This window comes from Streptomyces aquilus (assembly GCF_003955715.1).
GTDB lineage: Bacteria > Actinomycetota > Actinomycetes > Streptomycetales > Streptomycetaceae > Streptomyces > Streptomyces aquilus.
In genome coordinates this window covers 9054084-9111754 of sequence record NZ_CP034463.1, presented here as the reverse complement: position 1 = coordinate 9111754, position 57671 = coordinate 9054084, and the positions used below count along the sequence as shown (strand labels likewise).

Genomic DNA, 57671 nt, shown 5'->3' with positions numbered 1-57671 from the left:
GCGAATCTGCTGTCGCTCTACGCGGACGACGCGGAGCTGCGCATCGTGGACCGCAACACCCAGCCCAGCAATCCCAGGGTCCTGCACGGCCGGAACGAGATCGGCGAGCTTCTGGAGGACGTCTACAGCCGCGACATCAAGGCGCACAAGCTGGAGAAGTGCATCATGCAGGGCGACCAGGTCGCCTACACCGAGTCCTGCGAGTACTCGGACGGGGTCCGGGTCTTCGCCGAATCCATGATCACGCTGCGCGACGGCAAGATCGCCGAACAGATCATGCTCCAGGCATGGGACGAGTAGGGAGAAGTCTGCCGAAGGTCCAGATCACGTCCCGGTTGACCTGGACCTTCTCGGCGCGTGCGGGCCTCGGCCGATCGTTCCCGGTGCGCTCCCGCCGCACGCTGCCGGCCTCGGCGGCAACCCGGCTGGCGTCCGCCGCGCTGATGCGGTCGGTGCTACGGCGGACCCGGCCCCGCGCACTCCCCCCGACCCCGCACGGCCTGCGCAGGCGGCGCCGGGGTTAGGCTGGGGGCGGGCCGTGACTGGCGCTGAGGTGGAGCACCACCGGGGAGCGGCCCGTACGACATGAAGCCGTGCGCCTGGGCGAACCCGACTGTCAGCCCAGGAGTGGATCATGACCCAGGCACGTCTCATGGACGGCACCGCGCTCGCCCGACGCATCGTCGAGGACACCGCCCGGCGCGCCGCCGACCTCACCGCACGCACCGGCACGACGCCCTGTCTCGCGACCGTACTGGTCGGCGCGGACCCCGCCTCCGTGACGTACGTCCGCATGAAGCAGAACCGTTCCCGCAAGGCCGGCATCGCCTCCCGGCACGTGGAGCTGCCCGCGGCGACCACCACCGAGGACCTGGTGGGCACGCTTGAGGAGCTCTCCGCCGACCCCGCCGTGCACGGCATCCTGCTCCAGCACCCCATGGGCGCCCACATCGACGAGCGCGCCGCGTTCGAGGCGATCGCCCCCGAGAAGGACGTCGACGGCGTCACGTTCGCCTCGTTCGCGACGATGAGCTTCGGCCTGCCGGGCTTCGTGTCCTGCACCCCCGGCGGCATCATGCGGCTGCTCGACGCGTACGACGTCGACCCGTCCGGCAAGCGGGCCGTGGTCGTCGGCCGCAGCGCGATCCTCGGCAAGCCCGCCGGCATGCTGCTGCTTGCCCGGGACGCGACGGTGACGTACTGCCACTCGCGTACGACGGACCTGTCGGCGGTCGTCCGGGAGGCGGACATCGTGGTCGCCGCCGTGGGCCGGCCGCAGCTCATCAAGGGCCAGGACATCAAGCCCGGCGCGGTCGTGATCGACGCCGGGTACAACCCGGGCAACATCGGCGACGTCGACTTCGACTCCGCCGTCGAGCGGGCCTCCCTCATCACCCCGGTGCCGGGCGGCGTCGGTCCGATGACGATCGCGACGCTGCTGGAGCAGACGGTGGACGCCGCCACCCGGCAGCTCGGGGCGTGAGTCAGCGCGTCCAGGCGCTGTAGTCCATGACGTCACCGGCTTTCACGCCGTACTCGGGCTCCGCCTTCGTGAAGGTGGTCTCCAGGCCGAGCACGGCGCCGGTGGCCGGGTCCATGATCAGCATCTTGCGGAGGCCGGACTGCTCGTACACGTACGCCTGTCCGCGCCGCCCCAGCCGGTCCGTCACCTGTCCGACGGGCTTCAACCCGTCGGTGTCCGCGAGCAGTTGGGCGAGCGCCGCCGACTCCCGGGCGCCGAGCTGCCAGGTGTCGAGCACGTAGTCGACGGCGTCGAGGAGCTCGCCCGTGGTGAGCGGAGTCCTGCTGTACGCGGCCTCCTGGAGGTAGGCGCGCAGCCGGGCCACGTCGTGCGGGGGCGGGGACTGCGGCGGGGCGTCGCTCCAACTGGGCGGGTACGTCCGGGTGGTGCGGTCGTGGCCGTCGTCGACGGTCTCCGTGTGGCTGTCGTCGGCGTTCCAGCGGACGATGCGCTCCTCCGGGTAGGTGATCGGCGGCTTGCCGTCACTCATGCCGAGGCTCCAGGTCCGCACGTGGGTGCCCTTGCGGAGCACGGCCGAACTGTCCGCCGCCCGAGCCCGCTCGGCCAGGGTTTCCAGGGGTACGGGGGTGGAGTCCGCCTGAACTACCAGCGGGCGGGGTGCGGCGACCGCCGGCGCGGTGGTCTGGCCGGTGAACAGCAGCGCCGAGACGAGCGCGGCGACGACTCCGCCGGCCGCCAGCCCCCAGTACAGCCGGGGGCGGCGGGCGGTCCGCTGCCGCAGCAACGCGTCGAGCCGGCGCTCGGCGTGGTGGTCGAGGGGGCCGTCGCCGTAGTGGGGGCCGTCGGTGGGCACCGGGTTGGCGCGGCGCAGCAGGTCGAGTTCGTCAGCCATGGCCGTATTCCTTCGCGGGGATCGCGGGGCTCTCGGAGGTCGTGGGGCACATCCGGTCGATCTCGGCTCTCAGCCGGCGCCGGGCCCGATGCAGCCGCATCGACGCGGCGCGGCGGCCGCAGCCGAGGACGACGGCGACCTCCTCGATGCCGAGTTCCTCCCACGCGGTGAGCCGCAGCACCTCCTGGTCGGCCGGGGAGAGCCGGGCGAGGGCATCGTGCACCCAGGCGCCGGGGGTCTCCGCTTCCGGGCCCGCCTCGATGTGGCGTCCGTGTGCCGTGTCGTCGTTGCCCAGCCGGTCCACCAGGCGCCGCCTGCGCCCGTGGCCGCGTACCGCGTTGGCCAGGCAGTTGCGTGCCACGCCGTACAACCAGGGCAGCGGGGTCGGCGGCAGGTCGGCACGGCGTCGCCAGGCGACGGTGAACACCTCCGCCACCACTTCCTCCACCTCGCTCGGCCGCCCGTCCAGTCGCCGCGCGACATAGCGGCTGACCGCCCAGTAGTGCTCGCGATAGGCAGCGGCGAAGTCGTCGTCGTTGCTCATGTTCCGTTCGTGTCCGGCACCTTCGGGATCGTCACAGCCGTCTTCGGTGATTCTCGTCGCGTCCCCGAAGTGTGACGTCCGGGCGGGGCGCGGACACAGGCGGGGCATGAGACACCTGAAGTGGCTGACGACCACGGATCACAAGACGATCGGAACGCTGTACCTCGTCACGTCGTTCGCGTTCTTCTGCATCGGTGGCGTGATGGCGCTGCTCATGCGCGCCGAGCTCGCCCGGCCTGGTCTGCAGATCATGTCGAACGAGCAGTTCAACCAGGCGTTCACGATGCACGGCACGATCATGCTGCTGATGTTCGCGACGCCGCTGTTCGCCGGCTTCGCGAACTGGATCATGCCGCTCCAGATCGGTGCCCCCGACGTCGCCTTCCCGCGTCTGAACATGTTCGCCTACTGGCTGTACCTGTTCGGCTCGCTCATCGCGGTCGGCGGCTTCCTCACCCCGCAGGGCGCGGCCGACTTCGGCTGGTTCGCCTACAGCCCGCTCTCGGACGCCGTGCGCTCCCCGGGCGTCGGCGCCGACATGTGGATCATGGGTCTGGCCTTCTCCGGCTTCGGCACCATCCTCGGCTCGGTCAACTTCATCACCACGATCATCTGCATGCGTGCGCCGGGCATGACCATGTTCCGCATGCCGATCTTCGTGTGGAACGTGCTGCTGACCGCCGTCCTGGTCCTGCTCGCCTTCCCCGTGCTGGCCGCGGCCCTCTTCGCGCTGGAGGCGGACCGCAAGTTCGGCGCCCACGTCTTCGACTCCGCCAACGGCGGGGCGTTGCTGTGGCAACACCTCTTCTGGTTCTTCGGCCATCCAGAGGTGTACATCATCGCGCTACCGTTCTTCGGCATCATCTCCGAGGTCATCCCGGTCTTCTCCCGCAAGCCGATGTTCGGCTACATGGGCCTGATCGGCGCCACCATCGCGATCGCCGGTCTGTCCGTGACCGTGTGGGCCCACCACATGTACGTCACCGGCGGAGTGCTGCTGCCGTTCTTCTCCTTCATGACGTTCCTCATCGCCGTGCCAACCGGCGTGAAGTTCTTCAACTGGATCGGAACGATGTGGAAGGGCTCGTTGTCGTTCGAGACCCCGATGCTCTGGGCCACCGGCTTCCTGGTCACGTTCGTGTTCGGCGGTCTGACAGGGGTGATGCTCGCGTCCCCGCCCATCGACTTCGCGGTGTCGGACTCGTATTTCGTGGTGGCGCACTTCCACTACGTCGTCTTCGGCACCGTCGTCTTCGCGATGTTCTCCGGCTTCCACTTCTGGTGGCCGAAGATGACCGGCAAGATGCTCGACGAGCGCCTCGGCAAGATCACGTTCTGGACGCTGTTCGTCGGCTTCCACGGCACGTTCCTCGTCCAGCACTGGCTGGGGGTCAACGGTATGCAGCGCCGGATTCCGGACTATCTGGCGGTGGAGGGACTGACGCCCCTCAACACCCTGTCGAGCATCTTCTCGCTCGTGCTCGGCGCCTCGCTCCTGCCGTTCTTCTACAACATCTGGAAGACGGCCAAGTACGGCGAGCCGGTCGCGTCCGACGACCCGTGGGGCTACGGCCGTTCCCTGGAGTGGGCGACCAGCTGTCCCCCGCCGCGGCACAACTTCCTCACCCTGCCCCGCATCCGCAGCGAGTCCCCCGCGTACGACCTGCACCACGCCCCCGCGCCGGCACGGGAGTTGACCGCGCGATGAGGGACACGTTCGTCAACGACATCGAGGGCCATCTGCTGCTCGCCGCCACCCGGCAGGAAGGCCGCACGGCCGCCGAGCGGTTCACCGCACCCCTGCACTGGCTGACGGACACGCAGCGGGCCGAGCTGGAGCGCCGTTTCGAGGCGGAGTACCTCGCACTCGCCCGCGCCTCCTGGCAGCGCACCGCGGTGCGGGCCGGGAGCCTGCGGGACGAGTACGAGGCGAGATACCGGGCGCTGCGCCGACGGCTGCTGGCGTGCCTGCTGCTCGGCAGCGCGGCGGCCGTCGGCGTCCTCGCCTTCTGTCAGGTCTAGCTCTGCGTCCACTTCTGGTTGCTCTGGCCGTTGCACGTCCACAGCACCATCAGCGTGCCGTTGGCCGTGCCGGCGCCATTGGCGTCCAGGCAGAGACCGGCGTTGACATTGGTGATCGTGCCGTCGCTGTTGACGTTCCACTTCTGGTTGTTCTGGCCGTTGCAGTCCCAGATGACGACCTTGGTGCCGTTGGTGGTGCCGAGGTTGTAGGCGTCCAGGCACTTGTCGCCGTACACCACGAGTTCCTTGCGGGAGGTGTACGTCCACTGCTGGTTCTGGCCGCCGTTGCAGTCCCAGAGCTCGGCCTGGGTGCCGTTGGTGAGGGTGTTGTCATAGACGTCGAGGCAGCGACTGGAGCCGCTCCCTGTCACAAGGGTGCTGTTCGCGCCGGGCAGCGGGCGGACCGTGATGTCGGCGAGGGTGGGCGCGCCCGTGAAGGCCAGCGTGTTCGCGGAGCCCTTGGAGAGGCCGACCATCACCGAGATCGTGCCCTGGGAGGAGCCGGTGGGCGGGAAGGAGACGGTTGTCGAGCCCTGGCCGTTGACCTTGAGGGTCGCGGTACGGGCGCTGGAGGTGTTGTTGGTGTAGGCGACGTCGACGGTCTTGATCCCGGTGCTGCCGGCGGCCACACCGGTGAAGCCCGCCGTGCCGGTGTAGGTGCCGGCCGACTGCTCGGTGCCGCCGGTGACCTTCAGCATCACGGAGCCGCCCGCCGGGACACTGGCGGTGTAACTCGTGCCGTACGAACCGATGTCGGAGCGGGCCCACAGGTCACGGACGGTCGCGTTCGCGTTGGTGAGACCGAGGTCGGACCAGCGGACGGTGATGTTCTGCGTGGACGAGGTGCGGTTCATGAGCACGACGGCACGGTTGCCCTGGCCGGAGAGGACCTTGCCGTACACCTGAAGGCCTGTGGTGTCCTCGGCGACCTTGACGCCCTGGAGGCCGCGTGCGTCCTGGTCGACGGCGATGACCTCGGGGTTCTTGAGGATGTTCGCCGTCTCGGTGGACATGCCGGCGAGGTTGTTGCCCGCGAGGAGGGGGGCGCCGGAGATGGCCCACAGGTTCATGTGGGTGCGGTTCTGGGCGGCGGTGAAGCCGGGCATGCCGACCATCAGCATGTCGGGGTCGTTGTAGTAGCCGGTGTGCTGGGCGAGCGGGTGCAGGCCCTGGTCGAAGTTGGACAGCATGTTCGTCTGGGACGGGCTGTTGCCCCAGAAGATGATGTCGGTGCTGGTCCGGTACATGGGCGCGAGCCCCGGGGCCCAGTTCCAGGGGTTCTGGTTGCCCCAGTTGCAGACCGACAGGGTGAGCGGACGACCGGTGGCGGCCGTCGCCCTGGCCACCGCGTCGCTGATCGACCTGTACGTCGTCGCCGCGTCGAGGCCTTCCGCGTTACCACCGCACCAGTCGACCTTCACGAAGTCGAAGCCCCACTGCGAGAACTGGAGCATGTCCTGGTCGTAGTGGCCCTCGCTGCCGGAGCCGGGGGCGGCGGGGCGGCCGGTCGGGTAGTAGTAGCCGCAGCCGTCCTTGCCGGCGTCGGTGTAGATGCCCGCCTTCAGGCCCTTGCTGTGGATGTAGTCGGCGATGGCCTTCATGCCGCCGGGCCACTCGGACTCGTCGACGGTGATGTTCCCGGCGCTGTCCCGGGTGCCCTGCCACCACCCCTCGTCGATGTTGATGTACTTGTAGCCCGCGTCCGGCAGCCCCGCCGCCACGAACGCGTCGACCTGCTGCTTGATCACGTCGTGGTCGATGGCGGCGGCGAAGCTGTTCCAGGAGGCCCAGCCCATCGGCGCGGTGGGCACGGCGATCTGCCGGCTCGTCGCCGCCTGGGCCGGGGTGGGCTGGGCGAAGAGCAGGGCGGCGGTGGCGGTGAGGGCGAGGACGACGGCGCGTACGGTGACGGCTCTGGCGCGGCGCAGGCGCCCGCCGCGGGGCGTGCGGGGTGGGGGAAACATGCGGCTCCTTCGGAAGGGAAGAACGCCCGGCTTGGTCGACATCTCGAACGAGTACCGACTACCCGAACGTATCGCGCGCCGAAAGTAGAGCCGCGGGAGGCGGAAGTCAACGGCTGCGACAGGCGCGAACTCGCCCCTCCGCACGGGTCGTTCACCCGCTGCGGGCCGCGATCCCGACATACTGGCGCTCGTGCGCGTAGCAATCATGACGGCGGGTTCCCGGGGCGACGTGGCCCCCTTCACCGGCCTGGGGCACGGCCTGCTGCGGGCCGGGCACGAGGTCACCCTGGTCACGCACGGCTCCTTCGAGCCGCTGGTGGCAGGCTCCGGGCTCGGGTTCCACGCCCTGCCGGTGGACCCGCGGACGGTACTGGAGTCCGAGCGCGGGAAAGGGCTCCACCGCAGCGCCACCGGACCCGGCAAGCTGCTGCGGGCGGTCACGATGGCACGGGCGCTGGCGGGCACGATGGCGGACGACCTGGTGGCGGCGGCCCGCGCCGCCGACGTACTCCTCCTGTCGGCCTCCCTCGCGCCCCTCGGCCACACCATCGGCGAGGGCCTCTCCCTGCCAACCCTCGGCCTCAGCCTGCAACCGGTCGCCGCGACAAGGGAGTTCGCCCCTCCGATGCTCGGCGGCGGCTCCTGGGGCACGCTCGGCAACCGGGTGGCCGGACACGGCGTGAGCATGGCCATCGAATACGTCTTCTCCTCGGTGATCCCCGAGGTGCGCACCCGCCTGGGTCTGGGACAGGTTCGAATCGGCACGGCACTGCGGCGCCGGGAGCGGCGGAACTGGCCCGTCCAGCACGGCTTCAGCCCCCTGGTGGTGGCCCGGCCGAGCGACTGGCGGCCCGGACTGGACGTGGCGGGCTACTGGTGGCCGTACGACGTGTCGGCCGAACTCCCGCCCGAGGTACGGGACTTCCTCGAAGCGGGTCCGCCACCCGTCTTCGTCGGCCTCGGCAGCGCCACCGTCCCCGACCCCGAACGCCTCAGCGCCGACATCGTGCGGGCGCTGCGGCGGGCGGGGCTGCGTGGGGTGTTCCAGCGAGGCTGGGCAGGGCTCGCGGCGGACGGCGAGGACATGCTGACCGTCGGCGAGATCGCGCACTCGGCACTGTTCCCGCACATGGCCGCGGTCGTCCATCACGCGGGCGCGGGCACGACCGGAGCGGGACTGAGGGCCGGGGTGCCCGCGGTGCCGGTACCGATCCAGTTCGACGCGGGCTTCTGGTCGCAGCGCCTGGTCGCCCTGGGCGTGGCGCCGACGGCGGTACCGCTCCGCCGCCTGACCACGGACAGACTGGCGTCGGCGCTGACGAGGATCACGCGCGAGGCCGGGTACCGGGAGCGGGCGCGGGAGCTGGGGGCACGCATTCGCAAGGAGGACGGCGTGGCCCCTGTACTGGAGGCGGTGAACTGCCTGAGAGGCTGAGCGGCAACGCCACTGAAGGGCGCGGGGCTGTATCGATCTGCGGCGCCGCGGGCAACCGAATCAGCCCTCCCACCCCACGGGCCGCAAAATCGCCAACAACTGCCGCACCAACTCCTCCACCACCTCGTCCAGCGAGGCATCGACCCACCCGGAGCTCCAGTCATGGAGCAACCCATTGACGGCCCCGATGAACGCCGTGGCCGGCAGCCGATAATCCCGAGGCGCGGCCTCCCCCCGCGCCACCGCCGCCCCCGCCTCCGCGCACACGAGCTCCACCCACCCCGCCCGCCGGGCCAGCCGCTGTTCTTCCATCCGCGGACTGACCCCGATGATCTCGACGAAGGTGATCCGGATCCGGCGCGGGTCGCCGGTGACGTTCGCGGCGTACGCCCGGAAGATCGCGGCAGCACGCTCGGGCAGGGGCAGTGTGTCCGCCTCCGCGACCGCCGCCACGACCGCCTGCTCCGCCCATTCGTTCACCTGGAGGTGCAGCGCGGCGAGGACGTCCTCCAGCGTGCGGAACTCCTCGTAGAACTGTCGCGTGGACAGGCCCGCGGCCTCGCTCAGCGCCGCCACCGTCGTGTTGCGGAAGCCCGGTGTGTCGCCGAACAGTTGCAGCGCGGCGTCCAGGAAGCGGCGGCGGCGTTCCGCCTGCCGTTCCTCCGCGGTCTTGCCGCCGTAGCGGCCGGTCGGCGCCTTGAGCCTGCCCGCCACGGTCACCTCCGTTGATCGTCCACTGGCTCGCCAATTTTGTCGTGCGCGGAGTCTTGTGGACAGGGCGCCCCTTCCTTACTTTTCAGTAAGTTGACTCTGAAAGCATCCGTGTTCAGTTTCGGAGAGCCGCCTTCCGGAGTCCCGTTTTGGCATGTCCTACTCATGAACGCCATTCAGAGGAGAGAGCCGTCATGCCTGCCTTCAGAACCCGGCACCTGTGCGCCCTGACCGCCGCCGTCGCCCTGACCGCCACCGTCCCGGCGGCCTCCGCCGCCTCCGCGGCCGATGCCGCCGCCCTGCGCGAGGTGCTGTTCGTCGGCAACAACTGGGACGGCACCGCCGACGTCCTCCAGTCCACCGGAAGTCTGGCCAAGGTCGGCCGGATCAACGTCATCCCCGACAAGGACGCGCGGATGGCGGAGATCAACGCCGATCCGATCAAGTGGATCTACTTCATGGCGATCCGCAACGGTGTCGGCGAGGGCCACGACCAGTTCGCCGACGACATGTACACCACGCCGGACGGCACCTCGGTGGTCGTCTCCCGGCCGAGCTTCGCCGACGTCGTGTCGATCAACCTGGCCACCGGGAAGATCAACTGGCGCTTCCCCGTGTCGGGTTACCGCTCCGACCACATGGCGGTCTCCCCCGACGGCACCCGGGTGGCGGTGTCCGCCTCGACCGCGAACACCGTGCACGTCCTCGACATCGACACCGGCAAGCAGGTCGGCAAGTTCGCCACCGGCGACAAGCCGCACGAGAACATCTTCACCAAGGACGGCAAGTACATCTACAACATGGCGATCGGTGACGTGAACACGAGCACCGACGCCCCGTGGCTGGACTGGACGAAGGGCGACCGGCACATCACGGTCGTGGACGCGACGACGTACCAGCAGGTCAGGACCATCGACATGCGGCCGAAGCTGGACGCGCTCGGTCTCACCGACTACTCCGACGCGGTGCGCCCGGCCGTGTTCTCGCCGGACGAGTCCAAGCTGTACTTCCAGGTGTCGTTCTTCAACGGCTTCTTCGAGTACGACCTCGCCACGGACAAGATCACCCGGACGAAGACCCTGCCGAAGAACCCGGCGACCAGCGACGACCGCACCACGTTCGTCAACGACTCGCGCCACCACGGGCTTTCGATGAGTCCCGACGGCAGCAAGCTGTGCGTCGCCGGGACCATGGACGACTACGCGACCGTCGTCAACCGCAGCACGCTCCAGGAGGGTCCGCTGGTCACCGCGTCGAAGCCGTACTGGGCGACGGTCAGCGGCGACGGCAAGAGCTGCGTCATCTCCGAGAGCGGCGCCGACCAGGTCACGGCGATCGACTTCGCCACCGGCCAGAAGACGGTGTCGGTGCCGGTGGGCGACCACCCGCAGCGGGTGCGGCTCGGCCATGTCGCGGCGAACTGGACGAGCCCGGCGTCCTGAGGGGCGGCCGCGGTCGTGGAGAGGTGCGGGTGCGTCGTGGCACCCGCACCCGACACGCGATCTTCTCAGCTGAACTTCGACGCCGCCCAAGTCGCCAGCTCGGCCCTGGCCGCGTTCAGCACCGTCGCCGACGGCGCCGTCGCCCCGTTGGTGACCAGCGCGTAGTGCAGGGTGCCGGAGTCCCCGTCGGTGAGCAGCAGGCGTCGGCTGCCCGTGCCGCCGGGTTCCGGGGCCGTGCCGATCGGGGTCGAGGACGTGTAGGCCGGCGGGGCGTACGCCGTGCCCAGGTCGGAGACGACCGTGGTCGTCGCGGTCGGGAAGGAGGCGGGCAGGTGCAGCTCGGTGGGGGCAGTGCCGCTGCCCGAGCGCCACACCAGCAGGCCGTACTGTCCGGAGCCCACCAGGGCGGACACGTTCGGCAGTGAGCTGGGCACCGGGTTCCAGGTCAGGGTCGTGGAGCCGTCGCGGGAGCGGTCCTCATAGGTGAAGGCGAGGGTGCTGCCGGAGGTCGCGCTCGGGTAGAGGCGGTCCAGGAGCCTGGCGTCCTGACGGAGCGTCACCACCCCGTTGTCGTCGAGGCGTACGGCGGACAGGTCCTCGTCGTTCCAGGCGTCCCCGCTGGTCTGCACCTTGTCGGGGTTGCCGTTCATCAGCTCGCTGTGGCGGCCGTTGTAGATGTCCCACTGCCATTGCGAACCGGACAGCACCTGGCCCGAACCGGCGGGCGAGGTCCACCAGTTGGCGCCCTTCACCCGGGAGTCCAGGGCCTGGTACATGGCTTTGAGCACGGTCGGTGCCTTGCCGGCGGTGGAGCCGTTCAGCGGGTGGCCGAACTCGCTCACGACCGCCGTGGTGCCGAGCGCCGCGGCGCGGTCGCGGACGGTGCCGAAGTCGCTCACGTACTGGCCGTCCGAGGCGTTGCCCCACATCAGGATGCCGGAGATGGCCTTCTGGTCGTAGAAGTGGGTGTTGAAGACGTACCGGGAGCCGATGGAGCCCGCGTCGAGGAGACCGCCCTCCTCCTTGCTGACGTTGCCGTTCCAGAAGAGGTTGGGCTCGACCAGGGCGGGCTTGTCCTGCCAGCCCGCCGCGTCCATGCGGGCCCGGAACCTCACGTAGAAGGGCCACAGCAGGTCGCGTTCCCAACTGCGGCTGGCCTGGCCGGAGTCGTAGGTGCCGGCGTACGGCTCGTTGTAGGGGTCGAAGCCGATGACGCCGGCGAACTCCTCGGTGCTCACGTTCTGCTTGATGTACGCCATGACCTTCTGGGCCGTGGTGAGGAAAGCGTCCTGGAGGCCGTGGGCGTTGTGCCAGAAGTCGTACTGGGCGGCCTTCACCGCGCCGTTCTGGGTGATGTTCTGGCCCCACACGAAGCAGATCCCGCAGGATTCGTCGGGGTAATTGCCCAGATCCACCGCCCACTTGGGGGCGCCGTCACCCGTGTACCAGCTGTCGTCGTCGAAGAGGTACCGGGAGTAGAGGTCCTGGTGGAAGTCGGGGTAGACGCGGATGCCCGCGTCGAGGAAGGCACGCATCTGGGCGGTGGCGGCGGACAGGTACGCGGTGTCGACCTGGCCCTGCACCGGTTCGGCGTAGGCCCAGGAGAGCAGGAAGCGGACGGAGTTGCCGCCGCCGAGGGCACGCAGGGCCTTCGCCGACTTCTGGGCGTCGGCGACGGAGGCGAAGGGCAGGCCGTGGTTCTCGGCGAGCTTGGTCTCGCCGGAGACGTTGTAGCCGCGCAGCACGACCTCGCGGCCGTGTCCGTCGGTGAAGCGACCGCCGGACACCGTGAGCGCCGTGCCGTCGAAGGAGAGGGAGCCGGGGACGGTGGCCGCGGTGGCGGACGGGGAGCCCGCCACCGTGAGGAAACCGCAGAGTCCGCAGAGGACAACCAGAACAACCAGCAGACGGGCCCGCAAGTTCGGCATGTTCACTACAGTCCGGTGATATCAGGACACCGTCAATACCTTCTGACTCATGAGTAAGTCTCAGGTTTTCTCGGCTCTTCGACCCCACTAACCCCTTCGGCCCGTTACGTTCAGCAGATACTCCTTGCGGTTGAGCGGGTTGTGGTCGGTCCGCGGACGCTCGGGGACGTCGTCCCCGCCCGCCACCGGCGCGTAGTCCTCGAAGGCGCTCTCCCACTCGGCCTCGCCTCGGGTCAGCCCCGGCAGCCGCTGTTCGAGGCCGTGCACCCGGGCCGCCGGGACCACGCCCTCCAGCACGCACAGCGCACCCCGCGTCTCGGTGGTCTCCGGCACCGCGCGCGCCGCGGACAGCACCGGCAGCAGCGCGCCCAGCGTGTCCGCCGGGGCCTCCAGCCGGAAGCGGTGCATCGGCTCGTACACCCGCGTGCCCGCCCGGCGCAGCGCCTCGGCGAGGACCAGCGGGGTCAGGCCGCGGAAGTCGGCGCCGGTGCTGGACATGCTCTTGTCGAAGCCCTGGTGGGCGTGGCTCTGCCGGGGCCAGTAGCCCGAGTGGGTCATGGTGACCGCGCAGTCGGCGACCTGCCAGCCGTGCAGCCCCTGGGCGAGGGTCTCGCGGACGGTGTCCTCGACCGCACGGAAGAAGGCGTACGGCATCGCCCCCAGCTCCACCTCCAGGCCGAAGGTGACGCCGGTGCCGGGCGGGGCCGGGTCGACGCGCAGGCCGATAGTGGCGAGGAAGGGGTTGGCCTCCTTCTTGATGAACTCGGCGGCTGCGCCCGTCCCCGTCGGGCGTTCGACGCACAGCGGTGTGGTCTCCCGGAAGCCGACGGCGAGCCCGAACTCCTCGGCGAGGGTGGCCTCGATGACCTCCTTCTGGACCTCGCCGTAGAGGGAGACGGACAGTTCCTGGCGCACCTCGTCGTGGCGCAGGTCGATCAGCGGGTCCTGTTCGGCGAGCTGGGTGAGGGCCAGGTGCAGGGCCCTGCGGTCGGTGCCCGGGCCGGGGACGACGACGGTCTCCAGGGTGGGCGGGGAGAAGAAGTGGCCGTGCCGTTTGCGGGGTTCGCCGATCGTGTCGCCGATGCGGATGTTCCCCAGCCCCCACAGCCGCGCGATCCGGCCCGCCGGGACCGCGTCCGCACGGACGTCCGTCCCGTGGTCGAAGACGCTGACCGCGGTGACCCGGCCCTCCTCGCGCCCGGGACCGAAGGGAACGCGGTCACGGGTGCGCAGGGTGCCGGAGAACAGCCGCGCGTACGCCACCTTCTCCCCCGCCGGACCCCGCTCGACCTTGAACACGCTGCCGGAGACGGTCCCTTCCGGGTCGCCGTCGGCGGCGGGCAGCAACTGCTTGATCCCGTCGATCAGTTCGGGCACCCCGGCGCCGGTGACGGCCGAGCCGAAATACACCGGGTGGACGAGGCCCTGCCGGGTCTGGGCGACGAGAGCGGACCGCAGCCGCTCGTCCGCGAGAGTCCCGTCGACGTACGCGGCGAGCAACTCGTCGTCATGGTCGGCGAGGACGTCGGGCGCCACCGGACCGGGGACGAACGCCGCCTCCCGGGCGCCGAGTTCCACGGCTCGCCCCATCGGCACGATCGCGGGCGTGAGCCGCTCGGCGAGGGCGTCGAGGACAGCGTCGTACCGTGCCCCGCGGCGGTCGATCTTGTTGACGAAGATCAGCGTGGGGATGCGCAGCCGCTGGAGCGTCCGCATCAGGACGCGGGTCTGCGCCTGGACGCCCTCGACGGCCGAGACGACCAGGACGGCCCCGTCGAGCACGCCGAGGACGCGCTCCACCTCGGCGATGAAATCAGGGTGGCCGGGGGTGTCGATGAGGTTGACGGTGATGTCGTCGACCGCGAACGAGACGACGGCCGACTTGATGGTGATGCCGCGCCGGCGCTCCAGCGCGAGGGTGTCGGTCTGTGTACTGCCGGCGTCGACGCTGCCGATCTCGTCGATCACCCCGACCGAGTGCAGCAGCCGCTCGGTCAGGCTGGTCTTACCGGCGTCGACATGGGCGAGAATCCCGAGGTTGAGCAAGTGCACGAAGCGTCATGTCCTTCGAAGAGGGGGTCATTCCTTCTTGGGTGGACATGCGTGCAGTGCGCACTACTGCTCTCCTTCATCGATCGCCTGTGGGTCCCTTGCAGTGCAGCAGATCGGCGTGCGGGGCGGCAACGGATTAACGCCCCACCCGCGGGTGGAGTGTGGCGATACGGAGCTGCCGGCGGCCCGGATGCGACGCTAGCGGCGATCGTGAGAGGAGCGGATCGTGCGTGAGATTCTCCCGGCGCTGAGCGCCTGGTACGCGGCGGGAGCGCCGTTCGGGTTGGCGACCGTCGTGGCCGTGAGCCGCAGTGCGCCGCGTGATCCGGGTGCCGCGATGGCGGTCGGGCCCGGCGAGGAGGTCGTCGGCAGTGTGTCGGGGGGATGTGTGGAGGGGGCGGTGTTCGAGCTGGCTCAGGAGGTGGTGGCGAGCGGGGAGGCGCGGCTTCAGACCTTCGGGTACAGCGACGAGGACGCCTTCGCGGTCGGGCTCACCTGCGGCGGCGAGATCACGCTGCTGGTGCGGCCCGTCACGCCTGCGCTGGACCCGGCCTTCGGCGAGGTCGCCGCGTCCGTGGCCGCGGGGCGGCCGGTGACCGTGGCCACGGTGACCGACGGTCCGGCGCCGCGCGGCGCGACCCTCGCCGTGTGGCCGGACCGGGTGGCGGGCACCCTCGGCACGACGGGCTTGGACGCGGCGGTCACCGCCGACGCGCGCGGTGAACTCGCCCTCGGGGCAACGGGCTTGCGGCACTACGGTCCGCGGGGCGAGCGCCGGGAGGACGCGGTGAGTGTCTTCCTGCACTCCTTCGCCCCGCCCCCGCGGATGCTGGTCTTCGGCGCCATCGACTACGCCGCCGCGGTCGCCCGGATCGGCGACTTCCTCGGCTATCGGGTGACTGTTTGCGACGCCCGGCCGGTGTTCGCCACCCCCAAGCGCTTCCCGCCGGGCGTGGAGGTCGTCGTGGACTGGCCGCACCGCTACCTCCAGGGCACCGACACCGACGAGCGCACGGTGATCTGCGTCCTCACCCACGACCCCAAGTTCGACGTCCCGCTGCTCCAGGAGGCGCTGCGGCGGCCCGCCGCGTACATCGGCGCGATGGGCAGCCGGCGTACCCACGACGACCGGATGAAGCGGCTGGTCGACGGCGGACTGACGGACCGTCAACTGTCACGGCTGCGCTCCCCGGTGGGGCTCGACCTGGGCGCCCGTACGCCCGAGGAGGTGGCCGTCTCGGTCGCCGCGGAGATCGTCGCGCTGCGGTGGGGCGGCACCGGCACCCCGCTGACGGCGACCGCGGGCGCCATCCATCCCCGGGGAACCTGAGAGAAGAAGCCGTGGGGCCTCAGCCGTGTCGCCGGTGATCCTCGACGACCTGCTCCAGGTGATCGAGGGCCGCCGTCACCCGTGCGGGGTCCTGCTGGAAGAACGGGTCGTCCGGCACCGGCAGCGACCCGGCCAGCGCCCACCCGCGCGCCCGCGCCCAGGTCGCCTCGTCGGCGTCGACCGCCTCACGGAAGGCCTCGCGACCCTGCGGCGGCAAGAACATCCACGCGGGCTGGAGGTCGACCGCCGGGTCGGCGACGGCGAGCGTCCCGAAGTCGATGACGGCGCTCAGCCGGCCGTCGCGCATCAGCAGATTGCCCGTCGCCAGGTCACCGTGGATCCACACCGGCGGCTTGTGCCAGGCGGGCGCGGCGAGGGCCGCCTCCCACACCTCCGTCACGGCGTCGATGTCGACCATCCCCGTTCCCGCCAGCGCCTCCAGCTTGGGCCGGACGCGCGCCTCGGCGGCCAGCGAGTCACGCGGGTCGCCCAGGGGGACGCCACGGAAGGCGTTGCTCTGCTCGGGACCGGGACCGCCGGTCGCGTCGATGTCCTTCAGCGCGTTGACGAACCCCGCCAGATCCAGCCCGGCCCGCACCGGGTCGGCCAGAGCCTCGGTCGTCGCCGTCTCGCCCACCAGCCAGCGGTACACCGACCAGGGGTAGGGGTAGCCCTCGCCCGGTTCGCCGATCTCCAGCGGTTCGGACACGGCCAGCGGCAGACGCGGGGCGAGCCGGGGCAGCCAGCGGTGTTCCCGGGCCACCTGCCCGGACCAGTGGGCGTACCGCGGCAGCCGTACGGACAGCTCGTCACCGAGCCGGAAGGTCGCGTTGTCCATGCCGGACTGCGGCACCGGGGCGAGCGGGAGGTGGGCCCATTGCGGGAACTGGGCGGTCAGCAGACGGCGTACGAGCGAGGTGTCGATCAGCACGCCGTCCATCTCAGCGGGGCGACGGCGGCAGCGTCCAACGAATTAGGGGTTGAGACCGGCTCCCAGGGGTAGACGGCGCGCAACGGAGGAGGACGTACAGCGATGCACCTCTTCTTCCTCATGAGGTGCCGCGACCGGCTACCGCGGAGGCAGCCGGTGCAGCAGCACGTCGTCCAGGCGGCCGTCCTCGACGGTCGCCGTCATGTACGTGCAGTGCGGCTGGCGCCGCCGGTCCGTCGGGGAGCCGGGGTTGAGCAGCCGCAGACCGGTCGGGGCGGTGGTGTCCCAGGGGATGTGACTGTGTCCGAAGACCAGCACGTCGGCGTCGGGGAAGCGGGCGGCACAGCGTGCCTCGCGGCCCTGCGCGGGGCCGGTCTCGTGGACCACCGCGAAGCGCAGGCCGCCGAGTTCGGCGTACGCGACCTCCGGCAGCCGGGCCCGCAGTGCCGGTCCGTCGTTGTTGCCGTGGACGCCGACGAGGCGGCGGCTGAGCCGCTCCAGCAGGTCCAGGGTGGCCGTGTCGACCCAGTCGCCCGCGTGGAACACCACGTCGGCGCGCGGGAGTTCGGCCAGCAGCGGGGCCGGGAGCTCCTTGGCGCGCCGGGGCAGATGGGTGTCGGACAGCAGAAGCAGACGCACGCGGTCAGACTATCCGGGAAGATCGTCAACCTTGACACGATCGGTATGCGATCCGAGCGGTGGTCGCAACATCAACCACTGCGGCGTCGGGTTAGCATCTGGCCACAAGCACCGCACCATGACAGAAACGACAAGCGACCCAAGGGGGACCGAGCCTCATGCCGGTCAAGGTCAGCGTCGTCGTCCCCGTGTACAACCCCGGGGTCTACATCGAGGACTGCATCGCGTCTCTGAAGAGGCAGTCGCTGCCTCCCGACGAGTACGAAGTGATCTTCGTCGACGACGGTTCCACCGACTCAACGCCCGGCCGGCTCGATGAGCTCGCTGCCGAGGACCCACGCGTCCGAGTCATCCACCAGGAGAACTCCGGCTGGTCCGGCAAGCCCCGCAACGTCGGGATCGAGGCCGCCCGGGGCGAGTTCGTGATGTTCGTCGACAACGACGACTACCTCGGCAACGAGGCCCTGGAGCGGATGTACGACTACGGCGTGGCCAACGGCGCCGATGTGATCGTGGGCAAGATGGCCGGCAAGGGCCGTCCCGTGCCGGTGGAGCTGTTCCGCCGCAACCGCCCGCACGCGAGCGTCGAGAACGCGCCGCTGATCGACAGCCTCACGCCGCACAAGATGTTCCGCCGGGCCTTCCTGGACGACATCGGCCTGCGCTTCCCGGAGGGCAGGCGGCGCCTCGAGGACCATGTCTTCATCGCCGAGGCGTATCTGCGCGCGGAGAACGTGTCCGTGCTCAGCGACTACGTCTGCTACTACCACGTACGCCGGGACGACGCCTCCAACGCCGGTTTCCAGCAGTTCGAGCCGGCCGGGTACTTCAAGAACCTGCGTGAGGCCCTCGACGTCGTCGAGACCTACACGAAGCCGGGCGATCTGCGGGACCGCCTCTTCCGGCGCTGGCTGCGCAACGAGATGGTCGAGCGGATGCGCGGCCGGCGTCTGCTCGGGCTGCCCGAGGACTACCGCCGGGCCCTGTTCGCGGAGATCCACTCGACCGTCGTCGACCGCTTCGGGCCCGGTGTCGCGGCCGGTCTGCCGCCCGCCCAGCGGGTGGTGGCCGCGCTGATCACCGCGGACCGCTACGACGACCTCATGGCGTTCGCCGAGTGGGAGGCCGGAATCGCCCTGAGGGCCGTTCCGGAGGGCGTCGAGTGGCGGGACGGGGTGCTGGAGGTCTCGCTGAGCGCCGAGTTCACCTCGGGCGGCGAGCCGATGCGGTTCCCCGCGCGGGGCGCCCTGGCGCAGGACGCTCCGCCGCTGGACGCGGCCGAGGCGATCGCCTGGGTGTGCGCCGACTCCGTCGCCCGCTTCGACAAGGCCACGGGCGATCTGCTGCTGCGTGAACGGACCAGCGCCGCCCAGCACTTCCAGCCCGTGCGGGTCGTCCGGGAGACGGTGCCCGACCAGGGCGGCGACCGGGTGCGCCTGGTGCTGCGGGCCACGGCGTCCGTCGATCCCGCCACGGCGGCGGGCGGGGCGGCGCCGGACGACGGTCTGTGGGACGCCTTCGTACGGGTCCGGCTGGGCGGCTGGACCAAGGAGTGCCGGCTGGGTCCTGCCCCGGCCGAGAACCGGCCCCGGCCGCAGGCCGGCCTGGGCGGCGGGCGCGTGGTCCTGCCGTACTGGACCCATCCGCACGGCAACTTCGCCCTCGACGTGGACCGGGCGACCAAGCGGCTCGGCCTCGACCGGGTCACGCCGGGCACCGTCGCGGTGGACGGCGCCCGGATCAGCACCGCCGTGCCGTTCCAGGCCGCCGGGGAGACCAAGGTGGTGCTGCGGCTCGGCGCGGCCGAGATCGTCGATGTGCCGGGCACCCTCTCCCCCGCCGCGGACGAGCGGCTGGGGTCGGTGCTGGAGGCCGATCTGCCGCTCGCCGAGCTGAGCGGGGCGCGGTGGCGGGTGGCGCTGAGCCCGGTGCCGAACGCGCCCGAGCCGCGCTTCCTCGTGCTGCCGCTCGCCCTGCGCGTCTCCGGGGACACCGTCCGTCCGGTGGCCGCGCCCGGCCACGGCGCCGCGCAGCGGCTGGCCCGCAGGGTCCGGCGCACCCTGGGCAGGGTGCTGCGCGGGGCGGCCCACCGGGTCAGGAACCGCGGCAAGTAGCCGACGGCAATTGAGCGCGGCCCCCATGGAGTCCATGGGGGCCGCGCTCAATTGCCGTCCGGGACCGGGATCACTTCTTGGCGTAACGCGCCTTCAGCGCACTGCGCTTGTTGGTGCCCTCGGCGTTCTTGCCCTTCTCGATGATCACCAGGTTGTGGTAGAAGTGCACGCCCACGACGTTGAGGTCGGTGTAGCTGGGCTGGTAGTGCTCGTCCACGAACTCCTCGTAGTTGAGGCCGTCCGTCAGCCGCTTGAGCATCGCCATGCTGGTGTTCGGGTCGTCGAGGTCCTCGCTGCCCATCCACTCGGGCCAGTACGACGACTGGGTGTCCTCGACGACGTAGATGCCGCCGTCCTTGAGGCGCGGGAAGAGCGTGGCGAACGTGGTGAGCACGTGCGGGGGACGGTGGCTGCCGTCGTCGATGATGACGTCGAGGTCACCGATCTTGTCGGCGACGGCGTTCAGCGACGACGGGTCGGACTGGTCGCCGATGAACGTCGTGATGCGGTCCTCGTCGACATGGGACTTGTCCTGGATGTCCATGCCGAAGATCTGCGCCTTCGGGAAGAACGCCTTCCACATGCGCAGCGAGGCGCCGCCCTGGCCGGGCCGGTTGTAGCCGCCGATACCGATCTCCAGCAGGTTGAACTCCTCGTTCTTCAGGTGCTGGAGGTGCCTCTGGTAGTGCTGGGTGTAGCGGTGCGCGCCCCACTTGTCCGTCTTGAAGTGCACGGCGAGTTTGTTGAGGTCGTGGGAGATGGCGTCGATCCCGGTGGGCTTCTTCTTGACCGGCTGGGGCGGCTGGCCGGAGATACGTCGCTTCAACTGGCGCACGACACGCACGTTCTTCTCACCCAACACGTTCTTCACAGTTGTTCTGATCGACATAGCTCGACGTATTCCTTTCCTGGGGCCGACGGTCGGGCCCACGGTCGGACCGTGCTTAGTGAGGGGTGATGCGTCGCTTGAGCGGCTCCCACCAGGTGCGGTGGGCGCGGTACCAGGCGACGGTGTCGGCGAGGCCGGTGGCGAAGTCGTGCCGGGGAGCGTAGCCGAGTTCGGTGCGGATCTTGGTCCAGTCGACGGAGTAGCGCAGGTCGTGGCCCTTGCGGTCCTCGACGTACTCGACCATGTCCCAGCCGGCGCCGCATGCCTGGAGCAGCAGCCCGGTGAGTTCCTTGTTGCTCAGTTCGGTGCCGCCGCCGATGTTGTAGACCTCGCCGGCCCGGCCCTTGGTGCGGACGAGGTCGACGCCCTGGCAGTGGTCGTCGACGTGCAGCCAGTCGCGGACGTTGCGGCCGTCGCCGTACAGCGGGACGTTCCTGCCGTCGAGGAGATGGGTGATGAAGAGCGGGATCACCTTCTCCGGGAACTGGTGCGGCCCGTAGTTGTTGGAGCAGCGGGTGACGCGGACGTCCAGGCCGTGGGTGCGGTGGTAGGCGAGGGCGAGCAGGTCGGAGGAGGCCTTGGAGGCGGAGTACGGCGAGTTCGGCGCGAGCGGGTGGGTCTCGGGCCAGGAGCCCTCGTCGATGGAGCCGTAGACCTCGTCGGTGGAGACGTGCACGAACGGGCCGGTGCCGTGTCTGAGGGCGGCGTCCAGCAGGGTCTGGGTGCCGACCACGTTGGTGAGCACGAAGTCGCCGGCGCCGGCGATCGAGCGGTCCACGTGGGACTCGGCGGCGAAGTGCACGACCTGGTCCGCGTCGGCCATCAGCTTGTCGACCAGCTCCGCGTCCCGGATGTCGCCCTGCACGAACTCAAGGCGGGGATGCTCCAGTTCGAGGTTGTCCAGGGTGCCGGCGTAGGTCAGCTTGTCCAGCACGGTGATCCGGGACGCGTCGGAGTCCGCCGAGGCCAGGAGCCTGCGCACGTACTGGGAGCCGATGAAGCCGGCGGCGCCGGTGACGAGGAGGTTCATGAACGGATCTGCACCTTGCTGTGGTCTCCGAGCACTAGACGGTGGGCAGCGGGCATACCGGTCGTCGGGGTGACCTCGACGTGCCGGCCGATGAGGGAGGACTCTATACGCCCCACGCCCCGGATCGAGGAGTCCCGCAGCACGATGGAGAACTCCAACTCGCTGTCGGTGACGCGGCAGTTCTCGGCGAGCGAGGTGAAGGGGCCGACGTAGGAGTCCTCGACGACGGTGCCGGAGCCGATGATCACGGGTCCGACGATGCGGGAGTTGACGATCCGCGCGCCTTCTTCGAGGACGACCCGGCCGACGAGCTCGGAGCGCTCGTCCACCTCGCCGTCGATGCGGTGCGCGACGGTCTCCAGGACGGTGCGGTTGACCTCCAGCATGTCGGTGACGTTGCCGGTGTCCTTCCAGTAGCCCTTGATCACCGTGGAGCGGACGTCGGCGCGGGCGTCGATGAGGTGCTGGATGGCGTGGGTGATCTCCAGCTCGCCGCGCCAGGACGGGGCGATGGCCCGGACCGCGTCGTGAATGGCAGGCGTGAACAGGTAGACGCCGACCAGCGCGAGATCGCTCTTGGGGGTCTCGGGCTTCTCCTCCAGGCCGATCACCTGGCCCGCGGCGTCGAGCTCGGCGACACCGAAGGCGCGCGGGTCGGGGACGCGGGTGAGGAGGATCTGCGCGTCGGGGCGGTGGGCGCGGAACTCGTCGACGAGGGCGGCGATGCCGCCGACGATGAAGTTGTCGCCGAGGTACATCACGAAGTCGTCGTCGGCGAGGAACTCCCGGGCGATCAGCACGGCGTGGGCGAGGCCGAGGGGGCGCTCCTGGGGGATGTAGGTGACCTCCAGGCCGAACTTCGAGCCGTCGCCGACCGCTTCCTCGATCTCGGCGGCCGTGTCCCCGACGATCATGCCGACCTCGGTGATCCCGGCGGCCGCGATGGACTCCAGGCCGTAGAACAGGACGGGCTTGTTCGCCACGGGAACGAGTTGTTTGGCCGAGGTGTGGGTGATCGGCCGCAAGCGGGTACCGGCACCGCCAGAGAGGACTAGAGCCTTCATCTGGTTCACCTTAGTCCCGTTCCCCCGTGGCCGGCCGTGCGTGGTGCGGCTTGCCTGCCCCGCAAAGGCCGAGGTGACGCGGGGTGGCTCGGAGCGACCGGCGCCGTGCGCGATCAGTGCACGGTGCACTCGTACGAGTGGTCAGAACGTGACCTCGCTCCACACCTGCTTGCCGCCGCTGACCGGCAGGCTCCCCCAGGCCGCCGACATGGCCTCGACCAGCAGGATGCCGCGGCCGCCGGTGGCCTCCCAGCCGATGCTGGTCGGTTTGACCGGGGTGCGGGGCGAGGCGTCGGCGACGGCGACGCGCAGGCGGTGGTTGACGAGGGTGAGGTCGAGGCGGACCCGGCCGTCGGTGTGCACGAGGGCGTTGGTGACGAGTTCGGAGACGATGAGCAGGACGGTGTCCTGGGCGTCCTCGGGCACGTTCCAGGAGCGCAGGGTGCGCCGGGTGAAGCGGCGGGCGTGGCCGACGGCCTGCGGGACCCGCCACACCGTCCAGTTCTCGCGCAGCGGGTGGGTGGCCATGCCGTCGTAGCGCACCAGGAGCAGGGCGACGTCGTCGCTGCGGCGGGCGTTGCCGAGCAGGCCGTCGGCGACGAGGCCGAGGTGGGCGGGGTCGGAGACGGACAGGCCGTGGGCGAAGCGCTCCATGCCCTCGTCGATGTCGGCGTCGGCGGACTCCACCAGGCCGTCGGTGACCAGGGCGATCAGGGTGCCGGGCCGCAGCCGCAGCGGGGTCATCGGGAAGTCCGCCTGGGCGACGACGCCGAGCGGCGGGCCGCCCTCGGTCTCGGTGATCTCGGTCGTGCCGTCCGGGTGCCGCAGCACCGGCGGGAGGTGGCCGGCCCGGACGCACCAGGCGGAGCCCTCCTCCATGTCGAGGTCGACGTAGGCGCAGGTGGCGAAGAGGTCGGTCTCCATGTCCGTGAGGAGCCGGTTGGCGTGGGAGACGACGACGTCCGGGGGGTGGCCCTCGACGGCGTAGGCGCGCAGGGCGGTGCGCATCTGGCCCATGAGGGTGGCGGCGCCGGCGCTGTGGCCCTGGACGTCGCCGATGACGAGGGCGACGTGGTTGTCGGGCAGCGGGATCACGTCGTACCAGTCGCCGCCGAGCTCCAGTCCGGCGGTGCTGGGCAGATAGCGGGCGACGGCGATCGCGCCGGGGAGTTTGGGCAGCCGGCGGGGCAGCAGCTGGCGCTGGAGCATGCCGACGAGTTCGTGCTCGGCGTCGAAGGCGTGGGCGCGCATCAGGGCCTGTCCGGCGAGCCCGGCGGAGGCGGTGAGCAGGGCGCGTTCGTCGGGTCCGAACTCGTGCGGCGTGTCCCAGCCGATCAGGCAGGCGCCGGCCATGCGTCCCGCGGCGGGCAGCGGCAGCACGGCGAGGCCGCCGGGGCCGACGTCGGCGAGGGCTGGCTCCAGGGCGGTGCCGGCGGGCCAGATCTGGGCGCGGCCCTCGCTGAGGGCGGCGGCGAGGGTGGGCATGGCGCGCACGGGGGCGTCGGGCCACTCGGTACGCCACTCCAGGCGCCACAGCTCGGGCCAGGACTCGGGGTCGGGCGGGTCGAGGACGGTGACGACGAGCCGGTCGTTCTCCAGCTCGGCCAGCGCGATCCGGTCGGCGCGCAGCGGCTTGCGCAGGGCGGAGACGACGGCCTGGCTGACGTCACGGACGGTGCCCGCGGTGGCGAGGGCGGCGGCCAGGCGCTGGATGCGGGCCACGTCGGTGACGTCGGAGCGCAGGGTGGAGGCGTCGGCGACGGTGCCGACGAGGCGGGCGGGGCGGCCCTCGCCGCCGGGCAGCAGTCGGCCGCGCAGTCTGAGCCACTTGGGTGGCCCGGTGGGCTGAAGGGCCCGGAACTCCAGCTCGCGGTCGCCGAGGGACATGTGGTCGGCCTCGGTGACGGACATCAGGCCGGGCAGGTCCTCGGGCACGGTGAGCGCCAGCAGGGTCTCCACGCGGCCGTCGAAGTCCTCCCTGCGCATCGCGAACAGGTCCAGGATGTCGTCGCCGACCTCGATGCGGCCGGTGTCCAGGGCGAGGCTGAACGCGCCCGCGGGCAGTTCCCCGCCCTCGGCGGCCGCGGCCGGGGCGGGACAGGCCACGGCGTCGGCGAGGAGCTCCAGGCACTTGCGGTCGTCGGTGTCGAAGCCGTCGGGGCGCTCACTCACGGCGACGAGGCAGCCTCCGCCGTCGCGGCGGGCGGGCAGGGCCGCCAGATGGAAGTCCCGGGACGGCAGGCGCCGCGCCTCGGCGCACTCGGCGAGCTCCTCCGGGCCCAGCCAGGCCGACCGGCCGCCGCGGTGCGCCTCGGCCACCGGGGAGCCGCCGGCCAGGGGGTAGGCGTCCCGCAAGCCGTACAGCGTGCGCGGCACCCCGGCCGCGTCCACCAGGCAGAGCAGCTCGCCGTCCTCGCTCGGGGCGTACACGGCGGCGAAGGAGGCCCTGGCGAAAACGAGCACCTGTTCGAGTACGCCCCGCAGTCGTTCGGGCGAGTCGGGGCCGGCCGTGAGCGCTTTGAGGGCAACTTCGGCACGCAGCGTTCTCGTTCTGCGCCCCGCAGCTCCCTCACTGACCACGTCGCCATTACAGCGCTTATGCGACACGCGCGCAGCCCCTGTGACCGTTCCGTGCGGTGTCCGCGGGGGTGGCGCGGCGGTCGGGATCGAAAGTCGCCGAACAAGTCTTTACGCATGCGTTCCGCACGGTGATCTCGTGACACAGGTGACTGTCCGTGGCCACCCCGCCCGCTGGAAGCTCGATACCGGGCCAAGGAGGGGGAGGCATGGACAAGCGGTACGAGGTGTACGCGCTCGCCGACCGGCACTTCTACGACACGCCGGACCGGCTGTCCGCGGGAGCGCGCCAGGCGGCGCCTGTGTTCGAGGCGGCGCGGCGCGAGGTGCCGGCCGGCTGGGACGCGGCGCGCATCGGCGACTGGCTGACGCTGACGCCGCTCGGCCCGGACGGCGGGCCGGTGGCCGGTCCGGCGCAGGGCTGGAAGGTCCACGCCTCGGCCACCCGGGCGAACGCGGAGCGGATCGCGGCGATCGTCTGGGACTACTGCGTGCCGCGTCGCATCCCGTTCAAGTTCGTGCCCGGACCGCATCTGCTGCATCTGCGGAACACCAAGTACGCGCCCCGCGATGGCAGCGGCAAGTTCGTCACCCTGTACCCGGCCGACGAGGAGCAGCTCCACACGGTGCTGTGCGAGCTGGGCAGGCTCCTGGAGGGGTTCGAGGGGCCGTACATCCTGACCGACCTGCGCTGGGACGAGGGGCCGCTCTACGTCCGCTACGGGGCCTTCGCACGTCAGTTCATCGTCGACGAGCGGGGCTCGCTGGTGCCGGCGGTACGGAACGGCGAGGGCACCCTGGTGCCGGACCGCAGGGCGCCGTCCTTCCAGGTCCCGGAGTGGGTGACGCTGCCGGCCTTTCTGGCCCCGCAGCTGGCGGCGCGCAACACCACGACGGTGGGCGAGTTGCCGTACCGGATCGAGAAGGCGCTGCACTTCTCCAACGGCGGCGGGGTCTACGCGGGCACCGACACCCGGGACGGCAGCAAAGTCGTCCTCAAGGAGGGCCGGCCGCACGCGGGCCTCGCCGCGGACGGGGCGGACGCGATCGCCCGGCTGGAACGCGAGAAGTACGCGCTGGAGCGGGTGGCGGGGACCGGCGTGGTGCCGGAGGTGCGGGACTGGTTCACGCTCGGCGACCACCGTTTCCTGGTCATGGAGTTCCTGGAGGGGCGGCCGCTGAACTCGTTCTTCGCCGAGCGGCACCCGCTGCTCGCCCCCGACCCCGATCCGCGGGCGGTGGCCGACTACACGGCCTGGGCGCTGCGCATCCACGCCGGTGTCGAGCGGGCGGTGGCGGCGATCCACGCGCGCGGGATCGTCTTCAACGACCTGCACGTCTTCAACATCATGGTCGGGCCCGACGGGGAGTCGGTGTCCCTGCTCGACTTCGAGGCCGCCGCGCCGATCGACGAGCAGGGCCGCCAGGTCGTCGCGCACCCCGGCTTCTTCGCGCCGCCGGACCGCACGGGCGCCGACGTCGACCGTTACGCGCTGGCGTGTCTGCGGATCGCCCTGTTCCTGCCGGTCACCACGCTGTTCGTGGTCGACCGCGGCAAGGCGGCCCATCTGGCGGAGGTGATCCTCCGTCAGTTCCCGGACGTGCCGAAGGAGTTCCTCGACGAGGCGGTCGCGGAGATCACCCGGAACACCGGGGCGTCGGCGCCCGCGCTGGTCAAGCCCTTCGTCGAGCCCGCCGACTGGCCCTACAGCCGCGACTCCATGGTGAAGGCGATCCTCGCCTCGGCCACCCCCGAGCGCGACGACCGGCTCTTCCCGGGCGACATCACCCAGTTCAACGACGGCGGCGGACTCGGCCTGGCGCACGGCGCGGCCGGCGTGCTGTACGCGCTGGACGCGGTCGGCGCCGAGCGGTACGAGGAGGGCGAACGCTGGCTGCTGGCCCGCACCGCGCCCCCGCCGACGGGCACGCCGCTCGGGCTGTACGACGGGCTCGCGGGCGTCGCCCACGTCCTGGACCGGCTCGGACACCGGCAGCGCGCTCTCGACCTGGTCGGCTCGATCCTCGCCGAACGCTGGCAGAACCTCTCCTCCGACCTGCACGGCGGACTGGCCGGCCTGGGCCTGGTCCTCGCCGAACTCGCCCGCACGACCGGCGAGTCGGAGCTGCGGGAGCGTGCCGCGGAGGCCGCCGACATCCTCGTACGACGTCTCGAAGAACCTCTTCCGGACAGCACCCGGCGGCGCCGGGCCGGGCTGTTGCGCGGGGCGAGCGGGCCCGCGCTGTTCCTGCTGCGGGAGTACGAACGCACGGGTGAGGAACGGCTGTTGAAGGCGGCCGGGGTCGCGCTCCAGCGGGACCTGGACGTCTGTGTCACGCACCCGAGCGGGTCGCTGGAGGTCGACGAGGGCTGGCGGACGCTGCCGTACCTCGGCGAGGGGAGCGCGGGCATCGGCATGGTGCTGGACGACCATCTCGCCCACACCGGTGGCGAGTTGACGGACGTCCGGGCCGGCATCCTCACCGCCGCCACCTTCCGCTTCTACGTACAGCCGGGACTCTTCCAGGGCCGGGCCGGGCTGATCCTGTATCTCGCCCGCACCTCCACGCCCGGAGCCAGGGAGCGGCTCGCCGGGCAGATCGACGGGCTCGGCTGGTTCTCCATGTCCTATCAGGGCCAACTGGCCTTCCCCGGACACCAGATGATGCGGCTGTCGATGGATCTGGGCACCGGCACGGCCGGCTGTCTGCTCGCGCTCGGCGCGGCCCTCGACGCCGGGGCGGACGCGCATCTGCCCTTCCTGCCGCCGCTCGGGCGGCCCCACAGCGCGGTTCCGCGAAGGACGGAGCCGTGATCCGACCCCGTCCCCACGGGTGACGACAACACCGAAGAGAGGAAAGCGACATGGCACTTCTCGACCTTCAGACGATGGAAGCCGACGAGACGACGGGCGGCGGTGGCAACAGCAGCCTCAGCCTGCTGTCCTGCGTCAGCGCCGCGAGCGTCACGCTCTGTCTCTGACAAGCGCCGTGTGTCCAGGGCTCCGGGCGGTCCGCTCCCGCGGGGGAGGGGCCGCCCGGGGTCCGCACGTCGGAGGGAAGGTTCGCATGACCACGCCACCGGCAGCGCGTACGACGTTCGGGCCTCTCGGGCCGGCGCCCGGAAGGTGTCTGGCCCTGTGTCTGGTGAGCACGGCTGCCGTCGGTACCGGGCTGCTGCTGCCCGCCGCGCTGGGCCGCGCCCTCGACCTGCTGCTGGCCGGGGCGCCGGCGACCCGGTGGGTGACGTACTGCGCCGCGCTCGTGCTGCTGCTCGCCCTGCTCGACGCGGCCGAGACCGTGCTCGGCGGCACCCTCGACGCCCGCACCACCTCCTGGCTGCGCGAGCGGCTGACCGGCCATGTCCTGGCCGTCGGCCCGCGCGCCGCCGAACGCTTCGGGCCCGGCGACCTCGTCGCCCGCCTCGTCGGCAACGCCGCCCAGGCCGGTACCGCGCCGACCGCCCGCGCCGCCGTGCCGGCCGCCCTCGCGGGCCCGGTCGGCGCACTGGTCGCCCTCGCCCTGATCGACCCGTGGCTCGCGGCCGTCCTGCTGGCCGGCGCGCCCGTGCTGGCGCTGCTGCTGCGCGCCTTCGCCCGTGACACCCGCGAGTGTGTCGCCCACTACCAGCGCGAGCAGGGACGGATCGCGGCGGCGCTCGCGGAGGCCGTCGACGGGCACCGCACCATCCTGGCGGCCGGTGCGGCGGAGCGGGAGAGCGCCCGCGTCCTCCGGCCGCTGCCCGCGCTGTCCCGGGCCGGACACCGCATGTGGCAGGTGCAGGGGCGGGCCGCCGGCCAGTCCGTCGCCGTGGCCCCGCTGCTCCAGCTCGGTGTCGTCGCCGTCGCCGGTCTGCTGCTCGCCCGGCACCGGGTCACCGTCGGCGAGATGCTCGCGGCCTCGCGGTACGCGGTCCTCGCCGGCGGCGTCGGCATGCTCGTCGGGCAGCTCGCCGGCCTCGCCCGGGCCCGCGCGGCCACCGGCCGGCTCACCGAGGTGCTGGCCGAGCCCGTCCGGGTGCACGGCGACCGGCGGTTGCCGCCCGGTCCCGGTCGGCTGGAACTGCGCGGGGTGACCGCCCGGCGCGGCGACCGGGTGGTCCTGGACGGCGTCGATCTCGTGGTGCCCGGCGGGACGACCCTCGCCGTGGTGGGCCGGTCCGGCGCCGGCAAGTCCCTGCTCGCCGCGCTCGCCGGACGGCTCGCCGACCCGGACGCCGGGGAGGTGCTGCTCGACGGTGTCCCGCTGCGCGAGCTGACCCACGACGAGCTGCGCGGCGCGGTCCGGCACGCTTTCGACCGGCCCGCGCTGCTGGGCGGCACGCTGGAGGAGGAGATCGGCCTCGGCCCCACGCCCGCCTCCCCCGCGCGCGTCCGCGCTGCCGCCCGCACCGCACACGCCGACGACTTCGTGAGCCGGCTGCCCGCCGGGTACGCCACGCTCTGCGCCGACGCCCCGCGCTCCGGAGGCGAGGCCCAACGCCTGGGCCTGGCACGGGCGTTCGCCCACGAAAGCCGCCTCCTCGTCCTCGACGACGCCCTCTCCAGCCTCGACACCGTGACGGAGGCGCAGATCACCGCGTCCCTGCTCGGCTCCCGCACGCACGGCACCCGGCTGCTGATCGCCCACCGCGCGGCGACGGCGGCCCGCGCGGACGCGGTGGCCTGGCTGGACGGCGGGCGGGTCCGGGCGGTGGGACGGCACGAGGAGCTGTGGCACCTGCCGGGCTACCGGGCGGTGTTCACGGACGGGGAGGACCCGACGTGAGCGCCTGGCCGGCGCGGTGGACCGGCGCTCACCCACAGGGCACCCGTGAGAGTGCCCGTCCCGCGCGGTGGACGTCGTCCACGGACGGGGAGCCGGCATGAGCGGCCGTCCCGCGCGTGGCCGGTTCACGGACGGCGGGCCGTCATGATCACCCGGCGCGGGCTGCGCTTTCTCCGGGACCGGTGGCGGGTCGTCGTCCGGCTTGCCGTCTGGTCCCTGCTGGAGACGGGGCAGACGTTCCTCACCGGCTACGCCCCCGCCCGCGCCCTGGACGACGGCTTCCTGGCGGGGCGGCCGAACACCGGGCTGGCCTGGCTCGGGGTGGCCGGGCTCGGGGTGCTCGTCGGGGCGTTCGGCACGGCCCGGGTCCACACGGCGGTGGCCGAGCTGGTGGAACCGCTCAGGGACGGGCTGGTGAGGCGGGTCGTGGCGCGCGGGGTCCGGGAGGGGGACCCCGCGGCGCTGTCCGGGCTCACCCAGCAGACCGAGATCGCCCGGGACACCTTCGCCGGGCTGGTGATGGTGTCGCGCTCGTTCGTGTTCACCGCGGCCGGCGCGCTGATCGGCCTGTTCTCGCTCGCCCCGCCCCTCCTCCTGCTCGTCGGCCTCCCCCTGCTCGCCGGCCTGGCCCTCTTCCTGGCGACGCTCCGTCCGCTGGCCCGCCGCCAGGAGGCGTTCCTCGTCGCCGACGAGGCGCTCGCCGAGCGGTACGGCGCGGTCTGTCCGGGGCTGCGGGACATCACCGCGGCCGGGGCGGAGGAACGGGTGGCCGCCGACACCGGGCGCCACATCGAGGCCGAACGACGGGCCGCGGTCTCACTGGCCCGCTGGGGCGTGCCGCGGGTGGCCGCGCTGACGATCGGCGGCGAGCTCCCGATCGTGCTCCTGCTGGTGGCCGCCCCCTGGCTCCTCGGGCAGGGCGTCACCCCTGGCGCCCTGGTCGGCGCTCTGTCCTACGTCACCCAGTCCCTGCTGCCCGCCCTGCGCAACCTGGTGCACGGCCTGGGCACCAGCGGCTCACGCCTGGTGGTGGTCCTGCGGCGGCTGCTCCGCGAGGACGGCTCGGCATCCGCCACCCCGACCGGGCAGCTGTCGCGCCCCGCCGGCACCCCGCCCGGCATCCCGGCCCTCACCCTCGAGTGCGTCACCTTCGCCTACGGCCCCGCCGCGGCCCCCGTCGTCGACGGCCTGGACCTGGAGCTGCGGCCCGGCGCCCATCTGGCCGTCGTCGGCCCGAGCGGCATCGGCAAGTCCACGCTCACCGCGCTGGTCGCCGGGGTGCTGGAGCCCGGGCACGGCGTGATCCGGGTCTGCGGCTGTCCGGTGCCGGGGTCCGAGGCCGCGGCCCGCCGGGTGCTGGTCCCGCAGGAGGCGTACGTCCACTCCGGCACCCTCGCCGAGAACCTGGGGCTGCTGCGGCCCGACCCCGTGCCCGAGGCGGAACTCCTCGCCGCCGCCGACGCGGTGGGGCTGCTCCCGCTGCTCGACGCGCTCGGCGGACCCGCCGCCACGGTCGAACCGGCGGCGCTCTCCGCGGGGGAACGCCAGCTGATCGCCCTCACCCGGGCCTGGCTGTCGTACGCCCCGCTCGTCCTGCTCGACGAGGCGACCTGCCATCTGGACCCGTCCGCCGAGGAACGCGCGGAACGGGCCTTCGCCGCGCGGCCCGGCGGCACGCTGGTGGTCGTCGCGCACCGCATCAGCTCGGCCCGCCGGGCCGACCGGGTCCTGGTCATGGACGGCCGGACGACGGCGTACGGCACCCACGACGAGCTGCTGGAACGCTCAGCGCTCTACCGCGACCTCGTGGGCAGCTGGTCGCCGGTGCCGTCACAGCCAGCCCTCGCCCTGGGAGATCCGGATCGCGTCGACGCGGTTGCGGGCTCCGGTCTTGCGGTTGATGGCCGCCATGTAGTTGCGCACGGTCCCGTGGGACAGGTGCAGGCTCCCGGCGATCTCCGCGACGGAGGCCCCCTCGGCGGCCAGGGATAACACGCTCAGCTCCCGCCGGGTCAGCGGCATCTCGGCGGCCTTGAGGAAGCCGAAGCCCAGCGAGTCGTCGACGAAACGTTTTCCTTCCGCGACCCGGCGGATCCCGCGGACCAGATGCTCGGGCGAACCCTCCTTGTCCACGTAGCCGAGCGCCCCCGCCTCCACGGCCCGTTTCAGCAGGCCGGGGCGGTTCGCGCTGGCGAGGACGAGGAGGCGCGGCGAGGGCGTCCCCGCAGGCCGGGCCCCGAGTTCGCCGAGCGGCGCGAGCCCGTAGCTGTCCGCGCACTCCAGGTCGGCCGCGCAGACGTCCGGCAGCAGGGATCGCAGTCGGCCGGGCGCGCTGCGCCACGGGGTGTCGTAGACCCCCAGGTCCGGTTCCCGGCGCAGCCACTCCGCCAGGACCGATCTGACCAGACACTCGTCGTGCACCAGAAGAACCCGGATCACTGCCCGTCCCCTCGCGTTGCCGTTCGCCGGTTCCATGGGTGAGAAACGTCTGCCCCATTGTTCGTGTTCGGCACCTTTCCCTGGCGCGAAGAACCGGCCAACGGGGTGCGCGGGGGCGCACGGACGGCTCTCGTACGCTGCCCCGCGCTTCGATTGCGGGGGCATGGGCGGGGGTGGACGGGGTAGAGGGCGCGGCCGCCGCCGGGTCCGGTCCGCTCGCCGTGCGCGTCCCGCCGCCAGGGGGCAGATTTGATCCCGGAGCCCGTCGCACGCCGGGCTCCGGGCTCCGGGTCCCTCGGGGCGCGCGAGGAGGTGGTCGGCGTGTCCGACGTGCCGAGGACCGCGCAGGCGCCGGCGGCCGCCCGGACGCGGGTCGGCCGGCCGCTGCTGTCCCTGGCACTGGCCTCGATGATGGACGAGGTGCACGCCCACTCGGGCGCGGTGTACCTGCTGGCGTCCGGCGAGCCGGTCCTGGAGATGGCGGTGATGGCCGGGCTGCCGCGGGCCTTCGCGGCGCCGTGGGAGCGGGTCGGGCTCAGCGCGCCGATCCCGGTCGCCGAGGCGGTCCGGGAGCGGCGGCTGGTGTGGGTGGGCGGCGAGGAGGAGATGGCCCGCCGCTATCCGCGGATCGCGGTGGTGCTCCCCTACCCCTTCGCGCTGGCCGCGCTGCCGGTGGCGACGGACACCAAGGTGCACGGCGCGATCTTCGTGACCTGGCCCGGCTCGCATCCGCCGGAGCTGTCCGACCGGGAGCGGGACCATCTGAGCGCGGCCTGCGGGCGGCTCGCGGTACGCCTGGAGCGGGCCGCCGAGGAGAGCCGCCCGGTGTTCCCGGAACCGGATCTGCTGGCCGGGACGGCGGCCGGCGGGGCGGCGGGCACCCTCGGCACGGTGGAGGCGGCCCGGATGGTGTCGCGGCTGCCGTACGGACTGTGCTCGCTGGATCTGCACGGCCGGATCGCGTTCGCCAACGCGGCGGCGGCCGAGCTGATCGGCGTCCCCGTCAGCAGACTCCTCGGCACCCAGCCCTGGGCGTCGGTGCCCTGGCTCAACGACCCGGTGTACGAGGACCGTTACCGGGCCGCGCTGATCAGTCAGCAGACGACGTCGTTCGTGGCGCTGCGGCCGCCCGGCGACTGGCTGTCGTTCCGGCTGTATCCGAGCACGACCGGGCTGAGCGTGCGCATCAGCCGGGCGCGAGCGGTGGCGGAGATGAGCCGGACCGCTCCGCAGGGGGACGGCGCCCCCTCCCGGCTGGTGACCATCTCGCAGGTGCTGAGCCTGGCCGGGGCGCTCACCGAGGCGGCGGGCGTGGAGGACGTGGTGCAGCTCGTCGCGGACGAGATCGTCCCGGCGGTCGGCGGGCAGGCCCTGGTCATGCTCGCGTCCCGGGCGGGACGACTGCATGTGCTGGGCCACCGCGGTTATCCCGACCCGCGTGTCGTGGAGCGGTTCGACGGGCTGCCGCTGACCGAGCCGACGCCGGGCACGCAGGCCCTGAACAGCGGGGTGCCGGCGTTCTTCGACTCGCGGCGGGAGCTGGAGCGCCTGTATCCGGTCCGGAACGCGACCCCGGACGGGTTCGCCGCCTGGGCGTATCTGCCGCTGATCGCCTCCGGCCGGCCGGTGGGCACCTGCGTACTGGCCTACGCCGAGCCGCACCCCTTCCCGGCGGACGAACGGGCGGTCCTGACGAGCCTCGGCGGGCTGATCGCGCAGGCCCTGGAACGGGCGATGCTGTACGACGCCAAACACCGGCTCGCCCACGGCCTCCAGGAGGCCCTGCTCCCCCACTCGCTCCCGGCGCTGCCCGGCATCCACGCGGCCGCCCGCTATCTGCCGGCCACGCAGGGCATGGACATCGGCGGCGACTTCTACGACCTGGTGCCCTCGCACGGGGTGGCGTCGGCGGTGATCGGGGACGTGCAGGGGCACAACGTCACGGCGGCCGGGCTGATGGGGCAGATCCGGACCGCGGTACGGGCGTACACGACCGTCGGACAGGCCCCGCAGGACGTCATGAGCAGCACCAACCGGCTGCTGATCGACCTGGGCTCGGACCTCTTCGCCAGCTGTCTGTACCTACGGCTCGATCCGGCCCACGGGCGGGCCGTGATGGCACGGGCGGGACATCCTCCGCCGCTGCTGCGCCGCCCGGACGGCAGGGTGCGCGTCCTCGACCTGGCCGGCGGTCCGCTGCTGGGCATCGACGGCTCGGCGACGTATCCGACGACCGAGGTCGAGCTGGCTCCGGGCAGCGTGCTGGTCCTCTACACCGACGGCCTCATCGAGTCCCCGGGCGTCGACATCGAGGACGCTCTCGCCGATCTGGGCCGGCGGCTGGCGGAGGCCGGGGATCTGCCGCTGGACGCGTTGGCGGACGAACTGGTGGGGCAGGGCGGGGCCGCGCAGGAGCGGATCGACGACGTGGCGTTGCTGCTGCTGCGGGCGCGGTGACACGAACGCGGTCCGGCCCTCCCGCCGGAGGGTCGGACCGCGTGTCCGTGGAGCTGGTGAAGCGGGGTCAGTGGGTCTCGGTCAGGCCGGAGTCGCCCTGTTCGGCACCCGCACCGGTGTCCTGGCCGCCGACCTCCTGGCCGCCACCGGCCTGCTGGCCGGCCTCCTCACCGCCGACTTCCTGGCCGGCGCCCGCTTCCTCGCCGCCGACCTCCTGGCCGGCACCGGCTTCCTCGCCCGCGCCCGCCTCGTCGCCGGCATCCGCACCGGCCTCGTCACCGGCGCCCGCCTGCTCGCCGCCGCCCGCCGCGTCGCCCGCGCCGAGGGTCGCGCCGACCGCCTCCAGGGCGGTGGTGACCGGCTGGAAGAAGGTCTCGCCGCCGACCGTGCAGTCGCCGCTGCCACCGGAGGTCAGGCCGATGGCCAGCCCGTCCTGGGTGAACAGCGAGCCGCCGCTGTCGCCGGGCTCGGCGCAGACGTCGGTCTGGATGAGGCCGGTGACCGTGCCCTCCGGGTAGTTCACCGTGGCGTCGAGTCCGAGGACCTGGCCGTCCTTGAGCCCGGTGGTGCTGCCCATTCTGAAGACCTGGAGGCCCACCTCGGCGTCGGCGGCCTGGGAGATCTGCACGGTCTGGCCGTCGCCGACGTTGACCTCGCTCGGCGCGACCGTGGCCGGGTCGTCGTACTTCACGAGCGCGAAGTCACCGTCGCCGGGGAACGTGGCCTGGTCGACGGTGGCGATCGGCTGGCCGTCCTGCGCGTCGGACCACTCGGCCGCCGCGACCCCGCAGTGACCGGCCGTCAGGAAGGCCGGGCTGCCGTCGCCCGCGGTGACGTTGAACCCGGCCGAGCAGCGGGCGCCGCCGCCGAAGATGGCGTCGCCGCCGGAGACGAAGGTCTTGAAGGTGCCGGCCGACTTCTTGATGGTCGCCATGCCCGAGCCGAGAGTGTCGACCGTCGACTCCAGCCGGTCCCACTTGGCGCCGGTGACCGTGCTGTCGGCGGTGACCAGGATCTTGTTCGTCCTGGGGTCGACGGCCCACGCGGTGCCCGGGATGGTCGCCCGGGTCTTCAGCGTCTGCGCGCCCGCGGCGAGTTCGGCGAGGCTGTTGTCGACCTCGCGTATCTTCGCGCCGGCCTTCTCGGCCTGGACGATGACGTTGTTGTTGTCGCCCGAGACGACGTTGACGACGAGCTGCTTCTGGTCCGTGTCGTAGTACGAACCGGCGAAGGCCTCGCCGAGCAGTTCCTGGAGCTGTGAGGCGAGATCCGATGCGTCCGACGCCTTCAGCGTCTTCGGCGCTGCCGCGGCCCCGTTGGACGAGGAGCCGTCCTGGGAGGCGTTGGCGTTGGGCAGGAGGATCGCCGCCGCTCCGAGCGCCACCACGCCGCCTGCCGCGATCGCGGCCTTGCGCTTGGGGATTCGCTTGTGACTCAAACTTCTCGACCTCCTGAAGGACGGGGTCAGTGCCACCGTTCGTCGGCGGCTGTTCGGGGCGCCTGGATGGCAAGGGGTACGCAGGAGGCACGTGGGGCGTTCAATTCCGTTTGTTGGCAGTCTCTTTGCAGTACCGAATCGGCCACGGGACCGGCCGGGATCCGCGTCCGGCGGCGCGGGAGCGGGAACAATCCCCCATATGACGATGACCACCGCCGAAGCCGACAAGATCCTCTCCGCCAACTTCGCCCCTTGGGTGCTCGACCTGGGCCTGTCGGTCGAGTCCCTGGGCGCGGACCGGGCGACCCTGCGCCTTCCCTGGTCGGACCGGCTGTCCCGGGAGGGCGGCGCGCTGTCGGGGCAGGCGCTGATGGCCGCCGCGGACACCGCCACCGTGATCGCCGTGGCGGCGGCGCGAGGCGGCTACGGGCCGATGACGACCGTGCAGCAGTCGACGTCGTTCCAGCGCGCGGTGTCCGGTTCGGATGTCCTGATCCAGGCGGTGATCACCAAGCTGGGTCGGCGCATGGCGTTCGCCGACATCACGATGACCGACGCGGGCTCAGGGGAACTCGCGGCCCGGGCGAGCACGGTCTACGCACTTCTCGGCTGACAACCGGACTGACACGGTCCGCGATCGGTCGGCAACGGTCGGTTCCGAAGTTCCCGCGGAATCCCGGCTTCAGCGAATCTGCACATCCAATACCCAACCAAGTCACCGTGCGCGGCGGATCTGCACAAGCGTGCTCCGCCGCGTACGTCATTGGGGCGGGAGTGTCGGATTCGCCTCGCGGGCCGCAAGGCCTCGTGTGAACCGAGGACGTCCCGCTTGTGAAGAAGTCGCCGCAGAGACGTGCGCATGCCTGCACGGTTCGTTGCCTGTGGGACTCAAGTGCCCTGGTGAGGCGGTTGGTTGATTGGAAGCCCGTGCCCGGCGCGTGCTTTTATCCATCGCACCGCGGCAGCCGCGAAGGGTTTTCCGGAAACGGGTGCCTGGCGCCTGCGGCACGCGGCCGCCCCTGCCAGGGGTCCGCTCCCCCCTTGTGAATATCCATATGAAGGGAAGTTCCACCATGAACTCCACCCCCCAGGTTGAGACCGTCGAGATCTCCGACGCCGAGCTCGACAACGTCTCCGGCGGCCTGCAGCTGAACGCCCTGGGCACCGTCACCGGCCTGGTGGACGGCGTCGCCCCGGTCTCCGGCCTGGTCGACACGGTCGTCGGCACGGTCGAGGGCACCACCGGCCTCTCCGTGGCCCCGGTCACGAACCTGGTCGCCGGTCTCTGATCGCACCTCGTGCCGTGAGTCCCGGAGCCGCTCCCCGGCTCCGGGGCTCTCGGATGTCCTGACTCAACCGGCTGCCGTCAGCCGGTCCTTCCTCGTTTTCAGGTGAGGGAAAGTTCCGTGCAGTTCCGCCAACAGGCCCTCGCCAAGCTCCAGTCGCCGGAGGAGCTCGACCTTCCGGTGCGGTTCGCCCGCCCTCAGGGGTGGCTCGCGCTGTCCGTGACGGTGGTCGTGATGGCCGCCGCGTCAGTGTGGGCGGTCACCGGTTCGGTCGCCTCCACCGTGGGCGCGCCCGCCATCCTCACCCACGGGCAGGGCAGTTACATCCTGCAGAGCCCGGTCGCGGGCCAGGTCACCGCCGTCCTAGCCGAGCAGGGCGAGCGGCTGCCCGCCGACTCCCCGGTGTTGAAGGTGCGCACCGCGGACGGTGACACCGTCGTCCGCTCGGTCGCCGCGGGCCGGGTCACCGCGCTCGCCGCCACCATCGGCCAGATCATCCAGACCGGCGCCAACGTGGCGGCCGTGGAGAGGGTCGCGCACGCCTCCGATCCGCTGTACGCCACCGTGTACGTCCCCGCCGAGAACGCCGCCTCGATCCCCGCGAACGCGGCCGTGGACCTGACGGTGTCGTCGGTGCCGACGCAGGAGTACGGCGTGCTGCGCGGCCATGTGAAGGCGGTGGACCGTTCGGCGCAGTCGGCGCAGCAGATCTCCGCGTTCCTCGGCGACAGCCAGCTCGGCGAGCAGTTCACGAAGGACGGCAGGCCGGTGGCCGTGACGGTGAGGCTGGACAAGTCGTCCGGTACGAAGAGCGGTTACCGGTGGTCGTCGGCGGACGGGCCGCCGTTCGCCCTCACCTCCATGACCGTGGCCCGGGGTTCGATCCGTCTCGCCGACCAGCGTCCCGTCGATTGGCTGCTGCCGTGAGCACCGCACAGGAGACCCGTAGCCGCCGCCGGTCCGCCCCGCCCAAGCGCCCGGTGCCCAAGGGCAAGGGCAAGACGGTCCGCACGCCCACCGTTCTCCAGATGGAGGCCGTGGAGTGCGGCGCCGCCTCCCTCGCGATGGTCCTCGGCCACTTCGGCAAGCACGTCCCGCTGGAGGAGCTGCGCATCGCGTGCGGTGTCTCCCGCGACGGCTCGCGCGCCAGCAACCTGCTGAAGGCGGCCCGCGGTTACGGTCTGACGGCCAAGGGCATGCAGATGGACACGGCCGCCCTCGCCGAGGTGAAGGCGCCGGCCGTGCTGTTCTGGGAGTTCAACCACTACGTCGTCTACGACGGCATGGGCCGCCGCTTCGGCCGCCGCGGCGTCTACATCAACGACCCCGGCAAGGGCCGCCGGTTCGTGCCGATGGAGGACTTCGACTCCAGCTTCACCGGCGTCGTCCTGATCATGGAGCCGGGTGACGGCTTCACCAAGGGTGGCCGCAAGCCCGGGGTGCTGGGCGCGATGCCGGCCCGGCTGCGCGGCACCGCGGGCACCATGCCGGCCGCGGTGCTGGCGAGCCTGCTGCTGGTGCTGGTGGGCGCGGCGGTGCCCGCGCTGAGCCGCGTCTACATCGACATGTTCCTCATCGGGGGCCAGACCTCCCTGCTCGGCGTGCTGTTCGCGTCGATGGGAACGTGTGTGGCGCTCACCCTGGTCCTGACCTGGCTCCAGCAGGCGAACCTGCTGCGCGGCCGCATCATCTCCTCGACCCTCTCCAGCGCCCGCTTCCTGCGCCATCTGCTGCGGCTGCCGGTGACGTTCTTCTCCCAGCGCAGCCCGGCCGACCTGGTGCAGCGGCTCCAGTCCAACGACGCGGTGGCCGAGACGCTGGCCCGCGATCTCGCGGCGGCGGGCGTGGACGCGGTGGTCGTCGTTCTCTACGCCGTCCTCCTCTACACCTACGACCCGCAGTTGACGTTCGTCGGCATCGGCGTCGCGCTGCTGAACATCGTCGCCATGCGCGTGGTCATCCGGCTGCGCGCCACCCGCACCGCCAAACTCCGCGCGGACAGCGCCCGGTTGACCAACACCGCCTACACGGGCCTTCAGTTGATCGAGACGATGAAGGCGACCGGCGGCGAGGACGGCTACTTCCGCAAGTGGGCCGGGCAGCACGCCACCACCCTGGAGGAGCAGCAGCGGCTCGGGGTGCCGTCCGCCTGGCTGGGCGTGGTCGCGCCGACGCTGGCCTCGCTGAACAGCGCGGTGATCCTGTGGATCGGCGGCATGCGCGCCGTCGAGGGCGGTATCTCGGTCGGCCTGCTCGTCGCCTTCCAGTCGCTGGTCACCCGCTTCACCGCCCCCATCACCCGCCTCAACGGCGTCGCGGGCCGCATCCAGGACTTCGCGGCCGACGTGGCCCGCCTGAAGGACGTGGAGAACTTCCAGGCCGACCCGCTCTACGGCCGGGCCGGCGGCGCCGAGTCGACCCGCCGGCTGCACGGGCACGTGGAGCTCCAGAACATCTCCTTCGGCTACAACCCGCTGGACAAGCCCCTGCTGACCGGCTTCGACCTGACGGTCGGCCCGGGGCAGCAGGTGGCGCTGGTCGGCGGTTCGGGCAGCGGCAAGTCGACGGTCTCCCGGCTGATATCCGGCCTGTACGCGCCCTGGGAGGGCGTCATCCGCATCGACGGCCGGCGCCTGGAGGACATCCCGCGCGGCGCCCTCGCCTCCTCCGTCTCCTTCGTCGACCAGGACGTCTTCCTCTTCGAGGGCTCGGTCCGCGACAACGTGGCGCTGTGGGACCCGTCGATCCCGGACGACGCGGTGGTGGACGCGCTGCGGGACGCCGCCCTGTACGACGTGGTGATGCGTCGCCCCGGTGGCATCAACAGCCGGGTCGAGCAGGACGGCCGGAACTTCTCCGGCGGCCAGCGTCAACGCCTGGAGATCGCGCGGGCGTTGGTCCGGCGGCCCAGCATCCTCGTCCTCGACGAGGTGACGAGCGCACTGGACGCAGAGACCGAGCAGACGGTGATGGACAACCTCCGCAAGCGCGGCTGCGCCTGTGTGGTGATCGCGCACCGGCTGAGCACCGTGCGGGACAGCGACGAGATCGTCGTACTCCAGCACGGCACGATCGTGGAACGCGGACGGCACGAGGAGCTGGTGGCGCGCGGCGGCGCGTACGCGGCTCTGGTCAGGGAGCGCTGAGATGACGACCGCACCCGAGGGGGACCTCGTCCTCCAGGCCCTCGGCTCGATGGGCACGCCGTACGACCTCGCCGGGCACACCCGCCTGGACCTCGAAGGGCCGCAGGTGCTGTGGCTGGTGGCGTCCGGTGCGGTGGACCTGTTCGCGGTGGACGCCGAACAGCAGGGCCACTGGCACCACTTGGGCCGCCTGGAGGCGGGCTCGCTGCTGCTCGGCCCGACACCGGGCCCCCAGCACACCCTGGTGGCCCGCCCGCTCAGGGACTGCGTGGTGCACCGCATCGGGCTGCGCGAGCTGTACCAGCCCGCGAACACCCAGACCTGGTCCTACGACGAGTACGGCAACCCGCAGTACGTCCCGCCGACGACGAGCCCGCTGGAGTACGCCCTCGCCCTCGGTGTCGGCCGCAGCCTGTCCATCCTCTTCCAGGCGCCGATGGCGAGCGAACGCGCCGCGGAGATCACCGACGACGACGTCTTCTGGATGCAGGTCCCGCCGGGCAGTGTGCAGTACGGCTCGGTGTACGGCGCGGAGGCCGCCGCCGACCTGCTGATGGACCCCGCGGTGTGGCAGTCCATGGTCGACCAGCAGTACCGGCTGCTGACCACGCTGGACCGCTGGATCGAGCAGCTGGAACGCACCCACGAGACCCGCACCGCCGAGGGCATCAAGGCCGGTGAGGCGGTCCGCGCGCAGGCCGACCGGACGCTGCTGGCGTCGATCGGCAAGGCGTCGGGCAAGCGCGCCACGGCCGCCGACGCGGACGCCTCGTACGCGGCGTGCAAGCTGGTGGCGCAGGCGGCCGGGATCACCCTGACCGATCCGGCGCAGTCCGGCACCGGCAGCGACCGGCTCGACCCGGTGGAGCAGATCGCGCTCGCCTCGCGGGTGCGCACCCGGGCGGTCCGGCTGGACGGCACCTGGTGGCGGGACAACGTCGGCCCGCTGGTGGGCCATCGGGCGCTGTCCGGGGCGCCGGTCGCGCTGCTGTGGCGGCGCGGCGGCTATGTGGCGGTGCATCCGGCGACGGGGCGGGAGACGCCGGTCGAGAAGGCCAACGCGGAGGAGTTCGAGCCGCGCGCGGTGATGTTCTACCGCCCGCTGCCCGACCGGGCGCTCAGTCCGCTGCGGCTGCTGCGGTTCAGCATGCAGAACATGGGCGGCGACCTGACGAACCTCCTGCTCAGCGGCCTCGTCACGGTGGCGATCGGCGCGATCGTGCCCATCGCCACCGGCAAGGTGCTGGGTGAGTTCGTACCGAAGGCCCAGACGCATCTGATCGTCCAGGTCTGTCTGGCGGTGATGGTCGGCAGTCTCGTCGCCGCCACCTTCATGCTGTTGCAGAACCTGACGATCCTGCGCCTGGAGGGACGGATCGAGGCGACCCTCCAACCGGCCGTGTGGGACCGGCTGTTGAGGCTGCCCACCAAGTTCTTCACCGAGCGTTCGACGGGTGAGCTGGCGAGCGCGGCGATGGGCATCAGCGCGATCCGCCGGCTGCTGGCCGGTGTCGGTCCGGTGGTCGCCCAGTCGGTGACCGTCGGCGCGATGAACCTGGGCCTGCTGTTCTGGTACAGCGTGCCGATGGCGTTCGCGGCGATCGGCATGCTGGTCGTGATCGCCGGGGTGTTCCTCGGGCTCGGACTGTGGCAGGTGCGCTGGCAGCGGCGCCTGGTGGTGCTCGGCAACAAGCTGAACAACCAGGCGTTCCAGACCCTGCGCGGGCTGCCCAAGCTGCGGGTCGCGGCCGCCGAGAACTACGCCTACGCGGCCTGGGCCGCCCAGTTCGCGCGCAGCCGTGAGCTCCAGCAGAAGGTGGGGCGGATCAAGAACCTCACCACGGTGATGGGCGCGGTGTATCTGCCGGTCTGCACGCTGCTGATGTTCATGCTGCTGGCGGGCCCGGCGCGCGGGTCGATGTCGGCGGCGGCGTTCCTGAGCTTCAACACCTCGGTGACGATGGTGCTGACGTCCGTGACCCAGCTGACCGGCGCGTTCGTGTCGGCGGTGGGCGCGCTGCCGCTGTTCGAGGAGATCAAGCCGGTCCTGGAGGCCACCCCGGAGGTCCGCACGGCGAGCACCCGGCCGGGCCCGCTGTCCGGCGGGATCGAGGCGCGCCGGCTGTCCTTCCGCTACTCGGACGACGGCCCGCTGATCCTCGACGACGTGTCCTTCGAGGTGAAGCCGGGCGAGTTCGTGGCGATCGTCGGCCCGAGCGGTTGCGGCAAGTCGACGCTGCTCAGGCTGCTGATCGGCTTCGACCCGCCGGTCTCCGGCAGTGTGCTGTACGACGGGCAGGACCTGGCGGCCCTCGACCAGTCGGCGGTGCGCCGGCAGTGCGGGGTGGTGCTCCAGCACGCCCAGCCGTTCACCGGCTCGATCATGGACGTCATCTGCGGCAACGAGCCGTACACCCCGGAGGAGGTGATGGCGGCGGCGCAGATGGCGGGGCTCGCGGAGGACATCCAGCGGATGCCGATGGGCCTGCACACGATCGTCTCCGGCAGCGGAGCCGTCTCCGGCGGCCAGCGTCAACGGCTCATGATCGCCCAGGCGTTGATCCGCCGCCCGCGCATCCTGTTCTTCGACGAGGCGACCAGCGCCCTCGACAACGAGACGCAGCGCACGGTCATCGAGTCCACGAAGGCCCTCAACGCCACCCGCATCGTCATCGCGCACCGTCTGTCCACGGTGCTGGACGCCGACCGCGTGATCGTGATGGAGGACGGCAAGGTCGCCCAGCAGGGCCCGCCCGCACACCTCCTCGCGGACACGAACGGGCGGCTGCACGAGCTGGTGAGGCGGCAGATGGCGTAGGCGTCAGTCGAGCCCGGGCACGGGCGCGCCGGACGGGGCACCGGCGGCGACATAGCCGTCGTAGAACTCCTTCCAGGGCGCCCGGCTCCCGGGCGAGCCGTCGGCGTGCCGGTCCAGGGCGGCCAGGCAGACCTCCCAGCCGGCGCCGTTGCGGGCGGCGGTGTTCTCCTCGCTGAGCACGTTGGTGAGCGTGAAGCGGGTGCTCTTGTCGCCCAACTCCTCCAGGTCGAAGCGCAGTTCGTCGTCACCCCAGGCGAAGGAGAGGTGCCGGGGCGCTTCGACGGCGAGGACGCGGCCGGTGGATTCCGGCATGTTGGGGTCGCCGCTGAACCGCACCTCGCCGCCCGGGCGCAGGTCGATCTCGGCGCGGGACGGGAACCAGTGGGCGAGTTCGTCGGCGTCGGTCACGAACTGCCAGACGCGGTCGATCGGATGGCCGTAGGTGCGGCTGAAGCGGACGGCGGGGCGGCCGTCGTCGAGGGTCAGGTAGGTGCCGGTCAGGTCTGCGGACATGGCTGTCAGTCCTTCGGGAGGGGTTCCTCGGAGTCGTCCAGGCGTCGGCCCAGCGCGTCCAGACTGCTGTTCCACAGCCTCCGGTAGGGGGCGAGCCAGGCGTCGAGGGCGGCGATCGGGGCCGGGTCGAGGGCGTAGACGCGGCGCTGCGCCTCCTGCCGGACCCGGACCAGACCGGCCTCTCTGAGCACCTTCAGATGCTTCGAGGTGCTCGGCTGGCTCAGGCCGCATGCCTCCACGATCTCCCCGACGGGCCGCGGCCGCTCCAGGAGCAGCGCGACGATGGCCCGGCGGTGGGGATCGGCGAGGGCGGCCCAGAGCGCGGCGTCGGACATGAGTCCAATATGCCTCCATGGTTATATGCCGGTCAAGGCATACACGTTCCTCACTCCACCATCTGCGCGAGCACCGCCCTGAGCGCCGCCGCGAACCGGGCCGGATCCCGCAGGAACTCCATGTGGATGCCGGGGAACTCCACCCAGGGTGCCCCGATCCTGCGGGCGATCTCGACGGAGGGGCGCGCGTAGTAGGTGTCGTGGTCCTCCGCGCCGGCGGCCAGGACGATCGGGAAGGGCGCCGACTTCAGCGCGCCCTCGTCGGGCCGGAAGCCGGCGAAGCCGGGCCACTCGGTGCCGAAGAGATGGTCCTGGTTGCCCAGGAAGCGCCGCCACAGATCGTCCGGCCAGCGGTACGTCCCCTCGCCGCGGACCGTCTCGGCGAACCGGCGGCCCGCGGCCGGGGCGCCGCCCCGTGCGTAGCGGTCGGCGACGTCGGCGAAGAACTCGCGCTCCGGATCGTCGGCGGGCAGGACGTTCACGGCGGGCGGTTCGTGGGCGATCAGACCGGCCAGGCACTCGGGATGGAGCGCCGCCAGCGTCAGCCCGATGACGGCACCCCCGCTGTTGCCGAACACCAGCGCCCGGCCGCCGGCCGGCCCGGCGATGAGCGCGCGGGCGTCGGCCGCCTGCTCGGCGAGGCTCATCGGCGCCCCGGTGCGCCCCGTGCTGCGGGAGTTGCCGCGCCGGTCGTAGGTGATGACCGTGAACGCGTCGGCGAGGTCCGTCGCGACCTGCGCGTAGTAGCCCGCGTCCCCGCCCGCCCCGCTGATCATCAGCAGCGCCGGACCACTCCCCCGCACCTCGTAGTACAGCTCCGCGTTCTCGACCCCGAACGTGCCGCCGGTCACACTCGACCTCCCTCTCCAGCGAAACGTTGCCGTTTCGCTGGAAGTGCTCTAGCCTCGATGTGTACGAAACAGTTTCGTTTACGACTTCGTAAAATCCGAACGACTTCCCTGGAGTGGTTCTGCCATGTCCCAGAAGACCCTGACCGAGAACGCCCAGGCGGGCGCGGTCGAGGCGCCGTCCGACGCCTCCTCGAACAAGCGGTGGTGGATCCTCGCCGTCATCGCCCTCGCCCAGCTGATGGTGGTCCTCGACGCCACCATCGTGAACATCGCCCTGCCCTCGGCGCAGGCCGACCTCGGGTTCTCCGACGGCAACCGGCAGTGGATCGTCACCGCCTACGCGCTGGCCTTCGCCTCCCTCCTGCTGCTCGGCGGCCGCATCGCCGACCTCTTCGGCCGCAAGACGGCGTTCCTGATCGGAGTGGCCGGCTTCGCCGCGGTCTCCGCGCTCGGCGGTGCCGCGACCAACTTCGAGATGCTGGTCACCGCCCGTGCCCTCCAGGGTGCCTTCGGCGCCCTCCTCGCGCCCGCCGCGCTGTCGCTGCTGAACACCACGTTCACCGACGCCAAGGAACGCGCCAAGGCCTTCAGCGTCTACGGCGCCATCGCCGGCGCCGGCGGTGCGGTGGGTCTGCTGCTCGGCGGCATCCTGACCGACGCCTTCGACTGGCGCTGGACGCTCTACGTCAACGTCGTCATCGCCGTCGCCGCCTTCGCCGGCGGCTGGCTCCTGCTGCACAACCACCGCGACGCCGGGAACTCCAAGCTGGACGTGCCGGGCACGGTCCTGGTCGCCGCCGGTCTGTTCTCCCTGGTCTACGGCTTCTCCAACGCCGAGACGCACGACTGGGACTCGCCCGCGACCTGGGGCTTCCTGATCGCCGGCGGTGTCCTGCTGGCCGCCTTCTCCTGGTGGCAGACCAAGGCCGCGCACCCGCTGCTGCCGCTGCGCATCCTGCTCGACCGCAACCGCGCCGCCTCCTTCCTCGCCGTGCTGATCTCCGGCGGCGGCATGTTCGGTGTCTTCCTCTTCCTCACCTACTACCTCCAGCTCAACCTCGGCTTCAGCCCGACGAAGACCGGTGTCGCGTTCCTGCCGATGGTCGCCGCGCTGATGGTCGCCGCCCAGGTGGGCACGACCAAGCTGGTGCCGCGGATGGGCCCGAAGGCCGTCATCCCGCTGGGCTTCGGCATCGCCGCGGTCGGCATGGCCTGGCTGACCGGCATCGGGGTCGGGTCCTCGTACTCCAGCGCGGTGCTGCCGCAGCTGATCGTGATCGGTTTCGGACTCGGCCTGGTCATGCCGCCCGCGATGCAGCTGGCCACCGGCGGGGTCGCCGCGGAGGACGCCGGTGTCGCCTCCGCCACCGTCAACGCCATGCAGCAGGTGGGCGGTTCGATCGGTACGGCGCTGCTGAACACCCTGGCCGCGAGCGCCGCGACCGACTACCTGGCCGGCAAGGACCAGAGCAACAAGCTGGTCCAGGCCCAGGCCACCATCGAGAGCTACACCACCGCCTTCTGGTGGTCGGCGGGCCTGTTCGCGGTCGGCACGCTGATCGCGTTCCTGCTCTACCGCCGCGGAGTGCCGGAGCAGGACCCGGACGCCGCACCCATGGTCCACATGTAGTTCCCGCGAGTTCCCCCGATTCCCCCGAGCAGAGGGGCCGCCGTCATCAGGGAGACGGCGGCCCCTCTTCGCCGCCGTGCCTGTCCGGTTAGCGCGCATCACACGCCGGCGCGGTGAGGAAAGGCCCCGCATCGGGTACTCACGGGTCCATGCGAATCAGCGTGGTGGATGTGGGGTCGAAGACGGTCCGGCTGGTGGTGGCGGACGCCGAGGGCGGGGTACCGCTGCCCGTGCACACCGCGAAATGGCGGCTGCGCCTGTCCGAACAGGTGGAGCCGGGTGGCCCCGTGCCCGAGGAGGCGGTCGACAGACTCGTCGCCGCCGTGGCCGAGGCGGACCGGACGGCGACCGAGTGGGGCTCGGCCCCTCCGCTGGCCTTCGCCACGGCGGTGGTGCGCGGCGCGCCGAACTGCCGAGAGGTGCTGCGTGCCGTACGCACCCGCACCGGGGTCGAGCTGTGCACCCTGCCCGGCGAACTGGAGGCGGAGCTGACCTTCCTCGGGGCACGGCGCTGGATGGGCTGGCGGTCGGGGCCGCTGGCGCTGCTGGACATCGGGGGCGGCTCCCTCGAAGTGGCCTTCGGACGCGGCAGGTTGCCGGACTTCGTGGCCTCGCTGCCGCTGGGCGCGGGCCGGCTGACCCACGAGTTCTTCCGCGGCGAGGACCCGCCGTCGCCGGAGCTGCTGCGGGCGCTGCGGCGCCGGGTCCGGCATCAGCTGCGGGACGTGGCGGCCCGGATCCGCTGGGAGGGGCCGCACACGGCGGTGGCCACGTCCCGTACGTTCCAGCAGCTGGGCAGGTTGTGCGGAGCGCGGCCCGGGCGGCACGGACCGTTCGTGGAACGGGAGTTGCGCCGCTCGGACCTGCGTGCGGCGATCACCCGGCTGGCCGGCCTGCCCGCCGCCGAGCGCGCTCTGCTCCCCGGCATCTCCGCGCCACGGGCCGGCCAGAGCCTGGCCGGCGCGCTGGTCGGCCACACGGCCATGAAGCTGACCGGCATCAAGGCCGTCAGCATCTGCCCGTGGGCGATCCGCGAGGGCATCCTGCTGCGCCACATCGAGGACGGCCCGTCCTGGTGGGCGGGGGTCAGCCGCCGCGGTGAGGACAACGGCGGCCAGGAACTCGTGCCGCTGCGCATCGCGGCCGCGACGAACTGAGAGAACCTGAGAGAGGAGAGCGTGATGACCCACGACAAGAAGCGCCCCGAGACGGCCACGGAGCAGGTCCTGCGCAAGATCGAGGAGGCGGAACGCCACACCCGGGAGACCGAGGAACAGCGCCGCCGACGGGGCGAGGCCGGCGAGGCCATCACCCCCAACACCCGCGCCCAGGAGGAGTCCGAGGGCGACTAGGGCACCCGCCGCGGGGACACGCTGTCGTCGGCGCCGGCGCACCAGGCGCCGTGCCACACCACCCAGACGTGGCCCTCGGGGCCGTGGTGGATGTGCAGCCCGTCGACGACGGCCGACACGGGCAGGTCCCGGGTCCCGTCCTCGTCGGTGCGGTCCAGGGTGGTCGTCGTGTCGTCGGTGCCCGCGACGGTGATGCCGGCGCGGTCCGCCGTGAGGACGATCCGGCAGATCTCGGCCGTCGTCCGGGCCAGGAGGCAGCCGTTCACGCGGTGCGCGGCCTCCAGGAGGGCGACGACGAAGGCCGTCGGCGCCTCGATCACGCCGATGACCGCGGCAGCGGCGGCGTCCGAGGCCGCCGTACCGCCTTCGCGCGGGAAGTGCGCCGTGAACTCCATCTCCAAGACGGGCTCCAGGAGCCCGGACTCGGTGAGCAGCGGACGCTCCTCCGCACTCGTCGGTACCGGCGGGCCCTCCAGGAGCCCGAACTCAGTGAGCAGCGGACGCGGGGCGGCCGACTGAGGGCGGTCTCGGAAACTCCGCGTATACGACGGCTGTCATGGCCCTCGGAGCCGCTCGGCCGGTTTCCGCCGTTGCCCGGCATCCCCGGGCGGCGGCCTTGACTGCGAGGGCCGGCCGGGTGGCCCCACTCCGCCCGGCCGGCCCTCGGTGCGAGATCACGGGGGTCCTCGTGACGGCGCCCGCGCTCCCCAGCCACGGGCGGCCGTCCGGTTCCACGGGAACCCCGCGACCCCGGCTCTAGAAGGTGAAGAGGCTCGCCCCGAGGGAGCCCTTCACACACTCGTTGGCGAAGGTGCGCTCGTAGGAGACGCGCTTGCCCTGCCAGACACCGTCGACGGTGACGACCACGGGGTCGTACTGCTTGGTGCACTGCACGCCGTCACGGACCTGGAACGCGTCGAGGTCGCCGCCCACGCCACGCAGTTCGGCGCAGGCCAGGGCCGCCGCGGGGTGCGTGCCGGAGGCGGTCGGTGCGCAGGTCAGGGTGACGGCGCGGGCCGGGGTGGCGGTGGCGGCGCTGTCGCCGTGGCCCAGAGTGAGGACCAGGGCGGAGGGGGCGTAGAGCGAGTCCGGGGCGGCCAGCGCGGCTCCGGTGAGGGGGCCGCAGACGGCGCCGGCCGTGAGGGCGAGGGTCGCTGCCCAGCGCGCGGTGTTCCGCATGGTGTGCATCCTTCCGCTGATACGAGGGTGGTGCCGCGCCCGGCACGGTCGGTGCCGGGGCGGCGAGCGCGAGTCTGCCGAGTCCGCGGCCGGAACACACATCGACCCCACGCGTTTCAGTAACCTTTCGTGTTGAATCAGTGGCGCGAAGTCACGGAATTCGAACACCGGAGCCCAGTAACCGCACGGTTCTTGATCGTCGCCACCGACCGAATGGCCGGTTCACACCCGCTCTGCAATCGGCCTGAAACATTCCGGTTGAGCTCTCGGCGCACTCCGTCCCGTTCCCTTGCGTTCACGTTCCGGCGGAGTAATCGTCATTACATGATTACGACCGAGCAACGAGAGAAGCTGCGCGGCTGGTTCGCCGGGCGGCTGCCCGACGACCTCTTCGAGGAACTGGCCGACCTGACCGTCGACCGCGAGGAGATCACCGTCATCGGCCGCATCCCCGCACCCCGGCTGACCGAGGGCGCCTCGGCCACCGAGCGGGAGGCGGCCGTGCGGAGCCGGATGCAGGAGTTCCGGGAGCGCACCCGCGAGACCCGGATCGAGGTGGCCCGCGAGGCCGAGCACCGGTTCCGCCGCAAGGTGTCCTGGGGCGTGGAGTGCGCCGGGGAACGCGCCCTCTTCACGCATGTGGCCGCGCCCGTGATGACCCGGCTGCGGCAGCCCGAGCGCCAGGTCCTGGACACGCTCATCGCGGGCGGCGTGGCCCGCAGCCGCAGCGACGCGCTCGCCTGGTGCGTCCGCCTGGTCCAGAAGCACACCGACGACTGGCTCACCGAACTGCGCGACTCCCTCGAACACGTCCAGCGGGTCCGCGCGCAGGGGCCCGACGCCGAGCCGGAGGACGCCCCGACGGACCCGAGCGAGGGAGGTACCGCCACCGACTGATGGAGGTTTTGCACATCCCTGACACGCATGATGGATGAACCGTCCTCTGGTGCGGCCCCCGACCCCGGCCTTACCGTCGGCAGACCCCCGAGAGGACGGCCTCCTCTCCCGCCGCACACCCCCGCGACGACGACCGGCCGCCCCGCCGAAGCCCCTCCCCGCGCCACGACGCGCTCCACCGCCGGTCCCCTTCGCTGGAGCCCCCTTGTCCCCGCAGCCCGACCCTTCGTCCGCGCCGTCCCTGACCGAGGTCGAGACCCACGGTGTCGACCGCATCCCCGACGCGGACCGCACCGCCACCCCGCTGGACCTGTTCCGGCTCGCCTTCGGCGGCGCCAACACCTTCTCCACCTGTGTGCTGGGCGCCTTCCCGATCCTCTTCGGCCTCTCCTTCTGGCAGGGCCTCGCGGCCACCGTGCTGGGCGTCGTCGCCGGTGCGCTGATCCTGTGTCCGATGGCGGTGTTCGGGCCGGTCAACGGCACCAACAACGCCGTCTCCTCCTCGGCGCATCTCGGAGTGCACGGCCGTGTGGTCGGCTCGTTCCTCTCCCTGCTGACGGCGATCGCGTTCTTCTCCATCTCGGTGTGGAGCTCCGGCGACGCCCTGGTCGGCGGCGCCCACCGGCTGTTCGGACTGCCGCGCGGCGATCTGAGCTACGTCGTGGCCTACGCGCTGTTCGCCTGTCTGGTCCTCGCGGTGTGCGTGTACGGCTTCCGGTTCATGCTGTTCGTCAACAAGGTCGCGGTGACCTCGGCGAGCGTGCTGTTCCTGGTCGGCGCGATCGCCTTCGCCGGCGACTTCGACCCGTCGTACGCGGGCGTCTTCACGGACTCGGCGGACGCGGCGACGCAGTCCCTGTTCTGGCCGTCCTTCATCGGCGCCGCCCTGATCGTGCTGTCCAACCCGGTGTCGTTCGGCGCCTTCCTCGGCGACTGGTCGCGCTACATCCCGGCGAGCACCCCGCGCCGCCGCGTCATCGGCGCGGCCTTCCTGTCCCAGATCGCCACGCTGCTGCCGTTCCTGTTCGGCCTGGCGACCGCCAGCATCATCGCGACCAAGGCACCGGACTACGTCGACCCGGCCGCCCCCGACTTCGTGGGCGGACTGCTCGCCATCTCGCCGAGCTGGTTCTTCCTGCCGGTGTGTCTGCTGGCCCTGATCGGCGGCATGTCGACCGGCACGACCGCGCTGTACGGCACCGGCCTCGACTTCTCCTCGGTGTTCCCGCGGCTGTCCCGGGTGCAGGCGACGCTGCTGGTCGGCGTCGCGTCGATCGCGTTCATCTTCATCGGGCGGTTCGGCCTGAACCTCGTCCAGTCGATCTCGACGTTCGCCACGATGATCATCACCTGCACCACACCGTGGATGGTCGTGATGATCCTGGGCTTCCACACCCGGCGCGGCTGGTACGACCCGGAGGCCCTCCAGGTCTTCAACCGCCGTCAGAGCGGCGGCCGTTACTGGTTCGCGCACGGCTGGAACTGGCGCGGCATGACCGCCTGGTGGGTCTCCGCGCTGCTCGGTGTGCTCTTCACCAACATCCCGGGCCAGTTCGTCGGCCCGCTGGGCGACCTCGCCAACGGCGTCGACATCAGCCTGCCGCTGTCGCTGGTGGTCTCCGCGGTGCTGTTCCTGACGCTGCTGCGGGTGTTCCCCGAACCGCGGGCCGTGTACGGGCCGGAGGGCGCGCGGCTGGCGCGGACCGTCGACGTGCCGGTGCCGGCCATCACCGGGCCGGGCGCGGAGTCCGCCGAACCGGCGCCCGTCACCGCGGCCAACGGGGGCTGACCCGGTGTGCTGAACGGCCCTTACCCGTCAGTATCGTCGGAGCGCAACGCGTTCTCAGCGACGAGAGGCGGGACCCACGGATGGCCAAGCACTGGGCGGACTTCCAGTACGAGATCTATCTCAACGGGCTGTCGGGGGCCGTACCGCGGCTCCCGACCGACCTGACCCGCCTGGAGGAGCTCACCGAGCAGCGGCTCGGGCCGGGGCCGGTCGGGTACGTGGCGGGCAGCGCGGGCGACGGCAGCACGGCCCGGGCCAACCGGGCCGCGCTGAAGCGCCGGCGGATCGTGCCGCGCATGCTGCGGGACGTGCACGAGCGGGACCTCGCCGTCGAGGTCCTAGGCCGGTCCCTGCCCGCCCCGCTGGCCCTGGCACCGGTCGGCGTGCTGTCGATCATGCACCCGGACGCCGAGTCGGCCGCCGCCCGGGCCGCCGCCGCGCAGGGCGTGCCGTACATCCTGTCCTCCGCCTCCAGCACGCCGATGGAGCAGGTCGCGGAGGCGATGGGGGACGCCGAGCGCTGGTTCCAGCTGTACTGGCCCAAGGACCCGGAGGTCGCCCGGAGCTTCCTGCGGCGGGCCAAGGCGTCCGGATTCACGGTGCTCGTCGTCACCCTGGACACTCCCCTGCTGGCGTGGCGGCCCCGCGACCTGGACCAGGCGTACCTGCCGTTCCTGCACGGCGTCGGCACCGCCAACTACTTCTCCGACCCGGCGTTCCAGGCGGCCCTGGCCAAGCCGGTGCACGAGGACCCGAACGCGGCGGTGCTGCACTTCGTGGGCATGTTCGCGGACCCCGCGAAGACCTGGCCGGACCTGGCGTTCCTGCGCGAGAACTGGGACGGCCCCATCGTGCTGAAGGGCATCCAGCACCCGGACGACGCGCGGCTGGCCGCCGATGCCGGGATGGACGGCGTGGTCGTCTCCAACCACGGCGGCCGGCAGGTCGCCGGGGCGATCGGCGCGGCCGACGCGCTGCCCCGGGTCGCCGAGGCGGTCGGCGACCGGCTCACCGTCCTGTTCGACAGCGGCGTCCGCACCGGCGACGACGTCTTCAAGGCCCTCGCGCTCGGCGCGCGAGCGGTGCTCGTCGGACGGCCGTACGTCTACGGCCTCGGCCTCGACGGACAGGCCGGCGTCGAGCACGTGATCCGCTGTCTGCTCGCCGAACTCGACCTCACCCTCGCCCTGTCCGGACACGCCACACCCACCACCGTGGGCCCCGCCGACCTCATCGAGGAGCCCGTATGACCGCCCCCGAAGCCGAAGAGCCCGCCGTCACCGCACCCGAGGCGGGAGAGCCCGCCGTGACCACCCCCGAGGCCGAAGAGCCCGCCGTCACCGCACCCGAGGCCGAAGAGCCCGCCGTGACCGCCCCGAAGAACGTACTCGCCGTCATCGCCCCGCACGTCGGCGGCCGGGCCGCCGGAGCCGGGCTCGCCACGCTCTTCCCCGGCGAGGCCGAGGTCACGGTCGTCGAGCGGACCGACGAGAACCCTGAAGCCCTGCGCGCGGCGCACGTCGTCATCACGGCCCTCGCCCCCGTCACCGCCGAACACCTCGCCGCCGCACCCGAGTTGCGGCTGGTGCAGTGCGCGAGCCACGGCTTCGACTACGTCGACGTCGAGGCCGCCCGGGACCTCGCGGTACCGGTCTGCACCATCGGCTCCAGCGGCGCCGAGGCGCAGAACGTGGCCGAGCAGACCTTCGCCCTGATGCTCGCGCTGGCCAAGCAACTGGTCCCGGCCCACAACGCCCTCGTCGAGGCCGACTGGGCGCTCCCCCGCCTCCAGCGGTCCCTGACCGAACTGTCGGGCAAGACGCTGGGCATCGTCGGCCTGGGGCAGATCGGGCGCGAAGTGGCCCGGCGCGCGGTCGCGTTCGACATGAGCGTCGTCTACGCGGGACGGCGCCGGGTGCCGGAGGAGACGGAGGCGCGGCTGGGCGGCGCCCGCCATGTACCGCTCGACGAACTGCTGCGCGTCTCCGACTACGTCTCGCTGCACGCGCCCCTGACCGACGACACGCGCCACCTCCTCGACGCCCCGCGGCTCGCGCTGCTCAAACCGACCGCGTTCGTCGTCAACACCGCGCGGGGCGCCCTGATCGACCAGGACGCCCTCGCCGACGCCCTGGAGAAGGGCGCCCTGGCCGGGGCGGGCCTCGACGTCTTCGACCCCGAACCGCCCACCCCGGCCCTGCGGTTGCTGCGCGCCCCGAACGTGGTGCTGTCACCCCACGTCGGGGGCGTCACCCGCGAGACGCTGGTGCGGATCGCCCTGGCCGCCGTCCAGAACGTGGCCGGCTATCTGGCGGGCGATCCGCCCCGGGACATAGTCAGCGGGCCCGCCCCTGCTCGCTGAGGTCGACGGCCCGCACGGACGGGGCATCGGAGTCGGGGACCGACAGGGCGCCGGTGCTGGGCGAGACGGAGTCCGTCACCCAGCGCTGCTGGTCGGAGCCGTCACGGACCTTGACGACGATGTCGGCGTCCGGCTCCCCGCTGGTGGAGGTGACGGCGAGCTGGTCGTCCCAGCGGGTGAGCAACTCGCCCTGCACGGTGATGTCGTAGCGCACGTCGGCGGCCCGCTTGCCCTTGTCGTCGGCGCAGGTGCCGAGGATGACCACACCGGCGTCGGCGTGCGAGTCGAGGCACAGGTCGGGGTCGGCGGCACTGCGCAGCAGCCCGTCGTCCTCGTCGTACGTCCACTTCTGGGTGTCGTCGTCCGAGCAGGCCTCCAGCTCGGTCGCGGCGCCCTTCCGTACCGCGCCCCGGATGTCGAGGCAGAGGTCGGAGCCGACGTTGCGCAGCCTGGATCTGCTGGGCACCAGGGGGAGTTGGGCGGTGCCCGGCGGGGACGCGGAGACGCCGTCCGGAGCCGACTCGCTGCCGGTGGCGCTGGTGGAGGCGGCCGGGTCGACGCCGCCGTCGTCCGACCACAGGCTCGCGGCGAGCACACTGGCGATCAGTCCGGCGGAGGCGAGGCCCACTCCGGTGAGCAGCACCCGGGAGGGGCGGGGGGCCTCGGGGGGACGGCGGCCGGGCGTGGGGATGCGGGACAGCAGCCGCCGGCGTCCGCCGCCGTGCCGGCCGCCGCCCTGCGCGCGGGAGTCCTGCGCACCTTGTCCGCGCCGGGAGTCGAGATAGCGACGGGCTCCCCAGCCGAGCACGGCCTCGGCGAGCAGCGTGCCCAACCCGCCCTCGAAATGGCCGAGTTGTTCGGCGGCGAATCGGCAGTAGGAGCACTCGTCCAGATGCCGCTGGACATCCGGCAACAGTGCGCCGCCGCGGCGAATCGGGACATCGAGGAGGCGGTTGTAGAACCGGCAATCCTTGGTCGGCGCGAGTTCCCGATGGGCATGTACACAACCCTCACGGAATTTGTCACGCGCCTGTTCGAGAGCGGCCGAGGCGCTGACGGTGTCCATACCGAGCAGGCCGGCGGGGACGGCTATCGGCTCGGCCTCGACCTCGGTGTGCCAGAGCAGACAGCGGGCGAGTCCGGGCAGCGCGAGGAATGACCGCTCGGCGAGTTTGCGGTTTTCGGGCGTCATGGACTTCGCCGCCCGCATACCGCGACCGCCGGCGGGTTTCGCGAGATCTGGCAGAACACCGGATATTCGGTCCTCGGCCGACCACTCGCGGACGGTGTCCCGCGCGCGTACGAGGAGGCGGGGGCGCAGCGCGGTGGCGGGCTCGCCGAGGGCGAGCCGGTCGAGGACTTGGTGGAAGGCGGCCGCGGTGACCATGGAGGCCACCTCCGAGCGGGCGGCCAGGCAGATGACGGCGTACTCGTGGACCGGCTGCCAGTGACGCGCCATCAAAAGCGCGGCCGACTGGGCCGCTTCGCCGTCCGGACGGCCGCGCAGATGGGCGGCGAGGTCGTCGTCGGATTCCCCCGGAACCCCGCCGGGCGGCGGGTACGGAGGGCGAGGGGGGTGGGGGGTGGGCACTGAGCGGGTTCCTTCCCACGCGCATGTGGTTCTGTGGTTCAACTCGCCGAAAAGGAGCGGGGACGGTTGCGTCCTCTCCGGTGATGCGCGAGGAGCGTGAATTCACGGCGGCTCGTCCGGCCCGGTTCCCCACGGGACGAATGAAGACCCGGCCTTTACCCCCCGCACGGGTAGTTCACCCTTGCACAACGGGGTCATGACCAACAAGGCACTTGAGCAACATCAGCATCGTTGAAAGATAGTCAGAAACAAGGTCGGCGCAGCTCTCCCCTCCTTGCTTTCGCTATTTCACACGCCCCGTGTGAAACACGCGCACGCGCCGGGGCATCGCGCACGCTCCCGGCGCGCACCACCCCGTAGTGCACTGGTATCGGCCCCTCGGAGGCCACGCACAGGACGGCGGCTCTCCTGTGCGCAACCGGCCGCCGACCCCGATCCTCCCGCCCTCGGTCGGCGGCCCCGAGGGCAGACCGGGGTCGGCCAGGCCGGCCGGCGCCGGGTGCGCCGGCGTCTCGGCTCTGCCGGCCGGTGCGTCGTGCGGCCGCGTCTCGGCCCTGCCGGCCGGTGCCTCGTGCGGCCGCGTCTCAGATCTGCCAGGAGCGCAACCGGTCCGCGGCGCCGTAGACGTCGGCCTTGCCGGAGATCAGGTCGCGGGCGAGGTCGACCAGGGCGCCGTAGGGCGGGTCGATGCCGACGCCGCTGACGAACATGTACGCCACCGCCGTCGCGCAGGCGAAGCGGGCGTTGGCCGCGGGCAGCGGCTTGAGCAGGGCGAGGGTGTGCAGCAGCGCGGCGGCCCGCCAGGCGGGGTCGGAGTCCACGCCGAGCCTCGGCGGGTCGACGCGATGCCGGGCGACGGCGGCCACCAGTGCCGAGAAGTCGTTGATCGTGGGCTGGTCCGGCAGGACCTCTTCATGACGCTGGAGCAGCCAGGGGACGTCGATGTGGACGACGGAGGCCATCGGTCAGCCGGCCCGCCGCTCGCCGTGCCCGGCCGGTTCGTCGTCGGGAAAGGCGGCCGCGAACTCGTCGGCGTGGGTCGCGAAGAACCGCCGGAACGCCTCCGCGCCTTCCTTCAGGGCACGGTGCCGCGCGATGTCGGCGGCGGCCGCCTCCCGGACGAGGGCCTTCATCGACGTACCGCGCTCCTTGGCGATCTGCCGCAGGTCCTCTAGTTCACGATCACTGAACTCCACGTTGAGAGCTGGCATGCCCCAACGGTACCGCTGGGGTACTGACCCGTAAATACCCCCAGGTCATAGCCCTTCTTGGCGGGTACCTGGGGCGCTCAGCACGACGTCCGAATCCCGCCGGTGACGGGCCGCCCGGCGCAGCAGACTCGTAGCCATGGACACACACGCGCACACGGACACGACGACCTTCACGACGATCGAGAGCCCTCTCGGCGAGCTGCTCCTCGTGGGCCGGGCAGGGGTGCTCACCTCACTGTCGATGCCGGGGCAGCGCACCGCACCGGCCGTCCGCGCCGACTGGCGGCGCGACGACGACGCCTTCAGCGAGGCCACCGCCCAGCTCGCCGCGTACTTCGCGGGCCGGCTCACCCGTTTCGACCTGCGGTTCGCCGCCGACGGCACCGACTTCCAGCGGCGCGTGTGGCAGGCGGTCGACGCGATCCCGTACGGCACCACGACGACGTACGGCGCGCTCGGCGCGCGGCTCGGTGTGGCGCGGGCCGACACCCCGGCCGTGGGCGCGGCGCTCGGCGCCAACCCCCTGCTGATCGTGCGGCCCTGCCACCGGGTGATCGGCGCCG

General features: G+C 71.8%; 47 protein-coding genes, 1 pseudogene and 1 riboswitch (2 of these 49 cut by a window edge). Of the genes and pseudogenes, 26 read left to right on the top strand and 22 right to left on the bottom strand.

Translation table 11 applies throughout. The features are described from left to right. Positions 1-300, top strand: the 3' portion of a protein-coding gene (locus tag EJC51_RS41720; protein ID WP_126275853.1) for a nuclear transport factor 2 family protein. It extends 54 nt beyond the left edge of the window; the window shows 300 of its 354 coding nt (coding positions 55-354); its start codon lies off the left edge, out of view; its stop codon occupies positions 298-300. A gap of 228 nt (positions 301-528) precedes the next feature. After that, positions 529-612, top strand: a riboswitch (ZMP/ZTP riboswitch). A 22-nt stretch (positions 613-634) separates the two neighbouring features. After that, positions 635-1483 carry a bifunctional 5,10-methylenetetrahydrofolate dehydrogenase/5,10-methenyltetrahydrofolate cyclohydrolase gene (locus EJC51_RS41710; protein ID WP_126275851.1) on the top strand — a complete coding sequence of 283 codons (849 nt, stop codon included), beginning with the start codon at positions 635-637 and terminating at the stop codon, positions 1481-1483. 1 nt (position 1484) lies between these two features. On the opposite strand, the gene EJC51_RS41705 is transcribed toward EJC51_RS41710, so the two are convergent. After that, entirely contained in the window at positions 1485-2375 is an 891-nt protein-coding gene (locus EJC51_RS41705) for a CU044_5270 family protein (RefSeq protein WP_126275850.1), read from the bottom strand. After that, positions 2368-2919: an RNA polymerase sigma factor gene (locus EJC51_RS41700; protein WP_126275849.1), complete on the bottom strand. Its 552-nt coding sequence runs from the start codon at positions 2917-2919 to the stop codon at positions 2368-2370. The genes EJC51_RS41705 and EJC51_RS41700 overlap by 8 nt, the downstream gene beginning before the upstream one ends. Positions 2920-3025: 106 nt before the next feature. On the opposite strand from EJC51_RS41700, the gene ctaD reads away from it, so the two are divergent. Then, entirely contained in the window at positions 3026-4627 is a 1602-nt protein-coding gene (ctaD, locus tag EJC51_RS41695; RefSeq protein WP_126275848.1) for an aa3-type cytochrome oxidase subunit I, read from the top strand. Next, positions 4624-4941, top strand: a complete 318-nt coding sequence (locus tag EJC51_RS41690; RefSeq protein ID WP_126275847.1) for a hypothetical protein — start codon at positions 4624-4626, stop codon at positions 4939-4941. Before ctaD ends, EJC51_RS41690 begins: the two co-directional genes overlap by 4 nt. Here the strand turns inward: EJC51_RS41690 and EJC51_RS41685 are convergent. After that, positions 4938-6905 (bottom strand): ricin-type beta-trefoil lectin domain protein, encoded by a 1968-nt coding sequence (locus tag EJC51_RS41685; protein WP_126275846.1) that lies wholly within the window; start codon positions 6903-6905, stop codon positions 4938-4940. The genes EJC51_RS41690 and EJC51_RS41685 overlap by 4 nt on opposite strands. Before the next feature lie 205 nt (positions 6906-7110). Between EJC51_RS41685 and EJC51_RS41680 the strand changes: the two genes are divergently transcribed. Then, positions 7111-8340, top strand: a complete 1230-nt coding sequence (locus EJC51_RS41680; protein ID WP_126277333.1) for a glycosyltransferase — start codon at positions 7111-7113, stop codon at positions 8338-8340. Between the two features lie 60 nt (positions 8341-8400). On the opposite strand, the gene EJC51_RS41675 is transcribed toward EJC51_RS41680, so the two are convergent. Next, entirely contained in the window at positions 8401-9054 is a 654-nt protein-coding gene (locus tag EJC51_RS41675) for a TetR/AcrR family transcriptional regulator (RefSeq protein ID WP_126275845.1), read from the bottom strand. Between the two features lie 191 nt (positions 9055-9245). On the opposite strand from EJC51_RS41675, the gene EJC51_RS41670 reads away from it, so the two are divergent. Then, a complete protein-coding gene (locus tag EJC51_RS41670; RefSeq protein ID WP_126275844.1) occupies positions 9246-10493 on the top strand; it encodes a YncE family protein in 1248 nt (415 codons plus the stop codon). A gap of 65 nt (positions 10494-10558) precedes the next feature. On the opposite strand, the gene EJC51_RS41665 is transcribed toward EJC51_RS41670, so the two are convergent. Then, positions 10559-12421, bottom strand: coding sequence for a glycoside hydrolase family 5 protein (locus tag EJC51_RS41665; RefSeq protein WP_126275843.1), 1863 nt, complete (start codon positions 12419-12421; stop codon positions 10559-10561). Between the two features lie 87 nt (positions 12422-12508). Continuing rightward, positions 12509-14473: an elongation factor G gene (locus EJC51_RS41660; protein ID WP_126275842.1), complete on the bottom strand. Its 1965-nt coding sequence runs from the start codon at positions 14471-14473 to the stop codon at positions 12509-12511. A 226-nt stretch (positions 14474-14699) separates the two neighbouring features. Here EJC51_RS41660 and EJC51_RS41655 point away from each other — a divergent pair, with 226 nt between their 5' ends. Beyond that, positions 14700-15803, top strand: a complete 1104-nt coding sequence (locus EJC51_RS41655; RefSeq protein ID WP_126275841.1) for an XdhC family protein — start codon at positions 14700-14702, stop codon at positions 15801-15803. A 19-nt stretch (positions 15804-15822) separates the two neighbouring features. On the opposite strand, the gene EJC51_RS41650 is transcribed toward EJC51_RS41655, so the two are convergent. Further along, a complete protein-coding gene (locus tag EJC51_RS41650) occupies positions 15823-16743 on the bottom strand; it encodes an aminoglycoside phosphotransferase family protein (RefSeq protein WP_126275840.1) in 921 nt (306 codons plus the stop codon). 129 nt (positions 16744-16872) lie between these two features. Then, positions 16873-17373 (bottom strand): metallophosphoesterase family protein, encoded by a 501-nt coding sequence (locus EJC51_RS41645; protein ID WP_126275839.1) that lies wholly within the window; start codon positions 17371-17373, stop codon positions 16873-16875. Between the two features lie 158 nt (positions 17374-17531). Here EJC51_RS41645 and EJC51_RS41640 point away from each other — a divergent pair, with 158 nt between their 5' ends. After that, positions 17532-19487, top strand: coding sequence for a glycosyltransferase family 2 protein (locus tag EJC51_RS41640; RefSeq protein ID WP_126275838.1), 1956 nt, complete (start codon positions 17532-17534; stop codon positions 19485-19487). Between the two features lie 70 nt (positions 19488-19557). Here EJC51_RS41640 and EJC51_RS41635 read toward each other — a convergent pair whose 3' ends face one another. From EJC51_RS41635 to EJC51_RS41620, 4 genes are all read right to left on the bottom strand, one after another. Further along, positions 19558-20376, bottom strand: coding sequence for a class I SAM-dependent methyltransferase (locus EJC51_RS41635; RefSeq protein ID WP_126275837.1), 819 nt, complete (start codon positions 20374-20376; stop codon positions 19558-19560). Between the two features lie 55 nt (positions 20377-20431). Beyond that, positions 20432-21406, bottom strand: a complete 975-nt coding sequence (gene rfbB / locus EJC51_RS41630) for a dTDP-glucose 4,6-dehydratase (protein ID WP_126275836.1) — start codon at positions 21404-21406, stop codon at positions 20432-20434. Then, positions 21403-22470: a glucose-1-phosphate thymidylyltransferase gene (locus EJC51_RS41625; RefSeq protein WP_126275835.1), complete on the bottom strand. Its 1068-nt coding sequence runs from the start codon at positions 22468-22470 to the stop codon at positions 21403-21405. The genes rfbB and EJC51_RS41625 overlap by 4 nt, the downstream gene beginning before the upstream one ends. Before the next feature lie 141 nt (positions 22471-22611). Beyond that, positions 22612-25050 carry a SpoIIE family protein phosphatase gene (locus EJC51_RS41620; protein ID WP_208870774.1) on the bottom strand — a complete coding sequence of 813 codons (2439 nt, stop codon included), beginning with the start codon at positions 25048-25050 and terminating at the stop codon, positions 22612-22614. A 206-nt stretch (positions 25051-25256) separates the two neighbouring features. Between EJC51_RS41620 and lanKC the strand changes: the two genes are divergently transcribed. From lanKC to EJC51_RS48950, 4 genes are all read left to right on the top strand, one after another. Further along, the gene (gene lanKC / locus EJC51_RS41615) at positions 25257-27863 is read left to right on the top strand and encodes a class III lanthionine synthetase LanKC (protein WP_126275833.1); all 2607 of its coding nucleotides are present in this window, start codon (positions 25257-25259) and stop codon (positions 27861-27863) included. 50 nt (positions 27864-27913) lie between these two features. After that, entirely contained in the window at positions 27914-28030 is a 117-nt protein-coding gene (locus EJC51_RS41610; protein ID WP_126275832.1) for a SapB/AmfS family lanthipeptide, read from the top strand. 86 nt (positions 28031-28116) lie between these two features. Beyond that, on the top strand, positions 28117-29814 hold the full coding sequence (locus tag EJC51_RS41605) for an ATP-binding cassette domain-containing protein (protein WP_126275831.1): 1698 nt from the start codon (positions 28117-28119) through the stop codon (positions 29812-29814). 144 nt (positions 29815-29958) lie between these two features. Next, entirely contained in the window at positions 29959-31806 is a 1848-nt protein-coding gene (locus EJC51_RS48950; protein ID WP_425276823.1) for an ATP-binding cassette domain-containing protein, read from the top strand. Here EJC51_RS48950 and EJC51_RS41595 read toward each other — a convergent pair. Further along, positions 31729-32289, bottom strand: a pseudogene (locus EJC51_RS41595) (LuxR C-terminal-related transcriptional regulator); the annotation flags it as partial. The gene EJC51_RS48950 and the pseudogene EJC51_RS41595 sit on opposite strands and share 78 nt — an antisense overlap. 276 nt (positions 32290-32565) lie before the next feature. Here EJC51_RS41595 and EJC51_RS41590 point away from each other — a divergent pair. After that, entirely contained in the window at positions 32566-34710 is a 2145-nt protein-coding gene (locus tag EJC51_RS41590) for a PP2C family protein-serine/threonine phosphatase (RefSeq protein WP_126277332.1), read from the top strand. Between the two features lie 67 nt (positions 34711-34777). Here EJC51_RS41590 and EJC51_RS41585 read toward each other — a convergent pair whose 3' ends face one another. Then, complete coding sequence (locus EJC51_RS41585; protein ID WP_126275829.1) at positions 34778-36148, bottom strand: S1 family peptidase; 1371 nt, start codon at positions 36146-36148, stop codon at positions 34778-34780. A gap of 199 nt (positions 36149-36347) precedes the next feature. Here EJC51_RS41585 and EJC51_RS41580 point away from each other — a divergent pair, with 199 nt between their 5' ends. The 5 genes from EJC51_RS41580 (at position 36348) to EJC51_RS41560 (ending at position 43398) form a co-directional block, all read left to right on the top strand. Continuing rightward, entirely contained in the window at positions 36348-36761 is a 414-nt protein-coding gene (locus tag EJC51_RS41580; protein WP_126275828.1) for a PaaI family thioesterase, read from the top strand. Positions 36762-37221: 460 nt separating this feature from the next. Next, positions 37222-37437, top strand: a complete 216-nt coding sequence (locus tag EJC51_RS41575; protein WP_079308961.1) for a hypothetical protein — start codon at positions 37222-37224, stop codon at positions 37435-37437. Positions 37438-37554: 117 nt separating this feature from the next. After that, entirely contained in the window at positions 37555-38361 is an 807-nt protein-coding gene (locus EJC51_RS41570; RefSeq protein ID WP_126275827.1) for an HlyD family efflux transporter periplasmic adaptor subunit, read from the top strand. After that, on the top strand, positions 38358-40580 hold the full coding sequence (locus tag EJC51_RS41565) for an NHLP family bacteriocin export ABC transporter peptidase/permease/ATPase subunit (protein ID WP_126275826.1): 2223 nt from the start codon (positions 38358-38360) through the stop codon (positions 40578-40580). The genes EJC51_RS41570 and EJC51_RS41565 overlap by 4 nt, the downstream gene beginning before the upstream one ends. Before the next feature lies 1 nt (position 40581). Next, entirely contained in the window at positions 40582-43398 is a 2817-nt protein-coding gene (locus EJC51_RS41560; RefSeq protein WP_126275825.1) for an NHLP bacteriocin export ABC transporter permease/ATPase subunit, read from the top strand. 3 nt (positions 43399-43401) lie between these two features. On the opposite strand, the gene EJC51_RS41555 is transcribed toward EJC51_RS41560, so the two are convergent. Genes EJC51_RS41555 through EJC51_RS41545 form a run of 3 tightly spaced genes read right to left on the bottom strand, consistent with a single transcriptional unit; the run spans position 43402 to position 45097 of the window. Next, a complete protein-coding gene (locus EJC51_RS41555; protein WP_126275824.1) occupies positions 43402-43911 on the bottom strand; it encodes an SRPBCC family protein in 510 nt (169 codons plus the stop codon). 5 nt (positions 43912-43916) lie between these two features. Then, the gene (locus tag EJC51_RS41550; RefSeq protein ID WP_126275823.1) at positions 43917-44246 is read right to left on the bottom strand and encodes an ArsR/SmtB family transcription factor; all 330 of its coding nucleotides are present in this window, start codon (positions 44244-44246) and stop codon (positions 43917-43919) included. 50 nt (positions 44247-44296) lie between these two features. Next, the gene (locus tag EJC51_RS41545; protein WP_244363082.1) at positions 44297-45097 is read right to left on the bottom strand and encodes an alpha/beta fold hydrolase; all 801 of its coding nucleotides are present in this window, start codon (positions 45095-45097) and stop codon (positions 44297-44299) included. A 124-nt stretch (positions 45098-45221) separates the two neighbouring features. On the opposite strand from EJC51_RS41545, the gene EJC51_RS41540 reads away from it, so the two are divergent. From EJC51_RS41540 to EJC51_RS48005, 3 genes are all read left to right on the top strand, one after another. Continuing rightward, entirely contained in the window at positions 45222-46727 is a 1506-nt protein-coding gene (locus tag EJC51_RS41540) for an MFS transporter (protein ID WP_126275822.1), read from the top strand. Between the two features lie 149 nt (positions 46728-46876). Continuing rightward, positions 46877-47884, top strand: a complete 1008-nt coding sequence (locus EJC51_RS41535; RefSeq protein WP_126275821.1) for a Ppx/GppA family phosphatase — start codon at positions 46877-46879, stop codon at positions 47882-47884. 24 nt (positions 47885-47908) lie between these two features. Then, complete coding sequence (locus EJC51_RS48005) at positions 47909-48079, top strand: hypothetical protein (RefSeq protein WP_165951090.1); 171 nt, start codon at positions 47909-47911, stop codon at positions 48077-48079. On the opposite strand, the gene EJC51_RS41530 is transcribed toward EJC51_RS48005, so the two are convergent. Both EJC51_RS41530 and EJC51_RS41525 read right to left on the bottom strand, forming a co-directional pair. Then, complete coding sequence (locus tag EJC51_RS41530; protein WP_126275820.1) at positions 48076-48480, bottom strand: hypothetical protein; 405 nt, start codon at positions 48478-48480, stop codon at positions 48076-48078. The genes EJC51_RS48005 and EJC51_RS41530 overlap by 4 nt on opposite strands. 355 nt (positions 48481-48835) lie before the next feature. Next, positions 48836-49258: a protease inhibitor gene (locus EJC51_RS41525; RefSeq protein ID WP_126275819.1), complete on the bottom strand. Its 423-nt coding sequence runs from the start codon at positions 49256-49258 to the stop codon at positions 48836-48838. Between the two features lie 324 nt (positions 49259-49582). On the opposite strand from EJC51_RS41525, the gene EJC51_RS41520 reads away from it, so the two are divergent. The 4 genes from EJC51_RS41520 to EJC51_RS41505 all read left to right on the top strand — a co-directional run bounded on the left by EJC51_RS41520 (position 49583) and on the right by EJC51_RS41505 (position 54306). Then, a complete protein-coding gene (locus EJC51_RS41520; RefSeq protein WP_126275818.1) occupies positions 49583-50155 on the top strand; it encodes a hypothetical protein in 573 nt (190 codons plus the stop codon). 205 nt (positions 50156-50360) lie between these two features. Continuing rightward, positions 50361-51944 carry a purine-cytosine permease family protein gene (locus EJC51_RS41515; protein ID WP_126275817.1) on the top strand — a complete coding sequence of 528 codons (1584 nt, stop codon included), beginning with the start codon at positions 50361-50363 and terminating at the stop codon, positions 51942-51944. 80 nt (positions 51945-52024) lie between these two features. Beyond that, a complete protein-coding gene (locus EJC51_RS41510; protein WP_126275816.1) occupies positions 52025-53194 on the top strand; it encodes a lactate 2-monooxygenase in 1170 nt (389 codons plus the stop codon). Positions 53195-53310: 116 nt separating this feature from the next. Next, positions 53311-54306 carry a 2-hydroxyacid dehydrogenase gene (locus EJC51_RS41505; protein WP_126277330.1) on the top strand — a complete coding sequence of 332 codons (996 nt, stop codon included), beginning with the start codon at positions 53311-53313 and terminating at the stop codon, positions 54304-54306. Here EJC51_RS41505 and EJC51_RS41500 read toward each other — a convergent pair. From EJC51_RS41500 to EJC51_RS41490, 3 genes are all read right to left on the bottom strand, one after another. Then, entirely contained in the window at positions 54281-55897 is a 1617-nt protein-coding gene (locus tag EJC51_RS41500) for an RICIN domain-containing protein (protein WP_126275815.1), read from the bottom strand. The genes EJC51_RS41505 and EJC51_RS41500 overlap by 26 nt on opposite strands. A gap of 584 nt (positions 55898-56481) precedes the next feature. Beyond that, the gene (locus EJC51_RS41495) at positions 56482-56859 is read right to left on the bottom strand and encodes a toxin Doc (RefSeq protein WP_126275814.1); all 378 of its coding nucleotides are present in this window, start codon (positions 56857-56859) and stop codon (positions 56482-56484) included. A gap of 3 nt (positions 56860-56862) precedes the next feature. Beyond that, positions 56863-57108, bottom strand: a complete 246-nt coding sequence (locus EJC51_RS41490; protein ID WP_097271791.1) for a hypothetical protein — start codon at positions 57106-57108, stop codon at positions 56863-56865. Positions 57109-57244: 136 nt separating this feature from the next. Between EJC51_RS41490 and EJC51_RS41485 the strand changes: the two genes are divergently transcribed. After that, a protein-coding gene (locus EJC51_RS41485) for a methylated-DNA--[protein]-cysteine S-methyltransferase (protein WP_126275813.1) crosses the window boundary here: on the top strand, positions 57245-57671 show its 5' portion. Its footprint extends 89 nt past the window's final position; 427 of the gene's 516 nt are visible here — the first part of the coding sequence; its start codon is at positions 57245-57247; its stop codon lies off the right edge, out of view.

Coding starts and splice junctions, on each gene's coding strand:
- EJC51_RS41710 (WP_126275851.1), top strand. CDS start 635: ATGACCCAGGCACGTCTCATGGACGGCACCGCGCTCGCCCGACGCATC.
- EJC51_RS41705 (WP_126275850.1), bottom strand. CDS start 2,375: ATGGCTGACGAACTCGACCTGCTGCGCCGCGCCAACCCGGTGCCCACC.
- EJC51_RS41700 (WP_126275849.1), bottom strand. CDS start 2,919: ATGAGCAACGACGACGACTTCGCCGCTGCCTATCGCGAGCACTACTGG.
- ctaD (WP_126275848.1), top strand. CDS start 3,026: ATGAGACACCTGAAGTGGCTGACGACCACGGATCACAAGACGATCGGA.
- EJC51_RS41690 (WP_126275847.1), top strand. CDS start 4,624: ATGAGGGACACGTTCGTCAACGACATCGAGGGCCATCTGCTGCTCGCC.
- EJC51_RS41685 (WP_126275846.1), bottom strand. CDS start 6,905: ATGTTTCCCCCACCCCGCACGCCCCGCGGCGGGCGCCTGCGCCGCGCC.
- EJC51_RS41680 (WP_126277333.1), top strand. CDS start 7,111: ATGACGGCGGGTTCCCGGGGCGACGTGGCCCCCTTCACCGGCCTGGGG.
- EJC51_RS41670 (WP_126275844.1), top strand. CDS start 9,246: ATGCCTGCCTTCAGAACCCGGCACCTGTGCGCCCTGACCGCCGCCGTC.
- EJC51_RS41665 (WP_126275843.1), bottom strand. CDS start 12,421: ATGCCGAACTTGCGGGCCCGTCTGCTGGTTGTTCTGGTTGTCCTCTGC.
- EJC51_RS41650 (WP_126275840.1), bottom strand. CDS start 16,743: ATGGACGGCGTGCTGATCGACACCTCGCTCGTACGCCGTCTGCTGACC.
- EJC51_RS41640 (WP_126275838.1), top strand. CDS start 17,532: ATGCCGGTCAAGGTCAGCGTCGTCGTCCCCGTGTACAACCCCGGGGTC.
- EJC51_RS41635 (WP_126275837.1), bottom strand. CDS start 20,376: ATGTCGATCAGAACAACTGTGAAGAACGTGTTGGGTGAGAAGAACGTG.
- rfbB (WP_126275836.1), bottom strand. CDS start 21,406: ATGAACCTCCTCGTCACCGGCGCCGCCGGCTTCATCGGCTCCCAGTAC.
- EJC51_RS41625 (WP_126275835.1), bottom strand. CDS start 22,470: ATGAAGGCTCTAGTCCTCTCTGGCGGTGCCGGTACCCGCTTGCGGCCG.
- lanKC (WP_126275833.1), top strand. CDS start 25,257: ATGGACAAGCGGTACGAGGTGTACGCGCTCGCCGACCGGCACTTCTAC.
- EJC51_RS41610 (WP_126275832.1), top strand. CDS start 27,914: ATGGCACTTCTCGACCTTCAGACGATGGAAGCCGACGAGACGACGGGC.
- EJC51_RS41605 (WP_126275831.1), top strand. CDS start 28,117: ATGACCACGCCACCGGCAGCGCGTACGACGTTCGGGCCTCTCGGGCCG.
- EJC51_RS48950 (WP_425276823.1), top strand. CDS start 29,959: ATGATCACCCGGCGCGGGCTGCGCTTTCTCCGGGACCGGTGGCGGGTC.
- EJC51_RS41580 (WP_126275828.1), top strand. CDS start 36,348: ATGACGATGACCACCGCCGAAGCCGACAAGATCCTCTCCGCCAACTTC.
- EJC51_RS41575 (WP_079308961.1), top strand. CDS start 37,222: ATGAACTCCACCCCCCAGGTTGAGACCGTCGAGATCTCCGACGCCGAG.
- EJC51_RS41560 (WP_126275825.1), top strand. CDS start 40,582: ATGACGACCGCACCCGAGGGGGACCTCGTCCTCCAGGCCCTCGGCTCG.
- EJC51_RS41555 (WP_126275824.1), bottom strand. CDS start 43,911: ATGTCCGCAGACCTGACCGGCACCTACCTGACCCTCGACGACGGCCGC.
- EJC51_RS41550 (WP_126275823.1), bottom strand. CDS start 44,246: ATGTCCGACGCCGCGCTCTGGGCCGCCCTCGCCGATCCCCACCGCCGG.
- EJC51_RS41540 (WP_126275822.1), top strand. CDS start 45,222: ATGTCCCAGAAGACCCTGACCGAGAACGCCCAGGCGGGCGCGGTCGAG.
- EJC51_RS41535 (WP_126275821.1), top strand. CDS start 46,877: ATGCGAATCAGCGTGGTGGATGTGGGGTCGAAGACGGTCCGGCTGGTG.
- EJC51_RS48005 (WP_165951090.1), top strand. CDS start 47,909: ATGACCCACGACAAGAAGCGCCCCGAGACGGCCACGGAGCAGGTCCTG.
- EJC51_RS41525 (WP_126275819.1), bottom strand. CDS start 49,258: ATGCGGAACACCGCGCGCTGGGCAGCGACCCTCGCCCTCACGGCCGGC.
- EJC51_RS41520 (WP_126275818.1), top strand. CDS start 49,583: ATGATTACGACCGAGCAACGAGAGAAGCTGCGCGGCTGGTTCGCCGGG.
- EJC51_RS41510 (WP_126275816.1), top strand. CDS start 52,025: ATGGCCAAGCACTGGGCGGACTTCCAGTACGAGATCTATCTCAACGGG.
- EJC51_RS41495 (WP_126275814.1), bottom strand. CDS start 56,859: ATGGCCTCCGTCGTCCACATCGACGTCCCCTGGCTGCTCCAGCGTCAT.
- EJC51_RS41490 (WP_097271791.1), bottom strand. CDS start 57,108: ATGCCAGCTCTCAACGTGGAGTTCAGTGATCGTGAACTAGAGGACCTG.